10 protein-coding genes (2 of these 10 cut by a window edge) are annotated in these 57,671 nt (G+C 74.3%); 3 read left to right on the top strand and 7 right to left on the bottom strand.

What is annotated here, in order from left to right; all coding sequences use genetic code 11:
• On the top strand, positions 1-130 hold the 3' portion of the coding sequence (locus tag JIX56_RS43825; RefSeq protein ID WP_257549512.1) for an RICIN domain-containing protein. 1,676 nt of this gene lie to the left of the window's left edge; 130 of the gene's 1,806 nt are visible here — the last part of the coding sequence; the start codon falls outside the window, past its left edge; the stop codon is at positions 128-130.
• Positions 131-158: 28 nt separating this feature from the next.
• Here the strand turns inward: JIX56_RS43825 and JIX56_RS43820 are convergent, their stop codons facing one another.
• Complete coding sequence (locus JIX56_RS43820; protein WP_257549511.1) at positions 159-830, bottom strand: potassium-transporting ATPase subunit C; 672 nt, start codon at positions 828-830, stop codon at positions 159-161.
• 315 nt (positions 831-1,145) lie between these two features.
• On the opposite strand from JIX56_RS43820, the gene JIX56_RS43815 reads away from it, so the two are divergent.
• Both JIX56_RS43815 and JIX56_RS43810 read left to right on the top strand, forming a co-directional pair.
• Positions 1,146-2,669, top strand: coding sequence for an ABC transporter substrate-binding protein (locus tag JIX56_RS43815; protein ID WP_257549509.1), 1,524 nt, complete (start codon positions 1,146-1,148; stop codon positions 2,667-2,669).
• 6 nt (positions 2,670-2,675) lie between these two features.
• Entirely contained in the window at positions 2,676-4,481 is a 1,806-nt protein-coding gene (locus JIX56_RS43810; RefSeq protein WP_257549507.1) for an ABC transporter permease subunit, read from the top strand.
• 26 nt (positions 4,482-4,507) lie between these two features.
• On the opposite strand, the gene JIX56_RS43805 is transcribed toward JIX56_RS43810, so the two are convergent.
• The 6 genes from JIX56_RS43805 to JIX56_RS43780 form a co-directional block, all read right to left on the bottom strand.
• Positions 4,508-15,574, bottom strand: coding sequence for a type I polyketide synthase (locus JIX56_RS43805; RefSeq protein ID WP_257549505.1), 11,067 nt, complete (start codon positions 15,572-15,574; stop codon positions 4,508-4,510).
• A gap of 40 nt (positions 15,575-15,614) precedes the next feature.
• A complete protein-coding gene (locus tag JIX56_RS43800; protein WP_443031984.1) occupies positions 15,615-24,590 on the bottom strand; it encodes an SDR family NAD(P)-dependent oxidoreductase in 8,976 nt (2,991 codons plus the stop codon).
• A gap of 191 nt (positions 24,591-24,781) precedes the next feature.
• A complete protein-coding gene (locus JIX56_RS43795) occupies positions 24,782-25,981 on the bottom strand; it encodes a cytochrome P450 (protein ID WP_257549501.1) in 1,200 nt (399 codons plus the stop codon).
• A gap of 93 nt (positions 25,982-26,074) precedes the next feature.
• Entirely contained in the window at positions 26,075-35,692 is a 9,618-nt protein-coding gene (locus tag JIX56_RS43790) for a type I polyketide synthase (RefSeq protein WP_257549500.1), read from the bottom strand.
• A gap of 9 nt (positions 35,693-35,701) precedes the next feature.
• The gene (locus JIX56_RS43785) at positions 35,702-47,962 is read right to left on the bottom strand and encodes a type I polyketide synthase (RefSeq protein WP_257549499.1); all 12,261 of its coding nucleotides are present in this window, start codon (positions 47,960-47,962) and stop codon (positions 35,702-35,704) included.
• Between the two features lie 33 nt (positions 47,963-47,995).
• Positions 47,996-57,671, bottom strand: partial view of a type I polyketide synthase gene (locus JIX56_RS43780; RefSeq protein WP_443032085.1) — the 3' portion only. Its footprint extends 1,565 nt past the window's final position; only the last 9,676 of its 11,241 coding nucleotides appear in the window; its start codon lies off the right edge, out of view; the stop codon is at positions 47,996-47,998.

The following is a 57,671-nucleotide window of genomic DNA, read 5'->3' as shown; positions in this document are numbered from 1 at the left end:
CGACGGCTTCTACAGACTGCAGTCCGTCAAGAACACGAACCTGTACCTGACCGGTGCGTCCGCCGGGGCCCAGCTGACCCTGCAGAACGCGGTCACGGACGGCTCGCAGGACTGGGAACTCGTACCGTAGGCCACCAGGTGGGGGGCGGGCGACGTCGTCAGCTCGTCGCCGCGAGTTCCCTGAGCGCGATGTTGAGTTCGAGGACGTTCACGCGGGGCTCGCCGATGAAGCCGAGGGTGCGGCCCTCGGTGTGCTCGTCGACGAGCTTCCGCACCTGCTCGACAGGCAGCCCGTTCCTGTCCGCCACCCGGTGGACCTGAAGATCGGCGTACGCCGGGGAGATGTCCGGGTCGAGGCCGGAGCCGGAGGAGGTGACCGCGTCGGCGGGCACGTCGGACGGCTCGACGGTGTAGCCGGTCACCGAGTTGTCCTTGACCACGGCGGCCTTGGCGTCCTTCACCCACTGGACGAACTCTTCGTTGTCGGCGGAGCGGTTCGTCGCGCCGGAGAGGATGAGCTTGTACTGGGTGTTGACGCTGTTGGTGCCCAGGCCGTTCTGCGGGCGGCCCTGGAACCACTTCAGGTCGGCCTCCGGGGTCTCCTGCCCCTTCTTCAGCGGCAGGTTGTACGACTGCCCGATGAGCGAGGAGCCGACGACCCTGCCGGTGTGGTCCTTGATCTCGGACCCGTTGGCCTTGTCGTCGAAGAGGGCCTGGGCGAAGCCGGTGACGGCCAGCGGGTGGACGACGCCGGTGACGAGGGTCAGCACGAGCAGGGCCCGCAGGCCCGCCCCGAGCAACCGGGCGGTGTTCGTAGGGGAGTTGTTCATGTCCTTCACCACGCTTTCAGGAAGTCACAGCCCGGGGACGAGCGAGATGAGTACGTCGATGATCTTGATGCCGATTCCGTGGCCGGAATCGATCGGCCTTGACACATCTCTGACGGCGGTGCCGACACCTTTGACAGATCTCTTACGCGGCGCCGTCCTCGTCATCCGCCCTGGCGACACCGGGGAACCCAGTCAGTCATTGAGGTTTCATGCACCCGATGACAATTCGGTAAGGCTTGCCTTATATGCTGACGTGGCTCTCGCAGCCTTCGCTGAGCGGGGGCGTGATCCTTTCCCCGTACGACAGGACCCACCATGCGCACCACCTCCCGCGGCCTCTTCGCGGCGCTCGCTCTCAGCCCTTTGCTGGTCGGCTGCTTCGCGTCGGGCGAGGACGGCTCGGGCACGAGTGGCGACGCGGGATCGGGGGGTCGGCTGAAAGTCGCTCTCGCCGTGCCGCCGGTGCAGGCCCTGTCGCCGTACAGCAACGACGCCACCGTGCTCAGCAAGCTCTCCGTGGCCGAGGGCCTCACGGCGCTGGACGAGGACGGTGCCGCCGCACCCGCCCTGGCGAAGTCCTGGACCCAGAAGAACGCCACGACCTGGGTCTTCGAGCTGCGCGAGGCCACGTTCCAGGACGGCACCGAGGTCACCGCCGAGTCGGTCGTCAGCGCCCTCGCCCACGCGAACGAGGCCGAGACCAAGCCCCGCGTCCTCAGCGATGTGACGGTGGCCGCCAAGGCCGACGACGCCGACACCGTCACGATCACCACCGAGAACGCGGACCCGGTCCTCCCGCTGCGGCTGGCCAGCCCCGCCCTCGGCATCCTCTCCCCGAAGGCGTACGCGAAGGACGGCACCGTCAGCCCGGTCGGCACCGGCACCGGCCCCTTCGAGATCACCAAGCTCACCGGCAAGACCAAGGCCACGCTCAACCGCTACGACGGCTACTGGGGCGGCGAGGCCAAGGCGTCCGGCATCGACGTCAGCTGGATAGCCGACGGCACCGCCCGCGCGAACGCCCTGCGCAGCGGTGATGTGGACATCGCCGAGTGGATCCCCACCGCCCAGGCGAAGCTCCTCGACGAGAACACCCGCCACGAGGTGCCCTCGGTGCGCACCGACAGCCTGATCCTCAACACCGCGAGCGGCCTCTTCGCCGACGCCACGCTGCGGTCGGCCGCCCGTGAGGCCGTGGACGGCGGCGTCCTCGTCGACTCCGTCTTCGGCGGCTACGCCGACCCCGCCGAGGGCCTGTTCGGGCCCGCCGTCCCCTGGGCCGCCGACCAGCGTGTCGAGGTGACCGGCCGGGCCGAGGCCGCGACCACCGCTCAGGTGAAGGGGAAGACGCGGGGCAGGACCCTGCGCCTGGCCACCTACACCAACCGCGCCGAACTCCCCGAGGCCGCGACCGTCCTTCAGCAGCAGCTGGAGAAGGCCGGGTTCACCGTGAAGCAGGACGTGCGCGAGTACACGCAGATGGAGGCCGACCTCCTCGCGGGCAGGTACGACGCGCTCGTCTTCTCCCGGGTCACGCTCCTCGACACCGGCGACGCGGTCGCCTATCTCGCCAGCGACTACACCGGCGACGGCGTCTACAACATCGCGGGCCTGAAGGACACGAAGGTCGACGAGGCCATCAAGTCCGCCGCCGAGGAAGGCGACACGGCCGAGCGGCAGAAGAAGATCATGCGGGCCGAGGCGGAGATCCTGCGCACGGACGCCGTCGTCCCGCTCGTCCACGAGAAGGTCGTGCAGGGCATCTCCGACGACGTCGAGGGCGTCCTCCTCGACCCTCGGGAGCGCTCCCTGGTCGACGTCGACACCCACCTGAAGTAGCCGCCGATGAGCATCACGTCGTCGGCCGGTGCCCCTGGCCTGCCGACCCGGTGGCGGGCGGGGGCCGGCCGCGTCGTCGCCGGGACCGCACTGCTGACGGCCGTCGCCTTCCTGCCCTGGCTGTCCGGCACCGACCCCGCGCTGACCGTCCTGCGTGCCCGCTCCGCCGAACAGGACCCGACCCCGGCGCAGCTGACCGCCATACGCGAGCAACTGGGCCTCGACGAGGGGCCGTTCGTCCATCTCGCGCGGTGGTTGGACGGTCTTGCGCGCGGGGACGCGGGCACCTCCTGGGTGTCCGGCGAACCGGTCCTGCCCCAGGTGGCGACCGCCTTCGCGGTCTCCGTCACGCTGATGCTCGGCGCGCTGCTGGTCACGGTAGCGGTCGCCACGCTGATCTGCGCCCGCACCCTCCATCTGGGCTCCCGGCGGCGCCTGCGGCAGGGGAAGGCGGGCGCGGGGGCGGCAGTCCTCGCCGCGCTGCCCAAGTTCCTGCTCGCCTCGCTGCTCGCGACGGTGTGCGGGGTGTGGCTGGGCTGGTTCCCCTCCCAGGGCTGGGCGGGACCGCAGTCGATGGTGCTGCCCGCGCTCGCCCTCGGGGTGCCCTCGGGGGCGATGATCGGCGGACTGCTCGACCAGTCCCTGCCCGCCGCCTTCCACGAGCCCTGGGCACAGACGTGGCGCGCCTTCGGACTTCCGCCCGGCCGTATCGCGCGCACCGCGCTGCGCCGCGCCCTGTCCGGGGTGCTGCCGCAGCTCCTGCCGACCGTCGTCGCCCTGGTCGGCGGCGCGGTCGCGGTGGAGAAGATCTTCAACATCCCGGGCCTCGGCCGTCTCGCGCTGGAGGCCGCCATCGCCCAGGATCTGCCGCCGCTGCAGACCGCGACACTGGCCCTGGTCCTGCTGGGCGTCTGCGCCGGCCTCCTGATCCAGGCGGTACGTCGCGCGCTGCTCGGCCCGGCCCTGCGAGACGGCGCCCTGCCCGCCCTGCACCCGCCCGCCCTGCCACGGCCCCGCTCACTGCCCTGGGTCATCGGCTTCTGCGCCCTCACCCTGCTCACCCTCGTCGTGGCCGGCCTGCTGCGCGATCCCCTGCACGTGGACACGACGGCCCGGCTGCTCCCACCGTCCTTCGCGCATCCGTTGGGCACCGACCCGCTCGGCCGTGACCTGCTGGCCCGGCTGGGCCACGGAGCCCTGCGCACGGCCGGTGTGGCCCTCGTGGTGACGGCGGTCAGCGCCCTCCTCGGACTTCTGATCGGCATGGCGACCCAGGTGGGAGCGGGCCTGACCGAAGTCGTGTCGACCCTGCCGGCCGTCCTCGCCGGACTGCTCACGACCGCGGTGACCGGACCGTCCGTCTGGGGCGCCGCGTGCGCGGTGTGCGTGGTGGCCTGGACGCCGTACGCCGCCCAGACGGCCGCCCTGCTCGAACAGGAACGGGCCAGCGGCCACCTGCTCGCGTCGATCTCCTTCGGCGCCGGCCCCACCTACCTCCTGCGCCACCACCTGCTGCCCGCGGTCCTGCCCGCCCTGGTGCGCAACGCCCTGCTGCGGCTGCCGACCACCGTCCTCGTCCTGGCCTCCCTCGGCTTCCTCGGCCTGGGCGAACAGCCGCCCACCCCGGAGTGGGGCCGCCTCCTGTCGGAGAACCAGCCCTACGGGGAACTGGCCCCCTGGACCGTACTCGCCCCCGCCACCGCCCTCGTCCTCCTCTCCGTCCTCGCCGTCTCCGGCACGGCGGCACCAGGCAACAGGCCCCGACGCCGCCCCGACAGGCGCGCCGGCGCGGGGAGACCGGCCGCCGCCTGATCCGGGTGGGGGAAGCAGCCCTGGTGTCAGCCGCCGAGGCCCTTCAGCCAGTCGTGAATGATCCCCGCGGTCGTCTGCCCGTGCTCCTCGATCATGGAGTGGTGGTTACCCGGGACGTCCACGACGTCCAGCGGGACGGGCCACACCGTCTGCCACTCGTCCGGGGCGCTCCGCTGATCGCCGGGGTCGGCCGCGATCGGTTCGGAGGCGCGGAGCAGCAGCGCCGGCGTGTCGAGGGGGCGGGGCTGCCACGGCTCGAAGAGGGAGAAGTAGGACGCCATCGCGGTGAGCCGCATGCCGGTCATCCGGCCGAACTCGGCCTCGCGTTCCAGGGAGCGCTCTTCCATCACGTGGACGATGTAGTCGGTCTGCGGGGTGCCCGCGAGATAGGTGTCCAGCATGACCACACCGACGGCCGGGGTGCCGAGTTCCTCCAGGCGGGCGGCGACCGCGTACGCCAGCGATCCCCCGGAGGACCGTCCGGCCAGGGCGAACGGGGCACCGTCCAGACCGCGGACGATGGTGCGCGCCGCGTGCTCGACGGCCGCCTCGACACTGCCGGCGACGAGTTCGTCCGCGGTGAATCCCGGCATCACGAGGGAGTGGGTGTCCCGCAGGCCGCGCAGGGGCCGGGCCAGCGCGATGAACTCCTGGTCGCTGGTCCACACGGAGGTGGAGGGGAGCCCGACGAGCGCCGGGTGCCCGACGCCCTCGGCCAATTTGACCAGTCCCGGTGCCTTGCCGACCGCGTCGGCTGAGGTGAAGGCGGGGCGCAGGCCCGCGGAGTTCATCAGGACCTTGCCTGCCTGGTCGTAGCGGCCGACGGTGACGGCGTGCCGGTAGAGCGCCTCCACGGCGTTCGCGACGGCCGCGGTCGGATCGGCCGGGTCCGCCGGCCGGGCGGTCGCGGGCGTGGGCGTGCCGAACTGGCGGTTCAGGGCCGCGGCCAGTTCGGTCGGGGTCGGGTGGTCGAAGACGAGGGTGGGCTGCAACCGCAGCCCGGTGGCGGCGGTGAGCCGGTTGCGCAGTTCGACGGAGGTCAGTGAGTCGAAGCCCAGCTCGCCGAAGGCGCGGTCGGCGTCGACGCCTTCGGCCCCGCCGTGCCCGAGCACCCGTGCCGCCTCGGCGCACACGAGGTCCAGCAGGGTGGCCTCGCGCGTGTCCGGGTCGAGCGTGGCGAGTTCCGGTGCCTCGGTACGGTCGCCGCGCCGGACGGCTGCCCTGCGGGGGACGGCGGAGCGGACCAGACCGCGCAGCACGGCCGGGATCCGCTCGGTGGGCAGTGCCTCGGCGGCCTGCGGGGCGAGGCGCAACGGGACGAGCAGCGGTTCGTCCGGGAGTGCCAGGGCCCGGTCGAGCGCGGCGAGGCCCGACTCGGCGGTGAAGGCCGTCAGTCCGCTCCCCGTCAGCCGGGTGCGCTCGGCCTCGTCGAGTGCGTCGGCCATGCCGCCGGTGCCCCGCCAGGGGCCCCAGGCGAGGGAGAGCGCGGGCAGTCCGAGGCGGCGGCGGTGCTGGGCCAGGGCGTCGAGGAACGTGTTGGCGGCCGCGTAGTTCGCCTGGCCGGGGCTGCCGAGGACCCCGGCGGCCGAGGAGAACAGGACGAAGGCGGTCAGCGGGAGACCGGCGGTCAGCTCGTGCAGGTGCCAGGCCGCGTCGGCCTTGGGCCGCAGGACCGTGTCCAGCCGCTCGTGGGTGAGGCCCCCGAGGAGGCCGTCGTCCACGACGCCGGCGAGATGGACGACACCGGTGAGGGGATGCTCCGTGGGGATCGCTTCCAGCAGCCGGGCGAGTTCCGCGCGGTCGGCGACGTCGCAGGCCGCGAACGTCACCCGGGCGCCGGCGTCGGTGAGTTCGGCGGCCAGCGTGTCCGCTCCCGCGGCTGCCGGTCCGCGCCGCCCCACGAGGAGCAGGTGCCGTACGCCGTGCGCGGTCACCAGATGGCGGGCGACCAGGGCACCCAGGGCGCCAGTGGCACCGGTGACCAGGACGGTGCCGTCCCCGTCGAACCGCGCAAGCGGATCGGTGGGCGCCTCGGCGGCGGCCAGCTGGGTGAGCCGGGGTACGTGTGCGGTGCCGGAGCGCAGGGCCAGCTGTGGTTCGCCCGTGGCGAGGGCGTCCGGAAGGGCGGCGAGCGAGGCGTCCTCGTCGTCGAGGTCGACCAGGACCACCCGACCGGGGTGTTCGGCCTGTGCGGCCCGTACGAGACCCCATACGGCGGCCTCGGCGGGCAGCGGCCCCGGGTCGTCCGGGCCGACCGCGACCGCGCCGCGCGTGACGAGGACCAGCGGGACATCGGCCGGCCGGTCGTCGGCGAGCCAGGGCCCGAGGACGTCGAGCGTCCGGTGGGTGAGCCGGTGGGCGGCGTCGCGGGGATCGTCGTCCTCGGCCGTCGTGCGGAAGGCGACCACGGCGGCGGGCACGGGGCCGCCGCTGTCGATCGTGTCCGTGAGGGACCGGTGGTCGAGATACGGGACGATGTCGCGGCCGGTGGCCGCGGCCAGCCCGGGGCGCAGTTCCCCGGGGTCGAGCCCGAGCATGCCCCAGGCACCGGTGGCCCGCGCGGGCGCGGAGGGGGCGGAGGGGGCGGAGGGGAACGGGACGGACGGCCACTGGAGCCGGTACAGGGGCTCGGTCCGTGGCGGGGCGGTGGCGGCCGGGAGGGACGAGGGCACACGCAGGGTCAGGGAGTCGACGGTCAGGACGGGTTCGCCGTCGGGGGTGGTGAGGGACACGGAGAGCGCGCCGTCGCCGATGGGCGCGAGCCGGGCGTGCAGTTCGGTCGCCCCCGTCGCGTGCAGCCGTACGCCCGACCAGGCGAAGGGCAGCCCCGCCGGCACGGCGGTGTCGTCGGGCCCGTCGGCGCCCAGGAGGCCGAGGGCGAGGGGCTGGAGGGCGGCGTCGAGCAGCGCGGGGTGGAGGGCGTAGTCGCTTCCCGAGCCGACCGCACCGCCCGCGCCGTCGGCGTCATCGGCGTCGTCGGCGGGCAGGACGACCCGGGCGTGGAGGACGCCGTCCGCGTCCCACAGCTCGGTCAGGCCGTGGAAGGCGGGGCCGTAGTCGAGGCCCGCCTCGGCGGTCCTGGCGTAGAAGTCGTCCAGCGGTACGGACCGGGCACCGGCGGGCGGCCGGCAGCTGGGGGAATCGGCGGCCGGTCGGCCCGCGGGAGCCAGTACACCGGTCGCGTGCCTGGTCCACGGGGCGTCGGACGTCTCCTCGGACCGGGCGTGGACGGTGAAGGGGCGCCGGCCGGTGTCGTCCTCGGCCTCGACGGTCAACTGCAGGGCGGTACCGCCGCGTTCGGGCAGCGCCAGGGGCGCGTGGATGACCAGTTCGTCGAGCTGGTCGCAGCCGACGTGCCCGCCGGCGTGCAGGGCCAGTTCGACGAAGGCCGTGCCGGGCAGCACGGCCGTTCCGCCCAGCGCGTGGTCGGCGAGCCAGGCGTGCTCGGCGAGGTCGAGCCGGCCGGTGAGCAGCAGTCCGCCGGATCCGGGCAGTGCGGTGACGGCACCGAGCAGCGGGTGGCCCGCCTCCGTGAGGCCGACGGACGAGGCGCCCCTGGCTCCGCTCGCGGCCAGGACGCGCAGCCAGAACCGACGGTGCTGGAAGGCGTACGTGGGCAACGGGACCCTGCGGGTGCCGCTGTCGGCGAAATAGGCGTCCCAGTCGACGGCCGTGCCCTCCACGGCGAGCCGCGCGACCGCCGCGACCAGGGCGTCGGCCTCGCCTCGATCGCCGCCGCGCAGTGCGGCCAGGCAGGTCACGGCATCCCTGCCGTGATCCGCGGCGGTCTCCTCGGTCATCGCGGTCAGCGCTCCGCCGGGGCCCACCTCCAGGACGGTGCGTACGCCCCGGTCGAGGAGGGTGCGCACGCCGTCGGCGAAGCGGACCGTCTCCCGTACATGGCGCACCCAGTAGGCGGGCACGCACAGTTCGGCGGCGGAGGCGGCGGCGCCGGTGACGTTGGAGACGATCGGCAGGGCGGGCTCGTGGAACTCGACCGCCGCCAGTTCCGCGGCGAAGTCAGCGAGCATGGGTTCCATGAGCGGGGAGTGGAAGGCGTGGCTGACGGCGAGGGTCCTGGTCCGGTGGCCGCGCCCGACGAACTCGGCCGCGGCCTGCAGGACGGCGTTCTCCGGTCCGGAGACGACGACCGACGAGGGCCCGTTGACCGCGGCGATGCCGACGCTGTGGTCGGAGTGGGCGGCGAGCACCCCCACCGCCTCGGTCTCGGAGGCCTGTACGGCCAGCATGACCCCGCCGGACGGCAGTGCCTGCATGAGCCGGGCGCGGGCGGCGACCACCCGGCAGGCGTCCGCGAGGGACCAGACCCCGGCGATGTGGGCGGCCACGAGCTCGCCGATGGAGTGACCGATCAGTACGTCGGGGCGTATGCCCCAGCTCTCCAGCAGCCGGTACAGGGCCACTTCCACCGCGAACAGGGCGGGCTGGGTGTATGCGGTGCGGTCCAGCTCGCCGGGCCTTTCGGTCGCCGGGGCGAGGACGACGTCACGCAGCGGGCCGGGCAGCCTCGCGTCGAACTCGGCGCAGACCTCGTCGAAGGCGGCGGCGAACACCGGATGACGCTCGTACAACTCCCGCCCCATACCCGGTCGTTGGGACCCCTGGCCGGGGAAGACGAAGGCCGTCGGGGTCTCGCGTGCTCTCGCGCGCACCACGTCGGCGGTCGTCACTCCGTCGGCCAGCGCCTCGAGTCCCGAGCGGAGCGCGGGCAGCGTGTCGGCGACGACGGCGGCGCGGTGGGTGAGCGCGCTGCGGGTGGTGGCGAGCGAGCGGGCGATGTCGATGGGGTCGGCGGGATCGGCGGGGTCGACGCCGGGGCGCTCGCGCAGATGGGCGGCGAGGCGTGCGGCCTGCGCACGGAGGGCCTCCTCGGTGTGGCCGGAGACCAGCCAGGGCACGGCGGCGACGGGCCGGGGCTGCGGGAGGGCGGGCGGGGCGTCCTCGGGCGCGGGCGCGGGCGGGCGGGCCGTGCCGGGCGACGCGTCCTCGGACGTCCGCGCGGGCTCCAGGCCGGGCGCCCCGTCCTCGGACGTCCGCGGCTGCTCCGGGCCGGGCAACTCGCCCTCAGACGTCCGCAGCTGCTCCGGGCCGGGCAACTCGCCCTCAGACATCCGCGGCTGCTCCGGGCCGGGCAACTCGCCCTCGGTTGCCTGCGGCCGCCCCGTGCCGGGCGACCCGTCCTCGGACGTCCGCGCGGGCCCCAGGCCGGGCGACGTGTTCTCGGAGGGCGCGGGTTCCCCGGCCGGCCGCTCGTCTCCGGCGGTCGGCTGCTCCGGGGGCTGTTCCAGGATGAGGTGGGCGTTGGTGCCGCTGATCCCGAACGAGGACACGCCCGCCCGGCGCGGACGCCCCGTCTCCGGCCACGGCCGGCCCTCCGTCAGCAGCCGCACCGAGTCGGCGGACCAGTCCACCTGACGGGTCGGTTCGTCCACGTGCAGCGTGGGCGGCAGCGCCCCTTCCCGGAGCGCCATCACCGTCTTGATGACACCGGCCACGCCTGCCGCGTACTGGGTGTGTCCGATGTTGGACTTCACCGAGCCGAGCCACAGCGGCCGGCCGTCGCCGCGGTCACGGCCGTAGGTCGCCAGCAGCGCCTGTGCCTCGATCGGGTCGCCGAGCCGGGTGCCGGTGCCGTGGGCCTCGACGGCGTCGACGTCCGAGGGCGCGAGGCCGGCGCTCGCCAACGCCGCCCGGATCACCCGCTGTTGGGACGGTCCGTTCGGCGCGGTCAGGCCGTTCGACGCGCCGTCCTGGTTCACGGCCGAGCCCCGCACCACGGCGAGGATGTCGTGTCCGTTGCGCAGTGCGTCCGAGAGCCGTTCCACCACGACGACACCGACGCCCTCGCCCCACCCGGTGCCGTCGGCCGAGTCGGCGAAGGCCTTGCAGCGGCCGTCGGAGGACAGCCCGCCCTGGTTGGCGAACTCGGCGAACGCGCCCGGCGTGGCCATGACGCTCACTCCGCCGGCGAGCGCGAGGTCGCACTCCCCGGCGCGCAGCGCCTGCCCCGCGAGGTGCAGGGCGACCAGCGAGGACGAACAGGCCGTGTCGACGGTGACCGCCGGGCCCTCCAGGCCCAGCGTGTACGAGACACGGCCCGACATGACGCTGCCCGACGAACTGGTCAGGGCGTAACCGTCGGCCAGGGAGGCGGAGTTCATCAGCAGGGCGCCGTACTCCTGCGGGGTGCCGCCGACGAACACGCCGGTGCGGCTGCCGCGCAGCGACAGCGGATCGACGCCGGTCCGCTCGATCGCCTCCCAGGCGACCTCCAGCAGCAGCCGCTGCTGGGGGTCCATCGACAGGGCCTCGCGCGGTGAGATGCCGAAGAAGTCGGCGTCGAAGTCACCCGCGTCGTAGAGGAAGGCGCCCTGGCCGGACAGGCTGGTCTGCCGGCCGGGGTCGAAGAGCGCCGGCGAGTCCCAGCCGCGGTCGGTCGGGAAGTCCGACATCTCGTCGCGGCCCTCGGCCACGACCCGCCACAGGTCCTCGGGCCCGCGCACGCCGCCGGGGTACCGGCAGGCCATGCCGACGATCACGAGCGGGTCCTCGTCCACCGGCCGCTGGTCCGGCCGTGGGGCGGTGTCCGCCGGCTCCGGGCCGCCGAGGAGTTCCGCGCGCAGGAGGGTGGCGAGGGCGGTGGGTGTCGGGTGGTCGAAGACGAGGGTGGCGGGCAGCCGGAGGCCGGTGGCGGTGTTCAGCCGGTTGCGCAGCTCGGTCGCCGTCAGCGAGTCGAACCCCAGGTCCTTGAAGGCCCGGCCGGCGGCGACCTCGGTGGTGTCGGTGTGTCCGAGCACGGCCGCGGCCCGGGACCGTACGAGGTCGAGGAGCGTGGCACGCTGCTCCGGCTCGCTGAGCGCGGTGAGGGTGTCCCGCAGCCGGCCGGCGGTGCCGCCGTCGCCGTCCGCCCGGTCGTCGTCGGTGCGTTCGCCGCGCAGGGCGCGGGCGGCTTCGGGGATCTCCTCGATCAGCGGACGGCGGCGGGCCAGCGCGTAGACGGGGGCGAACCGCTCCCAGTCCATGTCACTGACCGTCAGGGCCGTCTCGCCCTGCTCGACCGCCTCGCGCATGACCTCGATGGCGGACTCCGGCCGCATCTGCCGCACTCCCATGCGCTGGAGCTGGTCGGCGAGCGACTCGAACCCTTCGAGCATGCCGCCGCCTGCCCAGCCGCCCCACGCCAGCGACGTCGCCGTCAGGCCACGCGCACGCCGCTCGAACGCCAGCCCGTCGAGGAACGCGTTGGCAGCCGCGTACGTACCGTTGCCCGCACTCCCCCACACCGCCGCACCCGACGAGAACAACACGAACGCGTCCAGATCCACACCGGCCGTCAGCTCGTCCAGATGCCGCGCACCCCACACCTTCGCGGCCATACCCGCCACCAGCTCCTCCGGCTCGACGGCGAGCGCCGGGCCGTAGCTGGTGGAGCTGGCGGTGTGCAGGACGGCGGTCAGGGGCCACTGCTCGGGTACGTCCGCGAGTACGGCCGCCAGCGCGTCGCGGTCGGCCACGTCGCATGCGGCGAAGGTCACCTCGGCGCCCAGAGCACGCAGTTCTTCCGCGAGCCCGTCCGCTCCGGGGGCCTCGGCCCCACGGCGGCTGAGCAGCAGCAGGTGCTCCGCTCCCTCGCCGGCCAGCCAGCGGGCCAGGTGGGCGGCGATACCGCCGGTGCCGCCCGTGATGAGGACGGTACCGCTCGGCTTCCAGGGCTGGACCGGACCACGGTCGGTGAACGGGGCGCGCACCAGGCGCCGCGCGTAGGCCGCAGGACCACGGATCGCCAACTGGTCCTCGCCCGTGGCGGCCTGGGACAGCAGGGTGGCCAGCAGGGCGGCGGTGCTCTCGCTCCACTCCCGGGGCAGATCGATGAGGCCGCCCCACCGGTCGGGATGCTCCAGGCCCAGCACTTGGCCGAGCCCCCACAGTTGCATCGCCTCCGGCCGTACGGCATCGCTCGTGGCCACGGCGGCGGCACCCCGGGTGAGCCACCACAGCGGCGCGTTCACCTCGGCCTCGCTCAGCTCCTGCGCGAGGGCGAGGGCTTCGCCGACGGACTCCAGGAGGGAGACCACACCGGCGTACTCGCCCGGGACGGCGTACGAGGAGATCTCCACCTCGGCACCGGCCGCCCGCAGCGCCCCGGCCACTTCTTCCCCGTCACTCCCCTCGGGCACCACCAGCAGCCAGCGCCCCGACAGGAGCGCGCCCTCGCCCGCGCGCGTCGACGGGGTGAGGCGCCGCCAGGTCACCCGGTAACGCCAGCCGTCGACCACCCGGCCGACCCCGGCCCCGGCTCCCGCGCCGACCGGAGTCTCCATCCAGTAGCGGCGGTGTTGGAAGGCGTAGGTCGGCAGGTCCACCGTCCGGACATCCATACCGTCGAAGCACGTGCCCCAGTCGACCGGCGCGCCGTGCGCGTACGCCTCACCCAGGGACAGCAACAACCGCTCCAGCCCGCCCTCACCCCGACGCAGAGTGCCGGTGACGACCGCCTCACGCCCAGCCGCCTGAGCGGTGTCCTGCACCGCACCCGTCAGCACCGGATGCGGACTCACCTCCACGAACAACTGATGCCCGGCCCGCACCAGCGCGGCCACCGTGGACTCCAGGCAGACCGTGGAACGCAGGTTCCGGTACCAGTACTCGGCGTCCAGGCCCGTTGTATCCAACCGGCCGCCGGTCACCGTCGAATAGAACGGCACCCGCCCCGCCACCGGCGCCAACTCCCCCAGAACATCAAGGAGTTCCGCACGGATCTGCTCCACCTGCACGGAATGCGAGGCATAGTCGACATCGATGCGCTTGGCCCGCGCGCCCCGGGCCACCGCCTCCGCAATCACCTCATCCAGCGCATCCGTCGCGCCCGCGACGACCACGGAGGACGGGCCGTTGACGGCGGCCAGGTCCACCCGACCGTCCGCCAGCGCCTTCAGACCACGAACCTCATCCGCCGGCAACTGCACCGACGCCATCCCACCCTGCCCGGACAACGCCACGATCGCCTGAGAGCGCAACGCCGCCACCCGCGCCCCGTCCTCCAACGACAACGCCCCGGCCACCACAGCGGCCGCGATCTCACCCTGGGAGTGACCCACGACAGTGGCCGGCTCCACCCCGTACGACCGCCACACCTGCGCCAGACTCACCATCACCGCCCACAACACCGGCTGGACCACATCCACCCGGCCCAACCCGCCACCGTCGCGAAGCACTTCGGACAGCGACCAGTCCACGAACACCGACAACGCCGCCTCGCACTCGGCCATCCGCGCCGCGAACACCGGCGAAGAATCCAGCAACTCCACCGCCATCCCCAACCACTGCGACCCCTGACCCGGAAACACGAAGACGGTCTTCGCCTTGGTGCCCGTTCCCTTCACCACACCAGGCGTCTCTTCGGCCTCGGCGAGGGCCCGCAGCCGGTCCAGGAAACCGTCGCGGTCGTCGGCGAGGAGGACGGCTCGGTGTTCCAGCGCGGCGCGAGTCGTGGCGAGGGAGTGGCCCACGTCGGTCAGGCCGAGTTCGGGGTCCTCGCTCAGGTGCGCGTGGAGACGGCGGGCCTGGTCGCGCAGGGCTCCTTCGGTGGCTGCGGAGAGGGGCCAGGGCAGGGTGGCTCGGGCTGCGGTACGGTCCGGTCGCGTCCCGGCCTCGGTGCCGGTGCCGGTGCCGGGTCCGGTCCCGGGGGCCGTCTCGGTCTCAGGAGCCTGCTCAAGGATCACATGCACGTTCGTGCCGCTGATCCCGAACGACGACACGCCCGCCCGGCGCGGGCGTCCTGTCTCCGGCCACGGCTGATCCTCGGTCAGCAGTTCCACCGCGCCCGCCGACCAGTCCACCTCACCGCTGGGCGCGTCGACATGAAGGGTGCGCGGCAGCGCGCCGTGCCGCAGCGCCATGACCGTCTTGATCACACCCGCCACGCCCGACACGGCCTGCGTATGGCCGATGTTCGACTTCAACGAGCCCAGGTAGAGGGGTTGTTCCCGGTTCTGCCCGTAGGTCGCGAGGAGGGCCTGTGCCTCGATCGGGTCGCCGAGCCGGGTCCCCGTGCCGTGCGCCTCGACCGCGTCCACGTCCGATGTCGACAGCCCCGCGCTCGCCAGGGCCTGACGAATCACGCGCTGCTGCGCCGGACCGCTGGGAGCGCTCAACCCGTTGGACGCACCGTCCTGGTTCGCCGCCGAACCCCGCAGCACCGCCAGCACCCGGTGACCGTTGCGCCGCGCGTCCGACAACCGTTCCAGCAGGACGACGGCGGCGCCCTCGCCCCAGCCGATGCCGTCGGCGGCGTCCGCGAACGCCTTGCAGCGGCCGTCGGGGGCCAGGCCGCGCTGGCGGGCGAAGACGACGAAGCCCGCCGGGGTGGCGAGGATGCCCGCACCGCCGGCCAGCGCGAGGGAGCAGTCGCCCTGGCGCAGCGACTGGGCCGCGAGGTGCAGGGCGACCAGCGAGGAGGAGCAGGCCGTGTCGACGGTGACCGCCGGCCCCTGGAGGCCGAGGGAGTACGAGACGCGCCCGGACATCACGCTGCCGGTGCCACCGGTGAGGGCGTAGCCCTGGTCCTCGGTGGAGTCGAGGAGCATGGCGCCGTAACCGGTCGGCAGACCGCCGACGAAGACGCCGGTACGGCTGCCGCGCAGCGACAGGGGGTTGATCCTGGCCCGTTCGATCGCCTCCCAGGACGTCTCCAGCAGGAGTCGCTGCTGCGGGTCCATCGCCAGCGCCTCACGCGGTGAGATGCCGAAGAGGGCGGGATCGAAGTCGCCGGCCTCGTACAGGAACGCACCTTCCTGCGTGTACGTCTTGCCGGGTTTGTCCGGGTCGGGATCGTAGAGATCGTCGAGGTCCCAGCCCCGGTCGGTGGGCAGTCCGCCGACGGTGTCGACTCCGTCGGCGACCAGCCGCCACAGTCGTTCCGGAGAGTCGGCGCCGCCGGGGAGCCGGCAGGCCATGCCGATGACCGCGAGGGGCTCGCGCCACTTGTCCTGGGATTCCCGGAGCTGCTCGCGGGTCTGCTGCAACTCCGCGGTGACCCGCCGCAGGTATGTACGGAGCTTGTCCTCGGTCATGGTCGACTCCAGTTCGGTGTGATGGGGCCCCGGGACGGGGTCAGGACACGCCCAGATCGCGGTCGATGAGGTCGAAGATCTCGTCGTCGGTGGCCGAGTCGAGATGGTCCGCCGTGCGGGGCTCGGCCGCCTGGTCCGTGGCGCCGAGCCTGCCCGCGAGGTCGCGCAGCCGTTGCGCGATGTCGGCGCGGGTGTCGGCGTCCATGTCGGGCGCGGCGGCCGCGCGGAAGAGGGCCTGCTCCATACGGTCGAGTTCCTGCTGGACGCGCAGCGCGTCCAGCACGCCGTCCGGTGTGCCGGCCAGCAGTTCGCCGCGCAGGAGAGTGGCGAGGGCGGTGGGCGTCGGGTGGTCGAAGACGAGGGTGGCGGGCAGCCGGAGGCCGGTGGCGGTGTTCAGCCGGTTGCGCAGCTCGGTCGCCGTCAGCGAGTCGAACCCCAGGTCCTTGAACGGCCGGTCCGCGGTGAGGGCGTCCGGTGACGCGTGGCCGAGTACGGCCGAGGCGTGTTCGCGGACCAGTTCCACGAGCATGTCCTGCCGTTCGGCGTCGGTCAGCCCGGTGAGGCTCTCGCGCAGCCGGGCGGTCGCCGTGTCGTCGCTCTCGCCCTGCCGGGCGGTCGTGTCCTCGCCGCGCAGGGCGCGGGCGGCTTCGGGGATCTCCTCGATCAGCGGACGGCGGCGGGCCAGCGCGTAGACGGGGGCGAACCGCTCCCAGTCCATGTCACTGACGGCGAGCGTGGTCTCGTCGTGTTCGACGGCCTCCCGCATGACGCCGATGGCCAGTTCGGGCTGCATCTGGCGTACGCCCATGCGTTCCAGTTGCCCGGCGACGGCCTCGGAGCCTTCGAGCATGCCGCCGCCTGCCCAGCCGCCCCACGCCAGCGACGTCGCCGTCAGGCCACGCGCACGCCGCTCGAACGCCAGCCCGTCGAGGAACGCGTTGGCAGCCGCGTACGTACCGTTGCCCGCACTCCCCCACACCGCCGCACCCGACGAGAACAACACGAACGCGTCCAGATCCACACCGGCCGTCAGCTCGTCCAGATGCCGCGCACCCCACACCTTCGCGGCCATACCCGCCACCAGCTCCTCCGGCTCGATGGACAGGACGTCCGCGAAGGTCGCCACTCCGGCGGCGTGGACGACGGCGGTCAGCGGCAGGTCTTCGGGTACGTCCGCGAGTACGGCCGCCAGCGCGTCCCGGTCGGTCACATCACAGGCCGCGAACGTCGTCCGCGTGCCCAACGCCTCCAGTTCCCGGCCGAGTTCGGCGGCGCCCGGCGCCTCGGCACCGCGACGGCTCGTCAGCACCAGATGGTCCGCTCCCTCGGCGGCCAGCCAGCGCGCCACATGGGCGCCGATACCGCCGGTGCCGCCCGTCACCAGCACGGTTCCCCGCGGCTGCCACGAGCGTGCGGGGGCACGGCCGGTGAGCGCGGCCCGCACCAACCGCCGTACGAAGACACCTGATTCGCGTACGGCGACCTGGTCCTCTCCGTCCGCCGACGCGGCCAGCACGCCCGCCAGCGACCGGCCGGTGTGCTCGGTCCACGCCGCGGGCAGGTCGATGAGCCCGCCCCACCGGTCGGCATGCTCCAGCCCCACGACCTGGCCGAGCGCCCACAACTGAGCCGCCTCCGGCCGAACCGTGTCGCCGGCCGTCGCGGCGGCGGCGCCGTCCGTCAGCCACCACAACGGTGCCTCCACGCCGACCGCGTCGAGGTCCTTGAGGAGGGTTACGGCGGCGTCGAGGGAGCCGGGTGACGCGATCACGCCCGCGTAGTCACCGGCGACGATCTCCGTGGCGACGTCCACCTCGGCACCGGCAGCGCGCAACGCCGTGGCCACCCGCTCGTCGGGCGACACCAGCAGCCAGCGCCCCGACAGTGGAGTGTCCTCGGCCTGGGCACGGCGCCGCCAGACGACCCGGTAACGCCAGTCGTCCACAGCCCGGCGAACGCCACCGGGCACCGACATGGTCTCGGGCCAGTAGCGGCGGTGTTGGAAGGCGTAGGTCGGCAGGTCCACCGTCCGGACATCCATACCGTCGAAGCACGTGCCCCAGTCGACCGGCGCGCCGTGCGCGTACGCCTCACCCAGGGACAGCAACAACCGCTCCAGACCGCCCTCACCCCGGCGCAAGGTCCCCGTCACGACCGCCTCACGCCCGGCCGCCTGGGCGGTGTCCTGCACCGCACCCGTCAGCACCGGATGCGGACTCACCTCCACGAACAACTGATGCCCGGCCCGCACCAGCGCGGCCACCGTGGACTCCAGGCAGACCGTGGAGCGTAGGTTCCGGTACCAGTACTCGGCGTCCAGGCCCGTTGTGTCCAACCGGCCGCCGGTCACCGTCGAATAGAACGGCACCCGCGCCGCCACCGGCGCCAACTCCCCCAGAACATCAAGGAGTTCCGCACGGATCTGCTCCACCTGCACGGAGTGGGAGGCGTAGTCGACGTCGATGCGCTTGGCCCGGGCGCCCCGGGCGACCGCCTCCGCAATCACCTCATCCAGCGCGTCCGTCGCGCCCGCGACGACCACCGAGGAGGGACCGTTGACGGCGGCCAGGTCCACCCGACCGTCCGCCAGCGCCTTCAGACCACGAACCTCATCCGCCGGCAACTGCACCGACGCCATCCCACCGTGACCGGACAGGACCAGGATCGCCTTCGAACGCAACGCCACCACCCGCGCCCCGTCCTCCAACGACAACGCCCCGGCCACCACAGCGGCCGCGATCTCACCCTGGGAGTGACCCACGACAGCGGCCGGCTCCACCCCGTACGACCGCCACACCTCCGCCAGACTCACCATCACCGCCCACAACACCGGCTGGACCACATCCACCCGGCCCAACCCGCCACCATCGCGGAGCACTTCGGACAGCGACCAGTCCACGAACGCGGACAACGCCGCCTCGCACTCGGCCATCCGGGACGCGAACACCGGCGAAGAATCCAGCAACTCCACCGCCATCCCCACCCACTGCGACCCCTGACCCGGAAACACGAAGACGGCACCGGAGTCCCCGGCCCGGCCCGAGACCACCCCCGCACCCGGCCGCCCCTCCGCCACAGCCGACAGGCCCCGCAGCAACTCCTCCCGCCCACCCCCGACGACCACCGCCCGATGCTCCAACGCCGCCCGCGACACCGCCAACGACCAACCGATGTCCACCGCGCGGCCCAAGCTCCCCGCACGGTTCAGCAGCCGCGCCGCCTGTCCCCGCAGCGCGGCCTCACTGCGCCCCGACAGCACCCAGGGCACGACCTGCCCGTCGGCGCCCGGCTCCGACAACGCCCCCTCGTCATCCCCCTGCTCGAGGATGATGTGCGCGTTGGTGCCGCTGATCCCGAACGACGACACCGCCATCCGCCGCGGACGCCCCGCCTCCCCCGGCCACTCCCGCGCCTCGGTCAGCAACTCCACCGCACCGGCGGACCAGTCCACCTCACCACTGGGTGCGTCGACATGCAGGGTGCACGGCAGTACTCCGTGCCGCAGCGCCATCACCGTCTTGATCACACCCGCCACACCCGACACAGCCTGCGTATGACCGATGTTCGACTTCAACGAGCCGACATACAGCGGTCGTTCACGGTTCTGTCCGTAGGTCGCGAGCAGCGCCTGTGCCTCGATCGGGTCGCCGAGCCGGGTCCCCGTGCCGTGCGCCTCCACCGCGTCCACATCCGACGCCGACAGCCCGGCGCTCGCCAACGCGTCCCGGATCACCCGCTGTTGCGCCGGACCGCTGGGAGCGCTCAACCCGTTGGACGCACCGTCCTGGTTCGCCGCCGAACCCCGTAGCACCGCAAGCACCCGGTGACCGTTGCGCCGGGCGTCCGACTGCCGTTCCACGGCCAGGAAGGCGACGCCCTCGGCCCAGCCGGTGCCGTCGGCCGAGTCGGCGAACGCCTTGCAGCGGCCGTCGGAAGCCAGCCCGCCCTGCCGGGCGAACTCGTCGAAGGCGCCCGGGGTGGGCATGACGGCGACGCCGCCGACCAGGGCGAGGTCGCACTCACCTCGGCTCAGCGCCTGGGAGGCGAGGTGAAGGGAGACGAGCGAGGAGGAGCAGGCGGTGTCGACGGTCAGTGCGGGGCCCTGGAGTCCGAGCACGTACGAGATGCGGCCGGACATCACGCTGCCGCTGTTGCCGGTGAGGAGATAGCCGCCGGCGTCGCCCGCGTCGCCCAGTACGGCGCCGTAGCCGGTGGGGGTGCCGCCGACGAAGACGCCGGTACGGCTGCCGCGCAGGGACGAGGGGTCGATTCCCGCGCGCTCCACCGCCTCCCACGACACCTCCAGCAGCAGCCGCTGCTGCGGGTCCATCGCCAGCGCCTCACGCGGCGAGATCCCGAAGAACTCCGCGTCGAACCCGCCGACGTCGGTGAGGAATCCGCCCTGCTGGGCGGTGGACGTTCCCCAGGCGTCCCAGCCCCGGTCGTCCGGCGCTCCGGAGATCTCGTCGCGGCCGTCGACGACCAGCTGCCACAGGTCCTCGGGGCCGGTGACGCCGCCGGGGAGCCGACAGGCCATGCCGATGATCACCAGGGGGTCGTCCTGGTCCACCTGCCGTACGACGACGGTCCGGCTGTCCGGGTCGGCGCCGCCGAGCAGTTCGCGGTGGACGTGGGCGGCGAGGGCGGTGGGGGTCGGGTGGTCGAAGACGAGGGTGGCGGGCAGGCGGAGACCGGTGGCGGCGGTCAGCCGGTTGCGCAGCTCGGTCGCCGTCAGCGAGTCGAACCCCAGGTCCTTGAACGGCCGGTCCGCCGCGACCTCGGCCACGTCGGTGTGCCCGAGCACGGCTGCCGCGCGCGACCGGACGAGGTCCAGCAGGGTGGTGCGCTGCTCCCGCTCGGTGAGACCGGTGAGGCCGCGGCGCAGCGCGTCGGTGTCCGGCGAACCTTGGGGAAGGGCACCGGGGTCGGCCGGTCCGCCGGGTTCGGCCTCGTTCTCCCCGGCTCGCAGGGCGTGGGCGGCTTCCGGGATGTCCTCGATGAGGGGTCGGCGGCGGGCGCCCGTGTAGACCGGGGTGAAACGGGACCAGTCGGTGTCGGTGACGGTGAGGGCGGTCTCGCCGTGCTCCACCGCCTCCCGCATGGCGGACAGCGCGAGTTCGGGGTCCATGAGCGCCAGTCCCATCCGGGCGAGGGACTGTTCGTCGAGGTCGGCCGCCATTCCCTCGGAGCGCCAGGTGCCCCACGCCAGTGACGTGGCGGGCAGCCCGCGGGTGCGGCGGTCGTGGGCCAGGGCGTCGAGGTGGGCGTTGGCCGCCGCGTAGGCGCCCTGCGAGCCGCCGCCCCAGGAGGCGGCGCCGGAGGAGAAGAGGACGAAGGCGTCCAGGTCGAGGTGCGCGGTCAGCTCGTCCAGGTTCCGGGCGCCCAGCGCCTTGCCGGAGACGACCTCGTCGAGCTCCGCCGCGGACAGGTCGCGGACCTTGGTGTAGCGGACGATGCCGGCGGCGTGGACGACGGCGGTCAGCGGGGTCGCCTGCGGGATGTCCGCGAGGACGGCCGCGAGTGCGTCCCGGTCGGCGGTGTCACAGGCCGCGAAGGTCACCTCCGCGCCGAGGGCGCGCAGTTCCGCCGCGAGTGCGTCGGCTCCCGGTGCCTCGGCGCCACGACGGCTGGTCAGTACGAGTCGCTCGGCTCCCTCGGCCGCGAGCCACCGCGCCACCCGCGCGCCGACACCGCCCGTCCCCCCGGTGACCAGGGCCGTCCCGCGGGGCTTCCACTCCTTGGCCCGCTCACGTCCGGTCAGCGGGGCCCGTACGAGACGCCGTACGAACGCTCCGGTCCCCCGCAGAGCCACCTGGTCCTCACCGCCGGCCGCACCGGCGAGGACGGCCGTGAGCGCCGTGCCCGTCTCGGCGGTCCATTCGGCGGGCACCTCGACGAGGCCGCCCCACCAGCGCGGTTCCTCCAGGCCCACGACCTGGCCGAGCCCCCACAGCTGCGCCGCCTCAGGTCGTACGGTGTCGCCCTGCGCGACCGCGACCGCGCCCGATGTCAGCCACCACAGCGGCACCTTGACATCGGCGGCGCGCAGTTCCTGTACGAGACGGACGGCCTCGGCGGCCGATTGGGGAAGCGCCACGACTCCGGTGAAGTCTCCGGCGACAGCGCCCGAGGCGGTCTCCACCTCGGCGCCGGCGGCCCGCAGTGCCTCCGCCACGGCCGTGCCGGCACTCTCCTGCGACGCCACCAGCAGCCAGCGCCCCGACAGCGAGTCGGCGGTGCCGAGGGGGCAGGGCCGCCACACGACGCGGTACCGCCAGTCGTCCACGACGCGGCCCCGGCCCGCGCCCACGGCGGTACGGGGCCAGTAGCGGCGGTGCTGGAAGGCGTACGTCGGCAGCTCCACCCGCCTCGCCCCGCTCCCGGCGAACACCGCCCGCCAGTCCACCCCCACACCACCCACATGCACCCGCGCCAACGCCTCCAACAGCGCCACCGCCTCGTCCCGCCCCCGACGCAACGCCGCCACACCCACCACCTCGGCCTCGGTCTCCTCCACCAGGGAGACCAGCGAGCCGTCGGGGCCCAACTCCAGTACCGTGCCGACGCCTTGGGCCCGCACCGCCCGCACTCCGTCGGCGAAGCGCACCGTGGCCCGTATGTGCCGCACCCAGTACTCAGGGGTGCACAGCTCCTCCCCCGCCACCTCACCGGTCACATTCGACACGACAGGGATGACCGGCGCGTCGCAGAACGTGACACCGGACAGCACCTCGGCGAACTCCGCGACCATCGGCTCCATCAACCCCGAGTGGAACGCGTGCGACACCTCCAGCCGCTTCACCCGCCGCCCCTCCGCAGCGAACCGCCCGGCAAGCTCCGCCACCGCTTCCTCGGCACCGGAGACCACCACCGACGACGGACCGTTCACCGCCGCCACCCACACACCGGCACTCTCCGCGATCTCCGCAGGGTCCGCCGCGATCGCCCACATCGCACCCCCGGACGGCAACGCCGCCATCAGCCTCCCGCGCGCCGCCACCACCCGGCAGGCGTCAGAAAGCGACCACACCCCCGCCACATGAGCCGCGACCAACTCACCCAGCGAGTGCCCGAACACCACGTCCGGCCGCACCCCCCACGACTCCACCAACCTGAACAGAGCGACTTCCATCGCGAACAGCGCGGGCTGCGCCCACCCCGTCGACGCCAACTCCTCCACCGGACCCCCGAAGACCAGCTCCTTCAACGACCCCGGCAGCAACCCCTCGAACCCGGCACACACCTCCTCGAACGCCTCCGCGAACACCGGAAACGCCTCGTACAACCCCCGTCCCATCCCCACCCGCTGCGCACCCTGACCCGAGAACACCACCGCGAGATCGCTCGGGATGGCGGTCCCCCGGACCAGTCCGGGCGCGTCGTCGCCGTCGGCGAGGGCGCGCAGTCCGGCGGTCAGGCCGGGCAGGTCCGTGGCGGTGACGGCGGCGCGGTGGTCCAGGAGGCCGCGGGTGGTGGCGAGGGAGTACGCGATGTCCGGGAGCCGGAGGCCGGGCCGGTGTTCGAGGTGAGCGAGGAGGCCGGCGGCCTGGTCGCGCAGCGCGGCCTCGCCGCGGGCGCTGAGGGTGACGGGCACGGCGGGCAGGGGTCGGCCAGAGGTCTCGTCGGGCTCTGTCGGGTCCGTGCCGGCCTGTTCGAGGATGACGTGGGCGTTGGTGCCGCTGATCCCGAACGACGACACGCCCGCCCGGCGCGGGCGTCCGGTGTCCGGCCATTCCCGTGCCTCGGTCAGCACCTTCACGGCGCCGGTGGACCAGTCCACCTGCCGTGTCGGCTCGTCGACGTGCAGGGTGCGCGGCAGCGTCCCGTGCCGGAGCGCGAGGACGGTCTTGATGACTCCGGCGACTCCGGCGGCGAACTGGGTGTGCCCGATGTTGGACTTGATGGAGCCGACCCACAACGGGCGGTCGTCGGGGCGTCCTTGACCGTAGGTCGCCAGCAGTGCCTGAGCCTCGATCGGGTCGCCGAGCCGGGTCCCGGTGCCATGCGCCTCCACCGCGTCCACGTCCGACGCCGACAGCTCCGCGTTCGCCAACGCGTCCCGGATCACCCGCTGCTGCGAGGGGCCGTTCGGAGCGGTCAGACCGTTCGAGGCGCCGTCCTGGTTCACGGCGGAACCGCGTACCACCGCCAGCACCGGATGGCCGTTGCGCCGCGCGTCCGACAGCCGCTCCACGACCAGCACGCCCGCGCCCTCGCCCCAGCCCGTGCCGTCCGCCGCTTCGGCGAACGCCTTGCAGCGGCCGTCCGACGCCGATCCGCCCTGGCTGTCGAACTCGCCGTAGATGGTGGGGGTCGTCATGACGAGGACTCCGCCGACGAGGGCGAGGTCGCACTCTCCGCCGCGTAGGGACTGCCCGGCGAGGTGGAGGGCGACGAGGGAGGAGGAGCAGGCCGTGTCCACGGTCAGGGCGGGCCCCTCCAGGCCCAGGAGGTAGGCGATCCGGCCGGACATGATGCTGGCGGGCAGGCCGGTGATGGCGTAGCCGTCGGTGTCCTCGGGGGATTCGGCGAGGAGAGCGCCGTACTCCTGGGGGGCGCCGCCGACGAAGACGCCGGTACGGCTGCCGCGCAGGGACGCCGGATCGATGCCCGCGCGTTCGACTGCCTCCCACGACACCTCCAGCAGCAGCCGCTGCTGCGGGTCCATCGCCAGCGCCTCCCGCGGCGAGATCCGGAAGAACCCGGCGTCGAAGTCGCCGGCGGTGTCCAGGAAGGCGCCCTGGTGGCCGGGGTCGAAGGAGCGGAGGTGTTGCCAGCCGCGGTCGGCGGGCGGGCCGGCCATGGCGTCGGTGCCCTCGGCGACCAGTCGCCACAGGTCCTCGGGGGCGGTGACGCCGCCGGGGAAGCGGCAGCCGATGCCGACGACGGCCAGGGGCTCGGTGGCGGCGGAGGTGAGCCGGTGGTTGTGCCGGCGCAGGCGTTCGTTCTCCAACAGGGAGGCGCGCAGCGCGTCGATGACCTCGTCGAGGGATGTGTTCATGCCACTGGCTCCCACTGGTTCTGCCGCACCGGGTACGAGCGAACGGGAAAGGTGTCTGCCCGGCCCACGGATGTCCGTCACGGATGTCCGTCGGGGCCGGTCACGGGCCTGGATCTTGACGCTATAAGCCCGGTCGGGGGCTGTAACCCCCAGAAGGGCCGGGCGGTCCCCCTAGGGCCTCGCCGGAGGCTCTAGGGGGCGGGTTCCTACCAGGTGACGGGTATGGCGAGCGCGCCGTGCACCATGTCGTAGCCCCGGTACCGCACGTCCTCGGGCGGTACGGCGAGACGGATGCCGGGGAAGCGGCGCAGTACGGCGGAGAACGCGATCCGCATCTCCAGCAGGGTCATGGCGCCGCCGATGCAGCGGTGGACGCCGTGGCCGAACCCGACCTGCTGGGCCGGTGTACGGGTCAGGTCGAGGCGGTCGGGGTCGTCGAAGTGGGCGGGGTCGCGGTTGGCGACGGCCAGCGCCGGCACCACGTACTCGCCCGCCTTGATGGTGACGCCGCCGAGTTCGACGTCCTCGGTGGCGGTGCGTCCGCCGGTGGCGGAGATGACGCTGAGGTAGCGCATGAGTTCCTCGACGGCGGTGTCGAGGACGGCGGGTTCGTCGCGGAGCAGGGCGAGTTGGCCGGGGTTGTCGAAGAGGGCGAGGAGGCCGAGTCCGAGGGTGTTGGCGACGGTGTCGAAGCCGGCGGTCAGGAACATGCTGCTGATGCCGGCGATCTCCTCGTCGTCGAGTTCGTGGCCGTGTTCCTTGACCAGCATGCCGATCATGCCGTCGCCGGGTGCTTCGCGTTGGGCGGCGACCGCGTCGGACATGAGGCGCCCGGCGGCCGTGAGGAGTTCCTGCGCCTCCTCAGGAGTGGCGGCCAGGCCGGGTGCCATGGCGGTGATGCGGAGGTATTCGGCGCGCTGTTCCTCGGTGAGTCCGAGCAGTTCGCAGATGGCGAGCAGGGGGAACGGTGAGGCGAACTCGGTCATGAAGTCGGCGGGCGGGCCGGTGCGTTCCATGGCGTCCAGTCGGTCCTCGGCGATGCGTTCCAGACGCGGCGCGAGTTCGCGCATGCGCCGGGCGGTGAAGCTGGAGGTGACCGTCCGGCGCAGCCGGGTGTGCTCGGGCGGGTCCATGTTGACGAAGCTGCCCGGGGAGACCCGCACTCCGGTGTCGTCGACGCCGGGGAGCATCAGTGTCAGCGGGGTCCGGGCGCTGCTGAGGCGTGGGTCGGTGAGCATCCGCCGTACCTCTTCGTAGCGGGTGACGACCCAGATGTCCTGCCCGTCCGGGAGACGGTACCGGTGGACCGGGGCGGTCCGCTGGGCGTCCCGCAGGGCCGGTCCCGGGTCGAACGGGCAGCGGTGGTCGCGCTGGTAGGGCAGCGGCGTTTCGATGTCGAGGGGCATGGTGGTTCCTTTGGTGCGTGGGGGGGAGGCCGAGCAGGTTTCGGGGTGGGCGTCAGGTCGGGTGAGGGTGTGGGGGGAAGGCGGAGCCGGTGCTCACTGGATGCCGAACTCGTCGCCGATGAGGCTGAGCAGTTCCTCCGCGCTCGCGGTGCTGAGGTCGCCGTCGAGGTCGTCCCCGTCGAGGTCCGCGGCGGCGGGCCCGGCGGTGCCGGGGGTCTCCTCCAGCTTGGCGAGGAGCACCCGCAGGCGTACGGCGAGGGAGGCCTCGCGTCCGGGGTCGTCGGCGGGCGTCCGCAGTGCGGCCTCCAGGGACTGGAGCGCGAGCAGGGCGGGGTCGGGGGCCTGTACGGGGGTCAGGTCGAGGCCGTCGTGGAGGAGTTCGGCCAGGTCCTTGGGTGTCGGGTGGTCGAAGACGAGGGTGGCGGGCAGCCGGAGGCCGGTGAGGGCGGCGAGCCGGTTGCGCAGGTCCACGGCCATCAGGGAGTCGAAGCCGAGGCTCTTGAACGGCTTGCCCGGGGGCACGGCGTCCCCCGTCGGGAGTCCGGCGGCGGTGGCCGTCTCGGCCCTGACCAGCTCCACCAGGGCGGTGGTGCGGTCGGCCGCGGAGAGCGGCAGCAGGCGTTCGCGCAGTCCGCCGGCCGGAGGCGCGGGCGTCCGCCGGCCGGGGCGTGCTCCGGCGGCCAGTCCGCGCAGCAGGACGGGGACGGCCTGCGAGTCCGCGTCGAGGGCCGAGGTGTCGAGGCGTACGGGGACGGCGACGCATCGGCCGGTGGCGAGGGCCGCGTCGAACAGCGCCATGCCTTCGGCGGGGCTGAGCTGGCGCAGTCCGGCGCGGGCGATGCGCTTCAGGTCGCTCTCGGCGACGCCCGAGGTCATTCCGTCGCCGCGCTGCCAGGGTCCCCAGGCGAGGGAGAGCGCGGGCAGGCCGGCCGCCGCGCGCCGGGCGCACAGGGCGTCCGCGAAGGCGTTGGCCGCGGCGTAGTTGGCCTGGCCGGCGCCGCCCATGGTGCCGGCCAGTGAGGAGAAGACGACGAAGGCGTCCAGGTCGAGCGTGGACGTCAGCTCGTGCAGGTGCTCCACGGCTTCGGTCTTGACCGGCAGGACGGCGTCGACCTGTGCGGGGGTCAGCGCGGTGAGGGTGCCGTCGTCCACCGTGCCCGCGGTGTGGACCACCGCCCTGAGGTCGTCCACGGTGTCCAGGAGCGCGGCGAGCGACGCGCGGTCGGTGACGTCGCAGGCCTCGACGCGGGCGGTGGCGCCGTGCTCGGCGAGTTCGGCGACGAGGTCCGCCATGCCGGGGGCTTCGGGTCCTCGCCGGGCGGCGAGCAGCAGGTCGCGTACGCCGTGCCGGGTGACCAGATGGCGGGCGACGAGGCGGCCGAGGGTGCCGGTGGCGCCGGTGACGAGGACGGTGCCGGTGGCCGGCCGGAAGGCGGGCCCGGGTTCGCCGTCGGCCGTGAGCCGGGCCAGGCGCGGTACGAGGATCTCGTCGCCGCGCAGGGCCAGTTGGGGCTCGCCCAGGGCCAGGGCGTGGGCGACGGCCCGGGGCAGGGGTGTGGTGGCACCGGGCAGATGGTCGACGAGGAGGACACTGCCCGGGTTCTCCAGCTGCGCGGAGCGGGCCAGGCCCCATACGGCGGCGCCCGCCGGGTCGGCCACCGTGTCGTCGGCGGCGGTGCGTACGGCACCGGAGGTGCACAGCACGAGCTGGCTTCCGGCCAGGGTGTCGTCCGTGGTCCACCGCTGGAGCAGGTCGAGCGTGCGGTGCACCGCGAGGCGGGCGGCGGCCGCGGTCGCCTCGGCGGGCGGAAGCGGGACGACGACCACGTCGGGTGCCGGGTCACCGGCGCGCAGGTCCGCGAGATCGGTGTGGTACTCGACGACTTCGGCGCTCTGGAGGAGTGCTTCGGCGTGCGGGTACGCGTCGGGGTCGCCGAGGATCGCGAACCGGCCCTGGAGCCGCCCGGCGGGCATCGCGGGAGCGCCCTCCAGGGGGGTCCACTCGGTGTGCAGCAGCCACTCGGGGCGCAGCCTCGTGGTGTCCAGCTGGTCGGTCGAGGTGGGCCGCATGTGCAGGGCGGCGACGAAGACGACGGGGCGCCCGGACGGGTCGGTCAGCTCCACGGACACCTGGTCCTCCGCCAGATCGCCGACGTGCACCCGCAGGGTGGTGGCGTCCTGCCCATGGGCGGTGACGCCGCGCCAGGCGAACGGCAGCAGCGGGCCGCCCGTCGCGGGCGCCGAGGGGCGGAACGCCAGGGCGTGCATGGCCGCGTCGAGGAGCGCGGGGTGGACGGCGAAGCCGCCGCCCGCGGATTCGGGCAGCCGTACCTCGGCGAAGACCTCGGTGCCGCGCCGCCACGCGGCGGTCAGGCCGCGGAAGGCGGGCCCGTAGGTGAATCCGTGGTCGACGAGGTCCTTGTAGAAGGTGTCCAGGTCGACGGCCTCGGCGTCCTGCGGGGGCCACGAGACGTGGGGCGGCCGGTGGGGGGTGTCGGGTGCCTGTGGGCTGAGGGTGCCCTCGGCGTGGCCGGTCCACGGGCCGTCGGGGGTGGTGCGGGAGTGGACGGACAGGGCGCGGTGGCCCGTGTCGTCGGCCGGTCCCACGGTGATCTGGAGCTGTACGGGAGCGTCGGCCGGTACCAGCAGGGGGGCGGCGAGGGTGAGTTCGTCGAGGTGGTGGCAGCCCGCCTGGCCGCCCGCCCACAGGGCCAGCTCGACGAAGCCGGTGCCGGGGAAGAGGACGGTGTCGAGAACCGCGTGGTCGGTGAGCCACGGCTGGGCGGCCGTGGACAGCTCGCCGGTGAACAGGGTCGTGCCGTCGCCGGCGACGGTGATCCGGGCGCCGAGCAGCGGATGCCCGGCGGCGCCCAGGCCGAGCGCGGCGAGGTCGCCGGTGGCCGCGGCGGGGCGGGGCTCGGGCCAGTAGCGGCTGCGTTGGAAGGCGTACGTGGGCAGATCGGTCCGGCGGGTTCCGGTGCCGGCGAAGACGGCGGCCCAGTCGACGTCCGCGCCCGCGAGATGGGCGCGGGCGACGGCGGTGGTCAACGCCTCGTCGGCAGGGGCGTCCTTCCGCTGCGCCGGTACGCAGACGGGCGGTTCGGCGTGGGCGTCCGTGGCGTTGTCGAGGCAGCTCTGTGCCATGCCGGTGAGGACGCCGTCCGGGCCCGCCTCCAGCAGGACGGTGACGCCCTCGGCGGCGAGGGTGCGCACACCGTCGGCGAACCGAACCGTCTCCCGGACGTGCCGGACCCAGTAGTCGGGCGAGCACGCCTGTTCGGCGGTGAGGAGGGTGCCGGTGAGGTCGGAGACGACAGGAAGGGTCGGCGGACGCAGGTCGAGTTCGGCGACGATCGTGGCGAACTCGTCGAGCATCGGCTCCATCAGCGGCGAGTGGAAGGCATGACTGACCGTCAGGAAGTTGGTGCGCAGGCCCTGTTCGGTGAATCCGCCGTGGAGTGCGGTGAGGGCGTCGGCCGGACCGGACAGGACCACCGATCCGGGTGCGTTGACCGCCGCCACCGCGACGCCGGGCGGGAGGCCTTCGCTCGCTCGTGCCTCGTCGGTGGCGACGGCCAGCATGGCCCCGCCGGGCGGGAGTCGCTGCATCAGACGGCCTCGGGCGGCGATCAGCCGGCAGGCGTCGGGCAGCGTCAGCACATCGGCGATGTGGGCGGCGGTGATCTCCCCGACGGAGTGGCCGAGCAGGTAGTCGGCGCGCACGCCCCAGCTCTCCAGCAGCCGGTACAGGGCGGTCTCGAAGGCGAACAGGGCGGGTTGGGTGTACTCGGTGCGGTGCACGGCCTCCGGGTCGGGGGTGTCCGTTCCGGTGCCGAACACGATCTCGGCGAGGGGGCGCGGCAGATGCGGGTCGAGGTGCACGCAGACGGCGTCGAACGTCTCGGCGAAGACAGGGTGGGCGGCGTACAGTTCGCGGCCCATGCCGAACCGCTGGGCGCCCTGCCCGGTGAAGAGCACCGCGAGCGCGCCCTCGCGGGCGGTGTCCCGCAGCAGTCCGGGCGGCAGTTCCCCTCCGGCGAGAGCGGTGAGGGCGGTGGTCGCCCCGGCACGGTCGTGGACCGTGGCGGCGGCGCGGTGTTCGAGGGCGGCTCGGGTGGTGGCCAGGGAGTGGGCGAGGTCGCCGACCGCGAGGTCCGGGTCGGCGTCCATACGGTCCAGCAGCCGGGCGGCCTGCTCGCGCAGGGCGCCTTCGTCGTGTGCGGAGAGCAGCAGGGGCCAGGGGCGGGACGTGACGGGTGGTTCCTCGGTGGTGTGCTCGTCCGGAGCCTGTTCGAGGATGACGTGGGCGTTGGTGCCGCTGATGCCGAACGACGACACCCCGGCCCGGCGCGGGCGTCCCTCCTCCCCCGGCCACTCCCGGGCCTCGGTCAGCAGTTCCACCGTGCCCGAGGACCAGTCGATCTCGGGGGACGGCTCGTCCACGTGGAGTGTGCGGGGCAGCGTGCCGTGGCGCATCGCCATGACCGTCTTGATGATTCCGCCCACGCCGGCGGCCGACATGGTGTGTCCGATGTTGGACTTCAACGAGCCGAGGTACAGCGGCCGTTCACGGTCCTGCCCGTAGGTGGCGAGCACCGCGTGCGCCTCGATCGGGTCCCCCAGCCGGGTTCCGGTGCCATGCGCCTCCACCGCGTCCACCTCGGCCGCCTTCAGCCCGGCGTCCTCCAGCGCCGCACGGATCACCCGCTGCTGGGCGAGCCCGTTCGGCGCGGTCAACCCGTTCGACGCACCGTCCTGGTTGACCGCCGAACCACGTACGACCGCGAGCACCGGGTGACCGTTGCGGCGCGCGTCGGACAACCGCTCCACCAGCAGCACACCCACCCCCTCCGACCAGCCCGTGCCGTCGGCCGCCGCCGCGAACGCCTTGCACCGCCCGTCCACCGCCAGCCCGCCCTGCCGCTCGAAGTCGGCGAAGAGCGAGGCGTCGGGCATGACACAGACACCGCCGGCCAGGGCGAGGTCACAGTCGCCGGAGCGCAGTGCCCGGGCCGCGCTGTGCAGGGCGACGAGCGAGGACGAGCACGCGGTGTCGACGGTGACCGCCGGGCCCTCCAGGCCGAGGACGTACGCGACCCGCCCGGACACCACGCTCGTGGCGGTGCCGGTGACGGCGTACCCGGCCATCTGCTCCGAGCCGGGCGGGAAGAGCAGCGAGTAGCCGAGCGCGGCGGCGCCGACGTAGACGCCGGTCGCGCTGCCCCGCAGCGTCGTGGGGTCGATGCCGGCGCGTTCGATCGCCTCCCAGGACGTTTCGAGCAGCAGGCGCTGCTGCGGGTCCATGGTGAGCGCCTCGCGGGGGGTGATGCCGAAGAATCCGGCGTCGAAGCCGGCGACGTCGTCGAGGAACCCGCCGCGCGCTGCGTCCTGGGCGCGCCAGCCGCGGTCGCGGGGGAAGCCGGTGACGCCGTCACGGCCTTCGGCGAGCAGCTGCCACAGCTCTTCGGGGCTGGTGACCCCGCCGGGGAAGCGGCAGGCCATCCCGACGACGGCAAGCGGTTCCCCGTCGTCGGCGCGGCGGCGGGCGCGGGCGCCATCCGCCGTTGCCTGTGCCGCCGGGGTGTCCCGCGCGCCGAACAGCTCCGTGTACAGCGCCTGGACCATGCGGCGGGGCGAGGGGTGGTCGAAGACGACGGAGACGGGCAGGCGCAGCCCGGTGGCGCCCGCCAGCCGGTTGCGGAAGTCCACGGCGGTGAGCGAGTCGAAGCCGAGTTCCTTGAAGGGCCGGGTGGCCTGTACGGCGTCGGGGTCGTCGTGGCCGAGAGCGGCGGCGGCGGTGTCGCGGACGAGCCGCAGCAGGACGCCGGTGCGCTCGGTCTCGGTGAGCGGGAGGAGCCGCCCGCGCAGCGAACCGTCGTCGTGCGCGGCGTCGGTGACGACGGCACGGCGGGCGCGGGCGGGCCGGGCGGCGGCCGGTGCGATGCGGTCCAGGCGGTCCGCGGACGGCTCGGCGAGCAGCGCGGCGGGGCCGACGGGGCGCAGCAGCACGGAGTCGGCCACGGCGACCGGGGAGCCGGTGGTGTCGGTCAGCAGCAGCGAGACGGTGCTGTCGCCGGTGCGGGTGATCCGGACCCGCAGCCGGGTGGCGCCGGTGGCGTGGAGTTCGACACCGCTCCAGCAGAACGGGACCAGTGGTTCCCGCCGCTCGTCGTCGAGGGCGTACAGGGCGTGCAGGGCGGCGTCGGAGAGGGCGGGGTGGAGGCCGTATCGGGCGGCCTCGGTGGCCTGCCCGGTGGGCAGGCGGACCTCCGCGTGGACCTCGCCGTCGCCGCGCCACAGTCCGGCCACCAGCTGGTGCTCGTAGGAGAAGCCGTCGGCGGCGAGCCTCTCGTACAGTCCGTCGACCGGTACGGGCTCGGCGCCGGGCGGCGGCCATGCCGTCAGGTCGGCGGCGTTCGCGCCGGTCTCGGGCACGAGGGTCCCGGAGGCGTGCAGGGTCCAGTGGGGTTCGGCGTCGGGGGCGGCGGCCGAGGAGTGGACCGCGAAGGTACGGCGGCCGCCGCTGTCGGCGCCGACCCTGACCTGGAGGCCGACGGAACCGTCCGGGGGCGGCAACAGGGGGGTGTGCAGGGTGAGTTCCTCGACCCGGCCGTGGCCGAACCGGTCACCGGCGAGGACGGCGAGCTCGACGAACGCGGTTCCGGGCAGTACGGCCCGGTCGCCGAGGGAGTACCCGGCGAGTCCCGGGAACTCCTGCGGGGAGAGCCGGCCCGTGAGGACGGCACCGTCGTCGTCGGCGAGCCGGACCAGGGCACCGAGCAGGGGGTGGTCCAGGGCGCCGAGGCCGACGGTGGTGACGTCACCGCCGCGCCGCCGGCCCTCGGGCCAGTAACGGCGCCGCTGGAACGCGTACGTGGGCAGCTCGGCGCGGCGGACGTCCGCGCCGGCGAAGAGGCGCGGCCAGTCGACGGGCGCGCCGCCGGTCCAGGCCTGGGCGAGCGCCGCGCGGAACCGGCCGGGGCCGCCCTCGCCGCGCCGCAGGGTGCCGGTGACGGCGGCCTCGTGCTCACCGGCTTCGACGCACTGCTGCACGGAGGTGACGAGGACGGGGTGCGGGCTGGGTTCGACGAACAGCCGGTGGCCGTCGGCGAGCAGGGCCCGGACGGCGGCCTCGAAGCGGACGGGTTCGCGCATGTTGCGGCACCAGTAGGCGGCGTCGAGCCGGGCGGTGTCCAGCGGCCCGCCGGTGACGGTCGAGTAGAAGGGCACCTGTCCCGGCCGCGGCGCGAGGTCGGCGAGGTCGGCCATCAGTCGCTCGCGCAGCGGCTCGACGTGCGGGGAGTGACCGGGGCTGGCGGCGCCGGGGATGCGGCGGGCCTGTACGCCGTCGGCCGCGCAGGCGGCGACGAAGGCGTCGCAGGCGTCGGGGTCGCCGGTCAGGGCCACGGAGGCGGGCCCGTTGACCGCGGCGATCCACAGGCGGTCCGCCCAGGGGGCGAGCCGGTCACGGACCTGCTCCTCGGGCAGCAGGACGGAGGCCATGCCGCCGCGCACGGTCAGGGTGCGCAGTGCGCGGCTGCGCAGGACGACGACGCGTACGGCGTCCTCCAGGGAGAGGCCACCGGCGATGTGGGCGGCGGCGATCTCCCCCTGCGAGTGCCCGACCACGGCCGCGGGCTCGATGCCGTGGGCCCGCCACATCCTGGCCAGGGACACCATGACGGTGAACAGCACCGGCTGGATCACGTCGATCCGGTCGGTGTCGACGTCTGTGTCCTCGCCGCGCAGGACGGCGAGGACGTCCCAGTCGACGAGTTTGCGCACCGCCGCGGCGCACTCGTGGACGCTGTCGGCGAACACGGGCTCGGCGTCGAGGAGTTCACGGGCCATTCCGGGCCACTGGGAGCCCTGGCCGGGCAGCACGAACGCGGTCGAGCCGGTGACGGCGGTGCCCTCGGTGAGGGTGTCGTGGGGGCGGCCGTCGGCGAGCGCGGCGAGGCCGGTGAGCAGTGTGCCGGAATCGGCGGCCAGGACGGCGGCGCGCTGGTCGAGAGGCGTGCGGGCGGTGGCCAGCGTGTGCGCCACATCCCCGACGGGCAGGTCGGGCCGGGCCGTCAGGTGCTCGGCGAGACGGCAGGCCTGGGCGCGCAGGGCGGTGGTGCCGCGGGCGGAGAGGACGACGGGGACCGGCCCGTGGTGGACGGCGGTTGCCGGGGCGCCGGTCTCCGGCTGACCGGAGGCGGGGTCCTGGCGGCCGGCCGTGGGCTCCTGACGGTCGGCCGTCGGCGTCCGACGTCCGGCCGTGGGCTCCTGACGGTCGGCCGTCGGCGTCCGACGTCCGGCCGCGGCGGGGGGCTCCTCGTCGTCGGGTGCCTGTTCGAGGATCACATGGGCGTTGGTGCCGCTGACGCCGAAGGCCGACACACCGGCCCGTCGCGGGGCGGCGCCGTCCGCCCAGGCGCGGGCTTCGGCGAGGAGCCGGACCGTGCCGGAGGACCAGTCGACGAACGGGGTCGGCTCGTCGGCGTGCAGGGTGCGGGGCAAGGTGCGTTCGCGTATCGCGAGCACCATCTTCATGACCCCGCCGATCCCGGCGGCGGCCTGGGTGTGGCCGATGTTCGACTTCAGCGAGCCCAGCCACAGCGGGCGCCCCTCGGGCCGGGCGGCGCCGTAGGTGGCGAGCAGCGCGTCCGCCTCGATGGGGTCGCCGAGCCGGGTGCCGGTGCCGTGCGCCTCGACGGCGTCGACCTCGGCGGCGGTCAGTCCGGCGTCGGTCAGGGCGTCCCGGATCACCCGTTGCTGCGACGGCCCGTTGGGGGCGCTGAGCCCGTTGGAGGCACCGTCCTGGTTGACGGCGGACCCGCGTACGACGGCGAGGACCGGGTGGCCGAGCCTGCGGGCGTCGGACAGCCGCTCCACGACGAGGATGCCCGCGCCCTCGCTCCACCCCGCGCCGTCCGCGGCGGCACCGAACGCCTTGCAACGGCCGTCGGGGGCCAGCGAACGCTGCCGGGAGAGCATGACGTGGACGTCGGGTGTGGACATCACGGTGACACCGCCGGCCAGCGCCAGATCGCACTCGCCCGCCCGCAGCGCCCGTACCGCCAGATGGAGTGCCACCAGCGAGGACGAGCAGGCCGTGTCGACGGTGAGCGCGGGGCCCTCCAGGCCGAGGACGTACGAGACGCGGCCGGACAGCACGCTGTTGGAGACCCCGGTGGAGCCGTGGCCGTCGATGCGGCCCTCGGTGGCGACCAGCAGGCCGGCGTAGTCCTGCTGGGAGACGCCCGCGAACACGCCGGTGCGGCTGCCCTTCAGTGTGCGCGTGTCGATGCCGGCGCGCTCCAGTGCCTCCCAGGAGGCCTCCAGCAGCAGCCGCTGCTGCGGGTCCATGGAGTGCGCCTCGCGCGGCGATATGCCGAAGAACGCGGCGTCGAAGCCGGCGACGTCGTCGAGGAAGCCGCCCTCGCGGACGTAGCAGGCGCCCTCCTTGGCCGGGTCGGGGTCGTAGAGCGAGGCCAGGTCCCATCCCCGGTCGTCGGGGAAGGGCCCCACGGCGTCCCGGCCCTCGGCGACCAGCCGCCACAGGTCGTCGGGGGACCGCACACCGCCCGGGTAGCGGCAGGCCATACCGACCACGGCGATCGGTTCCCGGGCTGCCGACTCCAGCTCGCCCAGGCGCTGCCGCGTCCGGTGCAGATCCGCGGCGACCTGCCTGAGGTAGTCGCGGAGTTCCTTGTCATCAGCCATGTGAACCGTTCACTCCTTGCCGAGTTCCGTGCGGATGAAGTCGAGCAGCTCGTCGTCCGAGGCCTCGGCGAGCCGGGTGTCGACGTCGCCCGTCGTGGCCCCGCTCTCCGGATCGGCCGACGGGGCGCCCGCCGTGGCCAGGGTCCGCAACCTGGCCGCGATCCGCGGGCGTTCGGGGTCTTCGGCGGTCAACTCCGCCATGGCCGCCTCCAGTTGGTCGAGGAGGACGGGGACGGAGGGCCGCCGTTCGGCGCTCGCGGCGCCCGTGTGGTCGAGGACGCGGCTCGCGAGTTGCTCCGCCAGGGCCTCGGGGGTCGGGTAGTCGAACACCAGGGCCGCGGGCAGTGGCAGACCGGTCGCGGCGGCGAGGCTGTTGCGCAGTTCCACCGCGGTCAGCGAGTCGAACCCGACCTCACGGAACGACCTGCGCGGGTCGAGGCTCTCCGGGGACGGATGGTCGAGGACCGCCGCGGCCCGGCTCCTGACCAGGTCCAGCAGGGTCTGGGCCCGTTCGGCGGCGGACAGGGCCGCCAGTCGCCCGGCGTAGCCCGCGTCCGTGCCGTCGTGCGTCCGGTCCCGCGGGTGTGCCGGGGCCTCGGGGACCAGGGTGCGCAGTGCCGCGGGCAGGGTGCCGGCGGCGGCGCGGGCCCGCAGGACACCGGAATCGGTGCGCAGCGGCACGAGGCACGCCTCGTCGCCCGCCCACGCCCGGTCGAACAGGCCGAGTCCGTGCTCCGCGTCCAGCGGCAGTACGCCCGCCCTGGCCATGCGCCGCAGGTCCACCTCGCCGAGCCGGCCGCCCATGCCTCCGCCGGTGCCCCACAGGCCCCAGGCCAGCGAGGTGGCGGGCAGCCCGGCGTCCCGGCGCCGGCGGGCCAGGGCGTCCAGGTAGGCGTTGGCTGCCGCGTAGTTGGCCTGGCCCGCGCCGCCGAGGGTGCCCACGGCGGAGGAGAACAGTACGAAGTGCGACAGGCCCAGGTCACGGGTCAGCTCGTGCAGATGGTGCGCGGCGTCCGCCTTGGGGCCGAGCACGGTGTCCACGCGCTCCGGGGTGAGTGCGGTGACCACGCCGTCGTCCACCACGCCGGCCGTGTGGACGACGCCGGTCAGCGGCCGGTCGGCCGGGATCGCGCCGACGACCGCGGCGAGGGCCTCCCGGTCGGCGACGTCGCAGGCCGCGAAGAAGGCCCGGGCGCCCGCCCGTTCGAGGTCGGCGGCGAGTGCGGCCGCCCCCGGGGCGTCGGCGCCGCGCCGGCTGACCAGCAGCAGATCCCGTACGCCGTGCACAGCGGCCAGGTGCCGGGCGACGAGGCCGCCCAGTTCGCCGGTGCCGCCGGTCACCAGCACGGTGCCGTGCTCACGTGGCGCGGCGGACGCGGGTCGGGGGTCGGCGGGCGTCAGCCGTGGCACGAACAACCGCCCGTCCCGCACGGCGAGTTGGGTTTCGCCCGCCGTGCCCGCGGTGGCCACCGCCGGGGCGAGCGCGGGGGCGTCGGTGTCGTCGTCCGCCAGGTCGACCAGGACGAACCGGTCGGGATGTTCGGCCTGGAGCGACAGCAGCAGTCCCCATGCCGCCGCCCGGGCCGGATCTCCGGTGGTCGCGCCCGAGGTCACGATCAGCACTCGGGAGCCGGCCAGCCGCTCCTGCGCGAGCACTTCCTGGACGCGGGCGAGTGTGTCGTGCGTGGCGTGGCGTACGGCGGCGGGCCCGTCGCCCGGGTCGGTGGTGTCGGGGCCGAACTCCAGCGGTACGACGACGAGGTCGGCACTCGCGTCGAGGCAGTCCGGGCCGGGATGGACGTCGGCGACGGAGCCGGGGTGCGGGGCGAGCGCCTTGGCGAGGAGCCCGGCCCGTCCGTCGGCCCGGCCGAGCACCGCCCAGCGCGTGGCGGCCGGCGGTTCGGCGACGGTCTCCACCGGCTGCCATTCCACCGTGTACAGCTCCTCGGAGACATCGGGCGCCGTCTCGTGCCGGGTCGTCTCCAGCCAGTAGGCCGCACGCCGGAACGCGTACGTGGGGAGGGGGATCCGGCGGGCGCCGGCGAGGAACGCCGACCAGTCGACGGGCACCGAGCGGACGTGCAGCCGGCCGAGCGTCGTCGCGAGGGAGCGTGTCTCGTCCCGGTCCTTGCGCAGGGCGCCCAGGGCGAGGAGCCCGGGGTCGGTCTCCTGGACGAGGGAGACCAGCGAGCCATCGGGGCCCAACTCCAGTACCGTGCCGACGCCTTGGGCCCGCACCGCGCGCACACCGTCGGCGAAGCGCACCGTGGCCCGTATGTGCCGCACCCAGTACTCGGGGGTGCACAGCTCCTCCCCCGCCACCTCACCGGTCACATTGGATACGACAGGGATGACCGGCGCGTCGCAGAACGTGACACCGGACAGCACCTCGGCGAACTCCGCGACCATCGGCTCCATCAACCCCGAATGGAACGCGTGCGAGACCTCCAGCCGCTTCACCCGCCGCCCCTCCGCAGCGAACCGCCCGGCAAGCTCCGCCACAGCCTCCTCAACACCGGAAACCACCACCGACGACGGACCGTTCACCGCCGCCACCCACACACCAGCACTCTCCGCGATCTCCGCAGGGTCCGCCGCGATCGCCCACATCGCACCCCCGGACGGCAACGCCGCCATCAGCCTCCCGCGCGCCGCCACCACCCGGCAGGCGTCAGAAAGCGACCACACCCCCGCCACATGAGCCGCGACCAACTCACCCAATGAATGCCCGAACACCACATCCGGCCGCACCCCCCACGACTCCACCAACCTGAACAGAGCGACCTCGACCGCGAACAGCGCCGGCTGCGCCCACCCCGTCGACGCCAACTCCTCCACCGGACCCCCGAAGACCAGCTCCTTCAACGACCCCGGCAGCAACCCCTCGAACCCGGCACACACCTCCTCGAACGCCTCCGCGAACACCGGAAACGCCTCATACAACCCCCGCCCCATCCCCACCCGCTGCGCACCCTGACCCGAGAACACCACCGCGAGCCCGCCCTCGGAGGGTTCGTCCAGCACGGTCGCGCCGTTCTCCGCCACGGCGGTGAGCGCGCGCCGGAGTTCGTCACGGTCGGCGGCGGCGAGGACGGTGCTGTGGGACATCACGGCCCGTGTGGTGGCGAGGGACAGTGCCAGGTCGGGCAGACGGATCTCGGCGTCGTCGGCCAGGAACGCGGCGTACCGGGCGGCCTGGTCGCGCAGTGCCGCGTCGTCCCGCCCGGACACGACGACCGGGACGGCTACGGGCCCCGTCTCATCCGAGCCCGCCACGTGCTCCGGCTCCGGCTCCGGCTCCGGCTCCGGCTCCGGCTCCGGCTGTTCGAGGATGACGTGGGCGTTGGTGCCGCTGATGCCGAAGGACGACACGCCCGCCCGGCGCGGACGCCCCTCCTCTCCCGGCCAGTCCCGCGCCTCGGTCAGCAGCTCCACCGCACCGGAGGACCAGTCCACCTCGGGAGTGGGCTCGTCCACGTGGAGCGTGCGCGGCAGGACGCCGTGCCGCATCGCCATGACGGTCTTGATGACACCGCCCACCCCGGCGGCGGCCTGCGCGTGTCCGAGGTTGGACTTCAACGAGCCCAGGTACAAGGGCCGTTGACGGTCCTGGCCGTAGGTCGCCAGCACCGCCTGCGCCTCGATCGGGTCACCCAGCCGGGTGCCGGTGCCGTGCGCCTCCACCGCGTCCACGTCCACCGGCGACAGCCCCGCGTCGCCGAGGGCGGCGAGGATGACCCGTTGCTGCGAGGGGCCGTTCGGGGCGGTGAGGCCGTTGGAGGCGCCGTCCTGGTTGACCGCCGAGCCGCGTACGACCGCGAGGACCGGGTGACCGGCCCGCCGCGCGTCCGACAACCGCTCCACCACCAGCATGCCGACGCCCTCGCCGAGGGCGAAGCCGTCGGCCGCGGCGGCGAACGACTTGCTGCGGCCGTCGCGGGCCAGCGCCTGCTGACGGCTGAAGCCGACGAAGGAGGCGGGTTCTGACATCACGGCCGCACCGCCGGCGAGAGCGAGGTCGCACTCACCGGAGCGCAGCGCCTGCACGGCGAGGTGCAGGGCGACCAGCGAGGACGAGCAGGCGGTGTCGACGGTGACAGCAGGCCCCTCCAGGCCGAGGGTGTACGAGATCCGGCCGGAGGCGACGCTGGCGGCGGCGCCGGTGGCGAAGTACCCCTCGACATCGCCGACCGCGTCCAGCAACCGGGCCGTGTGCCCCTGTTCGCTGAGGCCGACGTACACCCCGGTACGGCTGCCACGCAGCCGCGACGGGTCGATGCCGGCCCGCTCCAGCGCTTCCCAGGTGGTCTCCAGCAGCAGCCGCTGCTGCGGGTCGGTGGCCAGCGCCTCACGCGGTGAGATGCCGAAGAACGACGGGTCGAAGAGGGCGGCGTCGCCCAGGAAGCCGCCGTGGTCGACGTAGGAGGACTCGGAGGAGTTCTCGTCGGGGTCGTACAGCCGGTGCAGGGGCCAGCCCCGGTCGGTGGGGAAGGCGGTGATGAGGTCCGCCTCCTCGCTGACGGCACGCCACAGATCCTCGGGGGAACCGATGCCGCCGGGGAAGCGGCAGCCCATCGCGACCAGGGCGATCGGCTCGTCGCGGTCGGCGGGCCTGACGGCCACGGCCTGGGGGCGCTGCTGTGCGGCGCCGAAGAGGCGGTCGGCGAGGAAGCCGGCGAGCGCGGCCATGGTGGGGTGGTCGAAGACGAGGGTGCTGGGGAGCCGTACACCGGTGGCCGCGGCGAGCCGGTTGCGCAGGTCGACGGCCGTGAGCGAGTCGAAGCCCAGCTCCTTGAAGGCGCGTTTGGCGTCGACGGCGTCCGGGTCGGGGTGCCCGAGGACGGCGGCGGCGTGTTCGCGAACCAGGTCGCGCAGGGCCCGGGTGCGGCCGGCCTCGTCGAGTTCGGCCAGGCGGCCGGCCAGCTCGGAGGCCGGGGCGCCCGCGTCGGCCGTGTCCTCGGGCGCGGCGGACCGGGCCGCGGGGATGTCGTCGAGCAGATGGCTGGTGCGGCCCGCGGTGAAGACCTCGGCGAAGCGCGCCCAGTCGACGTCGGCAAGGATCACCGAGGTCTCACCGTCGGCGAGGACGGTGCGCAGGCCCGCGATCGCGGTCCGCGGGTCGATGACCGGCAGACCGGTCAGACGGAGTTGGTCGTAGATGGTGTCGGAGACCATGCCGCCGCCCGCCCACGGTCCCCAGGCCACGGACAGGGTCGGTACGCCGTCGGCGCTGCGCCGTTCGGCGCGCGCGTCGAGCACCGCGTTGCCGGCCGCGTAGACGCCGTGGTCGCCGGCGCCCCAGACGGCGGTGATGGAGGAGAAGTAGACGACGGCGTCGAGCTGGGCCGGGTCGAGGACGGCTTCGAGGTTCTCGATGCCGGCGACCTTCGCCGACAGCACGGTGACCAGGTCCTCGAACGGGGCGTCGGCGACGGGGCCGAGGACACCGACGCCCGCCGCGTGCACGACGGCCCGGATCCGGTCCCCCGTGCTGCTCTCGACCTCGGCGAGGGCGGCGGCGAGCGCGGCGCGGTCGTTGGTGTCGCAGGCCACCAGGGTGACCCGTACGCCCGACTCCTCCAGTTCGGTACGGAGTTCACCGGCGCCGGGGGCGGCGGCGCCGCGTCGGCTGAGCAGGACGAGGTGTTCGGCGCCGTCGTCGGCGAGCCAGCGGGCGACATGGGCGCCGAGGGCGCCGGTGCCCCCGGTGATCAGCACGGTGCCGCGCGGGGTCCAGCCGCCGTTCGCCCGCGCCGGTGCGGTGGCGTGGACGAGGCGGCGCGCATACGTTCCAGTGGGGCGCAGGGCGACCTGGTCCTCGCCGTCGTCCGCGGTGAGGACGGCGAGCAGCCGCTCGTGCGTGTCCGCGTCGGCGGTGGCCGGCAGGTCGATCAACCCGCCCCAGTGCTGCGGCAGTTCCACGGCGGCGCAGCGGCCCAGCGCCCACACGGCGGCCTGCGCGGGATCGGCGGGTCCGGCGTCGTCCGGGGTCCCCACGGCGCCCCGGGTGAGACACCACAGGGGTGCGGGCGTGCCCGTCCTGACGAGCGCCTGGAAGAGGGCGAGGGTGGTGGCGAGTCCGGTGGGTACGGCCGGGTCCGCGGGGTGGGGCGTGGTGTCGGCGCCGGTGAGGGTGACGACGCCGGTCGGCGCGACGGAGCGCACGTGGGCGGCGAGGCTCTCCTCGTCGTCGTCCGCGCTCACGGTCAGGACCACGGCACGCTCGGCACGCTCCCGCAGGACCGCGAGCACCGGGTCGTCCCGCAGTGCCTCCGGTACGGCGATCAGCCAGGTGCCCGGGAGGACGGCGGGGGTGGTCGGCACGGTCAGCGGACGCCAGTCGACGGTGTAGCGCCACGCGTCCACGGCGGTGCGTTCGCGGCGGCCCCGGCGCCAGGAGGAGAGCGCGGGCAGAACGGTGCGCAGCGCGGGTTCGTCGGCGCTCAGGTCGAGGGCGTCGGCCAGGGCGGTGACGTCCTGGGCCTCGACGGCCTGCCAGAACTCCTCGTGCGCCGGGTCGGCCACGGGCGTGCCGGGGAGGGTCTGCGGCCAGTGCCGGCGGCGCTGGAACGGGTAGGTGGGCAGCTCGGCAGGGGCGCCCGGGGTCCCGGTCCGGTGATCCGCGCGGGCCGGTGTCCAGTCCACGCGCACCCCGGCGACGGCGAGTTCCGCGACCGAGGCGAGCATGCGGGCGGGTCCGCCCTCGCCCCGGCGCAGGGTGCCCGTGACGAGCGGTTCGGCGCCCGCGCGTTCGGCGGTCTCCGCGAGGGCGGCCGTCAGCACCGGGTGCGGGCTGATCTCGACGAAAACGTGGTGTCCGGCCGCGACGAGCCCGGTGACGGAGGGTTCGAGACGCACGGTGGAGCGCAGGTTCCGGTACCAGTACTCGGCGTCCAGGGCGGACGTGTCAAGCCAGTCGGCGGTGACCGTGGAATAGAAGGGCACGCGGGCGGCGACGGGAGTGACGTCGTCCAGCACGGCGAGGAGTTCGGTGCGAATCGCCTCGACCTGCGTGGAGTGGGAGGCGTAGTCGACGTCGATGCGCTTGGCCCGGGCGCCCCGGGCGACCGCCTCCGCAATCACCTCGTCCAGCGCGTCCGGAGCACCGGCGACCACCACGGAGGACGGCCCGTTGACGGCGGCCAGGTCCACCCGACCGTCCGCCAGCGCCTTCAGACCACGAACCTCATCCGCCGGCAACTGCACCGACGCCATCCCACCCTGCCCGGACAGGGCCACGATCGCCTTCGAACGCAACGCCACCACCCGCGCCCCGTCCTCCAACGACAACGCCCCGGCCACCACAGCGGCCGCGATCTCACCCTGCGAATGGCCCACGACAGCGGCCGGCTCCACCCCGTACGACCGCCACACCTCCGCCAGACTCACCATCACCGCCCACAACACCGGCTGAACCACATCCACCCGGCCCAACCCACCACCATCGCGAAGCACTTCGGACAGCGACCAGTCCACGAACACCGACAACGCCCGCTCGCACTCGGCCATCCGGGACGCGAACACCGGCGAAGAATCCAGCAACTCCACCGCCATCCCCACCCACTGCGACCCCTGACCCGGAAACACGAAGACGGGTCCGCAGCCGACCGGTCCGGTGGCTCCGGTGATCACCGCGGGTGCGGTGGCCGTGCCGTCGGCGAGGGCCTGTACGCCGGTGAGGAGTTCGGCGCGGTCGCGGCCGAGGACGACGGCGCGGTGCTCGAAGAGGGTGCGGCTGTCCAGGAGGGCCGCGCCGACGGCGGCGGGGGCCGTGTCGGGCGTGCGGTCGAGGTGCTCGGCGAGGCGGGCGGCCTGGTCGCGCAGGGCCTTGGGGGTGCGGCCGGACAGGAGCCAGGGGTGGACGGACGGCTCGGTGTCCGGTTCCACGGCTGCCGCGGGGGCGGGCTCTTCCGGGGCGTGTTCGAGGATGACGTGGGCGTTGGTGCCGCTCATCCCGAACGACGACACACCTGCCCGGCGCGGACGTCCGGTGTCCGGCCAGGGCCGCTCCTCCGTGAGCAGCCGTACGGTACCGGCCGACCAGTCCACCTGACGGGTCGGTTCGTCCACGTGCAGGGTGCGTGGCAGTACGCCCGCGCGCAGGGCCAGCACCGTCTTGATGATTCCGCCGACGCCCGCCGCGGCCATGCTGTGGCCGATGTTGGACTTCAACGAGCCGAGATACAGCGGCTGTTCACGTTCCTGCCCGTATGTCGCGAGCAGCGCCTGTGCCTCGATCGGGTCGCCGAGCCGGGTACCCGTGCCGTGGGCCTCGACGGCGTCGACGTCCGTGGGCGACAGCCCCGCGTCGGCCAGGGCCGCCAGGATCACCCGTTGCTGGGACGGTCCGTTCGGCGCGGTCAGGCCGTTCGACGCGCCGTCCTGGTTGACCGCCGAGCCGCGTACGACGGCCAGGACGCGGTGTCCGTTGCGCCGGGCGTCCGAGAGCCGCTCCATCACGAGGACGCCCACGCCCTCGGCCCAGCCCGTGCCGTCGGCCGAGTCGGAGAACGCCTTGCAGCGGCCGTCGGAGGCGAGACCGCCCTGGCGGGCGAACTCCAGGAAGCCGTCGATGGTGTTCATCACGGTGACGCCCCCGGCGAGCGCGAGGTCGCACTCCCCGGAGCGCAGCGCCTGTCCCGCCAGGTGGAGGGCGACCAGTGAGGAGGAGCAGGCCGTGTCGACGGTGACCGCCGGGCCCTCCAGACCCAGCGCATAGCTGACGCGTCCGGAGACGACGCTGCCCGCCGTGCCGGTCATGAGGTGGCCCTCGGTCTCGCGGGTGGCGGCGAGGACGGAGGCGTAGTCGGAACCGGCGATGCCGGCGAAGACACCGGTACGGCTGCCGCGCAGTGCGCCCGGGTCGAGTCCGGCGCGTTCCAGGGCCTCCCACGAGGTTTCCAGGAGAAGCCGCTGCTGCGGGTCCATCGCGAGCGCCTCGCGCGGCGAGATCCCGAAGAAGTCGGCGTCGAACTCGGCGGCGTCGTGCAGGAATCCGCCGACGGTCGGGACGCCGCCGTCGACGCGGCGCAGCGCCGAGGGGTCCCAGCCGCGGTCGCGGGGGAAGGCGGTGATCGCGTCACCGGCGGAGGCGACCAGGTGCCACAGGTCCTCGGGTCCGGTGACGCCGCCCGGGAAGCGGCACGCCATGCCGACGACCGCGAGGGGTTCGTCCGAGGCGCGGGAGCGGGCGGCGACGGTGGCACCGGCGGTGTCGCCCCTGAGGTGGGCGACGACGGCTTCCGGCGTGGGGTGGTCGAAGACCAGGGTGGCGGGCAGCGTGAGCCCGCTCTCCTCGGCGAGCCGGTCGCGGAACCGGACCGCGGACAGCGAGTCGAAGCCGAGGTCCTTGAAGGAACGGTCCGGGGGTACGGCGTCGAGTGAGGAGTGGCCGAGTACGGCGGCGGCGACGCTCCTGACCGTGTCCAGGTCGAGGGCGGCCGGGGCCGTCTCGGTCCGTGCGGCGGGGGGTGGCGGAAGGACCGGCAACAGGGCCCCGCCGGTGCCGGCCGTCGCGGGCAGCCAGAACCGGTCACGCCGGAAGGGGTAGGTGGGCAGGTCCACACGGGTGCCGGCGGGGGCGCCGAGGACGGCGGTCCAGTCGACGGGGACACCGCGCGTGTGCAGTTCGCCGAGGGCGGTCAGCAGGGCGGTCGGTTCGTGGTGGCCGCGCGGCTGGGAGGCGACGAGGGCGGGGGCGGCGGGCAGGTCGGCCAGGCAGTCGCGGGCCATCACGCTGAGGACACCGCCCGGCCCGAGCTCCAGGCAGGCCGCCGTGCCCAGTTCGCCGAGCAGACGCATGCCGTCGTGGAACCGGACGGCCTCGCGGACGTGCCGTACCCAGTAGTCGGGCGAGCGGAGCTGTTCCTCGGTGGCCAGGGCGCCGGTGACGTTGGAGACGACGGGGATGCGCGGCGCGTGGAAGGTGAGCCCCTCGGCGACCTCCCGGAACCGGTCCAGCATCGGTTCCATCAGCGGGGAGTGGAAGGCGTGACTGACCTTCAGGCGCCGGGTCCGCAGGCCGCGTTCCGCGCACAGGGCGGCCGTGGCGTCCACTGCTTCGGCGGGGCCGGACAGCACGGTGGCGCGGGGGCCGTTGACGGCGGCCACGGAGAGCAGGCCGGCGGTTCCGGCGGCGTCGAGGAGGCCGGGCACCTCGTCCTCGGCGAGCTCGACGGCGAGCATGGCACCGCCGTCCGGGAGCGCCTCCATGAGGGTGGCACGTGCGGCGACCAGGGCGCAGGCGTCGTCGAGGGAGAGCACCCCGGCGGCGTACGCGGCGGCGAGTTCGCCGATGGAGTGGCCGAGCAGGTGGTCGGGGGTGAGGCCCCAGTGTTCGAGGAGCCGGAAGAGGGCCACTTCGAAGGCGAACAGCGCCGTCTGCGTGTACGCGGTCCGGTCGAGCAGTTCGTCGGAGTCCAGGACGTCGGTGAGCGGCCGCTCCAGGTGGGGATCGATCCTGGTGCGTACGGCGTCGAAGGCCTCGGCGAACACCGGCTGGGCGGCGTACAGGTCCCGGCCCATGCCGGCGCGTTGGGCGCCCTGGCCGGTGAAGAGGAAGGCGAGCGGGCCGCCCGGGCCCGCGATGCCGCGTACCACCCGGGCGTCGGGGCGGCCCTGGGCGAGCGCGTCGAGTCCGGCGAGGAGTTCCTCGCGTCCGGTGCCGACCACGACGGCCCGATGGGCGAACCGGGCCCCCGTGCCGGCGAGCGCCCGCGCGACCGGCAGCGGCGCGGGGGCGTCCGCCCGTCCGGTGAACGCGCCCAGTCGCCCGGCCCGGTCGCGCAGCGCCTCGGGATCGCGGGCGGACAGCAGCAGGGCGGCAGGGGCGTCGGGCTCGGTCTCCGGCTCGGTCGTGTCGGGAGCGGTCTCCGGCTCGGCCGTGTCAGGAGCCGTCTCCGCCACGGCCGGGGCCTGTTCGAGGATGACGTGGGCGTTGGTGCCACTGATGCCGAACGCGGACACGGCCGCCCGGCGCGGTCGCCCGGTCTCCGGCCACGCGCGTGCCTCGGTCAGCAGTTCCACCGTGCCCGAGGACCAGTCGACCTCGGAGGTCGGCTCATCCACGTGGAGCGTGCGCGGCAGTGTGCCGTGGCGCATCGCCATGACCGTCTTGATGACGCCCGCCACACCGGCGGCGGCCTGCACATGACCGATGTTGGACTTCAACGAGCCGAGATACAGCGGCCGGTCGTCGGCACGGTCCTGACCGTACGTCGCCAGCACCGCCTGCGCCTCGACGGGGTCGCCGAGCCGGGTGCCCGTTCCGTGTGCCTCCACGGCGTCGATCTGCGCCGGGGTGAGTCCCGCGTCGGCGAGGGCTGCCCGGATGACCCGCTGCTGGGAAGGGCCGTTGGGCGCGGTGAGGCCGTTGGAGGCGCCGTCCTGGTTGACCGCGGTGCCCCGTACGACGGCGAGCACGGGGTGGTTCTCGCGCAGGGCGTCGGACAGCCGGCGCAGGACGAGGACGGCGACGCCCTCGCCCCAGCCAGTGCCGTCGGCCGCCGCCGCGAAGGACTTGCAGCGGCCGTCGCCGGCGAGGCCGCCCTGGAGCAGGAACTCCTCGTAGAGGCTGGGGTCGGCCATCACCGCCGCGCCGCCGACCAGGGCGAAGGAGCACTCCCCGGCACGCAGCGCGCGGGTGGCGAGGTGCAGGGCGACCAGGGAGGAGGAGCAGGCCGTGTCAACGGTCAGCGCCGGGCCTTCGAGGCCGTAGAAGTAGGAGAGCCGGCCGGAGGCCACGCTGCTGGTGGTGCCGGTGAGGACATGGCCCCGGACCTCGCGCAGCGCCTCGTCGTCCCGCGGGCCGTACTTCTGGTCGGTCATGCCGACGAAGACCCCGCCGTCGGTGCCCTTGAGGCCGGCCGGGTCGAGTCCGGAGCGCTCGATCGCCTCCCAGGACGTCGCCAGCAGCAGCCGCTGCTGCGGGTCCATCGCCAGCGCCTCGCGCGGGGAGACACCGAAGAACTCGGCGTCGAACTCGGCGGCGCCGGGCAGGAATCCACCTTCGAGGGCCACTCCGGCGGCCGCCAGCGCGCCGGTGTGCCAGCCCCGGTCGTCGGGGAAGCCACCGATGGCGTCCCGGCCGTCACGGACCAGGTCCCACAGCTCCTCGGGGGCGTCGACCCCACCGGGGAAGCGGCAGGACATCGCCACGATCGCCACGGGCTCCTGACGGCTCTCCTCCAGTTCGCGCAGCCGGTTGCGGGTGCGCTGGAGGTCGGCGGTCACCCGCTTGAGGTAGTCAACAACCTTGTCGTCGTTCGCCACGGGTACTCCGATTTCGGCCGTACGGTACGGGGGTCAGGTGAGGTCGCCGAACTGGCTGTCGATGTAGGCGAGGACCTCGTCGGCGGTGGCCGCGCTGAGCGTCTCCTCGCGGTCGGCCGCGGCGGGTGCGGCGGCGTCGAGCCGGTGCAGGATCCTGCGCAGCCGGTCGGCGAGTTCGCCGTGCGCGGGGTCGTCGGGGGCCAGTGCCTCCGCCGCCGTCTCCAGTCGGTCGAGGTCCCGCCGCAGCCGTTCTTCCGGGCCGGGCCCGGCGGGCACGGCCTGGCGGAGCAGGTGGTCGGCGAGGGCCACCGGGGACGGATGGTCGAAGATCAGCGTCGCCGGGGCGGCGATGCCGGTCGCCGCCCGGATCTGGTTGCGCAGTTCCACGGCGGTGAGGGAGTCGAATCCCTGGTCCTTGAAGGCCTGGTCGGGGTCGACGTCGTCGGCCCGGGTGTGGCCGAGGACCTGCGCGGTGCGGTCCAGGACGAGGGCGAGGACATGGGCGTGACGTTCGTCGTCGGGGAGCGCGGCGAGCCGGCCGGTGAAGTCGGCGCCGGGGTCGGCCGGGGGCCGTACGGAGGTGGCCGCGCGGCGCGGCGCCCGTCCGAGGAGTTCGCGCAGCAGGGCGGGGGCGGGCTGTTCGCGGTGGCGGGCGCGGAGCGCGGCGAGGTCGAGGGGTGCGGCCGTGACCGTGGGGGCGGGGCCGGTGAGCGCCGCGTCGAACAGGGCGAGTGCCCGTTCGGTGGACAGGGCGGTCGTGCCGGTGCGGCGCAGCCGCTCCCGGTCGCGTTCGCCGAGCGCCTCGGTCATACCGCTGTTCTCCGCCCACAGGCCCCACGCAATGGAGACGGCCGGAAGCCCGTAGGCGGCGCGCCGTTCGGCGAGGGCGTCCAGGTAGGCGTTCGCGGCGCAGTAGTTGGCCTGCCCAGCGGCGCCGAACGTGGCGGAGGCCGAGGAGAACATCACGAAGTGGGAGAGGTCCAGGTCCCGGGTCAGTTCGTGCAGATGGCGGGCGCCGTGGGCCTTGGCGTGCAGGACCGTGTCGAGGCGGTCGGGCGTGAGGGAGGTGAGGACTCCGTCGTCGACGGCTCCGGCGCAGTGCACGACCCCGGTCAGCCGGTGGCCGTCGGCGGCGAGCCGGTCCAGCAGTGCGGCCAGGGCGGCACGGTCGCCGACGTCGCAGGCCGCGAGGTGTGTCTCGGCCCCGGCGGCGCCGAGCTCGGTGAGCAGGGCGTCGGCGCCGGGCGCGGCCGGGCCGGAGCGTGCGGTCAGCACCAGCCGCCGTACGCCGTGCCGGGTGGCCAGGTGGCGGGCGACCAGACGGCCGAGGGTGCCGGTGCCACCGGTGACGAGGACGGTGCCCTCCGGCGTCGGCTCGGGGGTCAGGGGGGCACCCCCTGGGGCGTGTTGCCCGGCAGAGGGGACGTTCGCGAGACGCCCCAGGGTCAGGACCGCCTTGCCGAGGATCCTGGCCTGGGCGACGGCACGGAACGCGTCGGGCGCCCGGTGGATGTCCCAGGTGGTGACGGGCGGTGCGGTGAGGACGCCGTCGGCGAGGAGCGCGGACAGGTCGGTGAGCATCTCCTGGACGCGCTCGGGGCCCGCGTCACCGAGGTCGAAGGCCCGGTAGCGGATGCCCGGGCGGTCGGTGGCGACCCGCTCGGGGTCACGCACGTCGGTCTTGCCGATGTCGACGAAGTGTCCGCCGCGCGGCAGCAGGTCGAGCGAGGCGTCGGTGAACTCCCCCGCGAGCGAGTTCAGGACCACGTCCATGCCCTCGCCGCCCGTGTGGGCGAGGAACTTCTCGCGGAACGCGGTGTCCCGGGAGTCCGCGAGGTGCGCGTCGTCCAGGCCGGCCGCGCGCAGCGCGGGTTGTTTGGCGGCGCTCGCCGTGGCGAAGACCTCGGCGCCCAGATGCCGGGCGAGCCGGATCGCGGCGCTGCCCACGCCCCCCGCCCCGGCGTGCACCAGAACCCGCCGCCCCGGTCCCACGTCGGCCAGGTCGCGCAGCCCGTACCAGGCCGTCAGGTACGCCACGGGCACGGCGGCGGCGTGGGCGAACGTCCATCCGTCGGGGACGGGGGCCAGCAGCCGCTGGTCGGTGACGGCCACGGGTGAGAACGCGGCGTCGAGCAGGCCCGCCACCCGGTCACCGGGTGCGAACCGGGTGACGTCGGGACCGGTCTCCAGGACCACTCCGGCGCCCTCGATGCCGAGTTCGGCGTCCCCGGGGTACAGGTCGAGGGCGATCATCGTGTCCCGGAAGTTCACCCCGGCGGCACGGACGGCGACCCGTACCTCGCCGGGGGCCAGATCCCGTTCGGCGTCCGGGTGGGGCACGAGTGCCAGGTCGGCGATCGAGCCCCGGCAGGTGGAGTCCAGCCGCCAGGGGCCGTTGCCGTCCGGTTCGCCGAGCGGTGCGCTGTGGTCGGCGCGTACCAGACGCCTGCCGTGCAGGCGCCCGGCGCGGAGGGCCAGCTCGGGCTCTCCGCAGGCGAGGACCTCCGAGAGGAGCGGCTCGCCATGGCCGCCGCCGGCGCGCTCGATGCCGGTGCTGGTGCTGGTGTCCAACAGCACCACGCGGCCGGGGTGTTCGGCCTGGGCGGCGCGGACCAGACCGGCCGCGGCGGCGTGGGCGAGTGCCTCCTCCGTCCGCTCACCGGTTCGGACGGCCGCAGCGAGCAGGCCGGGCTCCGGTATCACCGCGGCTCCCCGGGTGACGACCACGAGGGGGGTGTCGGTGAACCGGTCGTCGGTCAGCCATTCCTTCAGGAGCCGGAGCACGAAGGCCGTGACGTCCCGTACCGCGCCGGACGGGCAGCGGGCCACGACGGCGTCGGGGAGGTCCACCACACGTCCGAGGTCGGGGTGTCCCTCGTCGGTGACCGGCAGCGCGAGTGACGTGACGGGGGCCGTCGCCCCGGTGGGCGGCAGGGCGGTCCAGCCGATCCGGAACAGGGTGTCGTGCTCGGGGACGGCCGCCGTCGGCGACCGGTCGGGCGTCACCTCGCGCAGCACCAGCCGTTCGACGGTGACCACGGGGGCACCGTCGGCGTCCACGGCCGTCAGCGCGACCGCTCCGTCCAAGCCCCCGGTCAACCGGACGCGCAGGGCGTCGGCACCGGTCGCGTGGACCCGTACGCCGGTCCAGGTGAACGGCAGCCTGGCGGCGGCGCCGGGCGGCAGGTCCACCCCGAGAGCGTGCAGGGCGGCGTCCAGCAGGGCGGGATGCAGGGCGAACCGGCCGGCGAGGGCCCGGTCCTCCTCGGGCAGTTCCACCTCGGCGAACAGCAGCTCCGGGGTGTCGTCGGCGCGCAGCACGGAGCGAAGTCCCTGGAAGGCGGGCCCGTAGTCGAAGCCGGCGTCGATGAGACCGGGATAGAAGCCGTCGAGCGGGACCTCGGTGCAGGAGTCCGGGGGCCATGGGAGAGGGTGCTCTGTTTCCGTCGCGGGCGCGGGCGGCGCGAGTATTCCCTCGGCGTGCCGCGTCCAGGGCCGGTCGTCGTCCACAGGGGCGTCGGCGTCCCCGGCGGCGTCGGCGGCGACAGGCCGGGAGTGGACCGCGACGGTACGCCGCCCCGTCGCATCCGCCGTCCCGACGACGAGGTGCAGGTCGACGGCGGTATCACCGGCCAGGGCCAGTGGCGTGAACAGGGTCAGCTCGGACAGTTCCGGGCAGCCGAGGCGCTGTCCGGCCCAGCACGCCAGGTCCACGAAGGCGGTGCCGGGCAGCAGGACGGTGCCGAGCACCGTGTGGTCCGCCAGCCAGGGGTGCGTCGCCGAGGACAGCCGGCCGGTCGCGATGACCTCGCCGCCGGAGGCCGGGGCGAGCCAGGTGTGCAGCAGCGGGTGCCCGGCCACGCCGAGGCCCGCGGCACTGAGCGCGGCGGCCGTGGGCCCGGCACCTGTACGGGGCCAGTAGCGGCGGTGCTGGAAGGCGTACGTCGGCAGCTCCACCCGCCTCGCCCCGCTCCCGGCGAACACCGCCCGCCAGTCCACCCCCACACCACCCACATGCACCCGCGCCAACGCCTCCAACAGCGCCACCGCCTCGTCCCGCCCCCGACGCAACGCCGCCACACCCACCACCTCGGGCGCGCACTCCTGCACCAGCGAGGTGAGAGCACCGTCGGGGCCCAACTCCAGTACGGCGCCCACGCCTTGGGCCCCCACCGCCCGCACACCGTCAGCGAAGCGCACCGTGGCCCGTATGTGCCGCACCCAGTACTCCGGCGTGCACAGCTCCTCCCCCGCCACCTCACCGGTCACATTCGACACCACCGGGATCACCGGCGCGGAGAACGTCACCCCGGACAGCACCTCGGCGAACTCGCCGACCATCGGCTCCATCAACCCCGAATGGAACGCGTGCGACACCTCCAGCCGCTTCACCCGCCGCCCCTCCGCAGCGAACCGGCCCGCCACCTCCCCAACAGCCTCCTCAGCCCCGGAAACCACCACCGACGACGGACCGTTCACCGCCGCCACCCACACACCCGGCGCATCCGTCAGCTCCGACTCCTCGGCCTGTACCGCCCACATCGCACCCCCGGACGGCAGCGCCGCCATCAGCCGGGCCCGCGCGGCCACCACCCGGCAGGCGTCAGAAAGCGACCACACCCCCGCCACATGAGCCGCGACCAACTCACCCAATGAATGCCCGAACACCACATCCGGCCGCACCCCCCACGACTCCACCAACCTGAACAGAGCGACCTCGACCGCGAACAGCGCCGGCTGCGCCCACCCCGTCGACGCCAACTCCCCCGCCGGACCCCCGAAGACCAGCTCCTTCAACGACCCCGGCAGCAACCCCTCGAACCCGGCACACACCTCCTCGAACGCCTCCGCGAACACCGGAAACGCCTCATACAACCCCCGCCCCATCCCCACCCGCTGCGCACCCTGACCCGAGAACACCACCGCGAGCCCACCCTCGGAGGCGAGGCCGCGTACGAGTCCCGGGAACGGGCGGTACTCGGCCAGGGCGTCGAGAGCGGCGCGGAAGGTCCCGCGGTCGCCCTCGACCACGACGGCGCGGTGCTCGAGGGCTCCGCGGTGCGCGGCCAGCGTCAGGCCGATGTCGTGGAGAGAGATCGCCTCCGCGTCGTCGTCGAGGAAGTCCCGCAGGCGTGCGGCCTGGGCGCGCAGGGCGGTCGCGCCGCGCGCGGACAGGAGCAGGGGTACGGCGGGAAGGGGACGGCCGGTGTCCGTCATCACCCCTTCCTCGGGTGCCTGTTCGAGGATGAGGTGGGCGTTGGTGCCGCTGATCCCGAACGCGGACACACCCGCCCGGCGTGGGCGGTCGGTCTCCGGCCACGGCTGGTTCTCCGTCAGCAGCCGTACGGTGCCGGCGGACCAGTCCACCTGTCCGCTGGGTTCGTCGGCATGGAGGGTGCGCGGGAGCACGCCGTGCCGGAGGGCGAGAACGGTCTTGATGACTCCGGCGACTCCGGCGGCGGCCTGGGTGTGGCCGATGTTGGACTTCAGCGAGCCGAGCCACAACGGCCGGCCGTCGGGGCGGTCCTGTCCGTACGTCGCCAGCAGCGCCTGTGCCTCGATCGGGTCTCCCAGTCGGGTCCCCGTGCCGTGGCCCTCGACCGCGTCCACGTCCGCCGCCGACAGCCGGGCGTTCGCCAACGCGTCCCGGATGACCCGCTGTTGCGAGGGGCCGTTCGGGGCGGTGAGGCCGTTGGAGGCGCCGTCCTGGTTGATGGCCGAGCCGCGCACCAGCGCGAGTACGGGGTGACCGTGGCGCCGGGCGTCCGACAGCCGCTCGACGACCAGGACGCCCACGCCCTCACCCCAGCCCGTGCCGTCCGCCGCGTCCGCGAACGCCTTGCACCGGCCGTCGGGAGCGAGTCCGCCCTGCCGGGCGAACGCCTCGAACGCCACGTCGGTGGAGAGCACCGCGGCACCCGCCACCAGGGCGAGTTCGCACTCGCCGTCGCGCAGCGCGCGGACGGCGGTGTGGAGGCTCACGAGAGAGGAGGAGCAGGCGGTGTCGACGGTGACCGCCGGGCCTTCCAGGCCGAGGGTGTACGCGATCCTGCCGGAGGCCACGCTGCCGGCCGAGCCGGTGAGGGCGTAGTCCAGTCCCTCCTCGGTGGTGGCGGCCAGGGTGGCGTAGTCGAAGTTCCCGGCGCCGACGAACACGCCGGTGCGGCTGCCGCGCAGCGACAGCGGGTCGATGCCCGCGCGCTCCACCGCCTCCCAGGACGTCTCCAGGAGCAGCCGCTGCTGCGGGTCCATCGCGAGGGCCTCGCGCGGTGAGATGCCGAAGAACGCGGCGTCGAAGTCGGCGAGGTCGTGGAGGAAGCCGCCCTCCGACGTCGGGACGGAGGGGCTGGGCCGCCAGCCCCGGTCGACGGGGAAGGACGTGATGCCCTCACGGCCCTCGGCGACCAGCCGCCACAGCTCCTCGGGCGAACGGACGTCGCCGGGGAGCCGGCAGGCCATCGCGACGACGGCGACGGGGTCGTCCGTCGCCTGCCCGGAGACGGGCGCCGACGCGACGGTCCCGGCGAGGGCGGCGGCCGGTTCGGCGGTCAGCAGGGCGCGCAGCGCGGCGGCCACGGCGGCGGGGGTGGGGTGGTCGAAGACGAGGGTGCTGGGCAGGCGCAGTCCGGTGGCGGCGGTCAGCCGGTTGCGCAGGTCCACGGCGGTCACCGAGTCGATGCCGAGGTCGCGGAAGGCGTCGGAGCCCGAGATGGCGTCCTGGCCGGCGTGGCCCAGGGCACCTGCCGCGGCGGACCGTACGAGGTCCAGCAGGAGGCGGTCGCGTTCGCGGTCGGTGAGACCGGCGAGCCGTTCGGCCAGGGCGGATTCGCCGGGCGTGCCCGCCGGGCTCTCGGTGGACGCGGTGGGGCGGGTGGCTTCCGGGATCTCGTCGAGGAGGGTGCGCCGACGGGTGAGTCCGAAGCCGGTGCCGAACGCCGCCCAGTCCATGTCCGTGACGGTCAGCTGGGTCTCGTCGCGGCCCACGGCGTCCCACAGCGCGGTGAGGGCGGTCTCCGGGTCCATGGCCCGTACGCCGATCCGCTCGAACACCCGCTGGGTCCGGTCGTCGACCATGCCGCCGCCGGCCCAGCTGCCCCACGCGACGGAGGTGGCGGTCAGACCGCGGGCCCGGCGTCGGGCGGCGAGGGCGTCGAGGTGGGCGTTGGCCGCCGCGTACGCGGCCTGCCGGGTGCCGCCCCAGACGGCGGCGCCGGAGGAGAAGAGGACGAAGGCGTCGAGGTCGTGGCCGTCGAGGAGTTCGTCCAGGTGGCGGGCGCCGTCCACCTTGCCCGTGGCCATGGCGGCGAGGTCGGCGGGTGTGGTGGCGTCGAGCCGGCCGAGAGCGCTGACGCCCGCGGTGTGCACGACCGCCGTGAGCGGGAGTTCGGCGGGGACGGCGGCGAGCACGGCGGCCAGGGCGGCGCGGTCGGCGGTGTCGCAGGCGGCCAGGGTCACGCGGGCACCGAGGTCGCGCAGTTCGCGGGCGAGGTCGGCGGCGCCCGGGGCCTCGGCGCCCCGGCGGCTGGTCAGGACGAGATGCTCGGCACCCTCGCGGGCCAGCCGGCGGGCGACATGACCGCCGAGGGCTCCCGTACCGCCGGTGACCAGGACGGTGCCCCGGGGACGCCAGGGGCGTACGGGCCGTACGGTGGCGTGCGGGGCCCGGGTGAGGCGGCGCACCCGGGGACCGGAGTCCCGTAGCGCCCATTCCTGTTCGTCTCCGGGCGTGGCGAGGACGGCGCACAGCGCGTGGGCGGCGGCGTCGTCGAGCCGTGGCGGCAGGTCGATCAGACCGCCCCAGATCTCGGGCGTCTCCAGACCGGCCACCCGGCCGAGCCCCCAGACCTGGGCCTGTTCGGGGCTGGGCCCATCGGGGGACTCGCCCTCGCCGAGCGCGGTGACGGCGCCCTGGGTCAGGCACCACAGCGGGCCTGTGTCGGCGTCCAGGGCGGCCTGCGCGGCGGTGAGGGTGTCGGCGACTCCGACCGGGACGGCCGGGTGGCCGGGGTGCGGGCGGGGGTCGGTGCCGAGGAGGGAGACGACGCCGGCGAGGGGCGCGTGGGCGCGCAGCAGTTCGGCGAGTTCCGCCCGTCCGGTCGTCGGGCCGACGTGGATCCGCTCCACTCGTGTGGCGCCGTGCTCGCGCAGGGCTGTCTCGGCCCAGGTGTCCGCGCCGGTACGGGAGGCGCCGGAGGCCTCCCCCTCGCCGGGCACCAACACCACCCAGTCGCCGGCGAGTCGGCCGCCCGCCGGTACGGGCGCGGGCTTCCAGGTGACGTGGTGGCGCAGGCCGTCGATCGCGGCGCTCCTGCGGGCGTCGGCCCGCCAGTCGGCCAGAGCGCGCACGGTGCTCTCCAGGGCGTCGTCCGCCGGCACGCCCAACTGCCGGGCCACGGCCCGTGCGTCGCCCTGGTCGACGGCCTCCCACAGGGCGGCGGTGCCCGGATCGTCGGCCGTGGCCGGAGCGGGGCGGTCGAGCCAGTGGCGGGAGCGCTGGAAGGCGTAGGTGGGCAGTTCGACGGTCCGGGCGCGGGAGCCCGCGAGCAGAGCCGTCCAGTCGACCGGGGCACCGTGCGCGTAGGCCTCGGCGAGGGCCTCGACGAACCGGCCGGGGCGGCCGCCCTGTCCGCGGCGCAGCGTGCCGATGACGGCGGCGGCGGTGTCCTCGACGGTGTCGAGGGTGCCCTGGACGGCGCCGACGAGCACCGGGTGCGGGCTGACCTCGATGAACAGGGTGTGGCCGTCGTCGAGCAGGGCGCGGGTGGCGTCCTCGAACCGGACGGTGTGGCGCAGGTTGCGGTACCAGTAGCCGGCGTCGAGCCCGGTGGTCTCCAGACGGGTGCCGGTGAGCGCGGAGTAGAAGGCGACGGCACCGGCGCGGGGGCGTACGGGGGCGAGGAGGCCGGTGAGCGTGTCCTCCAGGTCGGCGACGTGCCGCGAGTGGGACGCGTAGTCGACATTGACGCGGCGGGCGCGTACCTCGTCGCGGGCGCAGGAGGCCTCCAGTGCGTCCAGGGCGGTGGCGTCACCGGCCACGACCACCGAGGACGGGCCGTTGACGGCGGCGATGTCGAGGCTGTCCGCCCAGGGGGCCAACCGCGTGCGTACGACGTCGACCGGTTCGGGGACCGACATCATGCCGCCGCGGTCCGCGAGGTCGGCCAGCGCGCGGGAGCGCAGGGCGACGACCCTGGCGCCGTCCTCCAGCGACAGTGCGCCGGCGACGACGGCGGCGGCGATCTCTCCCTGGGAGTGGCCTACGACGGCATCGGGCCGGATGCCACAGGAGGCCCAGAGTTCGGCGAGCGACACCATGACCGCCCACAGCACAGGCTGGACGACGTCGACCCGGCAGAGGAGGTCGGTGGCGTCCGGGGCGCGCAGTACGTCGGTGAGCGTCCAGTCGGTGAACGGCGCGAGGGCGGCTTCGCACTCGGCCATGCGGCGTTCGAACACCGGGGACGCCGTCAGCAGGTCCACCGCCATGCCGGCCCACTGGGAGCCCTGGCCGGGGAAGACGAGGACCGTGCGGGCGGGGCCCCGGGCGGTGCCGTGGACGACGCCCTGCCCGGTGGTGCCGTCGGCGATCCGGTCCAGCTGGGCGAGGAGGCCCTCCCTGTCGGGCGCGAGGGCCACCGCGCGGTGCTCCATGGCCGTCCGGGTGCTCGCCAGCGACCGGGCGATGTCGGCCGGTGCCGTGTCGGCCTCG

It is taken from the genome of Streptomyces sp. CA-210063 (genome assembly GCF_024612015.1).
In the GTDB taxonomy this organism is placed as follows: Bacteria; Actinomycetota; Actinomycetes; order Streptomycetales; family Streptomycetaceae; genus Streptomyces.
The sequence above is the reverse complement of the archived record's forward strand: the minus strand, read 5'-3'. Positions and strand labels throughout refer to the sequence as shown.

Coding starts and splice junctions, on each gene's coding strand:
- JIX56_RS43815 (WP_257549509.1), top strand. CDS start 1,146: ATGCGCACCACCTCCCGCGGCCTCTTCGCGGCGCTCGCTCTCAGCCCT.
- JIX56_RS43810 (WP_257549507.1), top strand. CDS start 2,676: ATGAGCATCACGTCGTCGGCCGGTGCCCCTGGCCTGCCGACCCGGTGG.
- JIX56_RS43820 (WP_257549511.1), bottom strand. CDS start 830: ATGAACAACTCCCCTACGAACACCGCCCGGTTGCTCGGGGCGGGCCTG.
- JIX56_RS43805 (WP_257549505.1), bottom strand. CDS start 15,574: ATGACCGAGGACAAGCTCCGTACATACCTGCGGCGGGTCACCGCGGAG.
- JIX56_RS43790 (WP_257549500.1), bottom strand. CDS start 35,692: ATGGCTGATGACAAGGAACTCCGCGACTACCTCAGGCAGGTCGCCGCG.
- JIX56_RS43795 (WP_257549501.1), bottom strand. CDS start 25,981: ATGCCCCTCGACATCGAAACGCCGCTGCCCTACCAGCGCGACCACCGC.